General features: G+C 66.4%; 55 protein-coding genes and 2 tRNA genes (1 of these 57 cut by a window edge). 28 read left to right on the top strand and 29 right to left on the bottom strand.

Going from position 1 to position 54,700, the window contains the following annotated elements; genetic code table 11:
* Positions 1-455 carry the start of a DNA mismatch repair protein MutS gene (mutS, locus tag AC3WOB_RS26105; RefSeq protein ID WP_492276613.1) on the bottom strand. Its footprint begins 2,215 nt before the window's first position, so the window shows 455 of its 2,670 coding nt (coding positions 1-455); the start codon lies at positions 453-455; the stop codon falls past the left edge of the window.
* Positions 456-663: 208 nt separating this feature from the next.
* Positions 664-867 (bottom strand): hypothetical protein, encoded by a 204-nt coding sequence (locus tag AC3WOB_RS26100; RefSeq protein WP_492276612.1) that lies wholly within the window; start codon positions 865-867, stop codon positions 664-666.
* Between AC3WOB_RS26100 and AC3WOB_RS26095 the strand changes: the two genes are divergently transcribed.
* Positions 851-1,315, top strand: a complete 465-nt coding sequence (locus AC3WOB_RS26095) for a hypothetical protein (RefSeq protein WP_492276611.1) — start codon at positions 851-853, stop codon at positions 1,313-1,315. The two genes, AC3WOB_RS26100 and AC3WOB_RS26095, sit on opposite strands and share 17 nt — an antisense overlap.
* A gap of 140 nt (positions 1,316-1,455) precedes the next feature.
* Here AC3WOB_RS26095 and AC3WOB_RS26090 read toward each other — a convergent pair whose 3' ends face one another.
* The 5 genes from AC3WOB_RS26090 to AC3WOB_RS26070 form a co-directional block, all read right to left on the bottom strand.
* A complete protein-coding gene (locus AC3WOB_RS26090; protein ID WP_492276610.1) occupies positions 1,456-1,788 on the bottom strand; it encodes a hypothetical protein in 333 nt (110 codons plus the stop codon).
* A gap of 74 nt (positions 1,789-1,862) precedes the next feature.
* A complete protein-coding gene (locus tag AC3WOB_RS26085; RefSeq protein WP_013395210.1) occupies positions 1,863-2,270 on the bottom strand; it encodes a hypothetical protein in 408 nt (135 codons plus the stop codon).
* A 232-nt stretch (positions 2,271-2,502) separates the two neighbouring features.
* Positions 2,503-3,462 (bottom strand): tripartite tricarboxylate transporter substrate binding protein, encoded by a 960-nt coding sequence (locus AC3WOB_RS26080; RefSeq protein ID WP_492276609.1) that lies wholly within the window; start codon positions 3,460-3,462, stop codon positions 2,503-2,505.
* A 71-nt stretch (positions 3,463-3,533) separates the two neighbouring features.
* Positions 3,534-4,844 (bottom strand): fumarylacetoacetase, encoded by a 1,311-nt coding sequence (gene fahA / locus AC3WOB_RS26075; RefSeq protein WP_492276608.1) that lies wholly within the window; start codon positions 4,842-4,844, stop codon positions 3,534-3,536.
* A gap of 76 nt (positions 4,845-4,920) precedes the next feature.
* Positions 4,921-5,709 (bottom strand): 3-hydroxybutyrate dehydrogenase, encoded by a 789-nt coding sequence (locus AC3WOB_RS26070; RefSeq protein WP_492276607.1) that lies wholly within the window; start codon positions 5,707-5,709, stop codon positions 4,921-4,923.
* 121 nt (positions 5,710-5,830) lie between these two features.
* Here AC3WOB_RS26070 and AC3WOB_RS26065 point away from each other — a divergent pair, with 121 nt between their 5' ends.
* From AC3WOB_RS26065 to AC3WOB_RS26055, 3 genes are all read left to right on the top strand, one after another.
* On the top strand, positions 5,831-6,721 hold the full coding sequence (locus AC3WOB_RS26065; protein WP_492276606.1) for a LysR substrate-binding domain-containing protein: 891 nt from the start codon (positions 5,831-5,833) through the stop codon (positions 6,719-6,721).
* A gap of 88 nt (positions 6,722-6,809) precedes the next feature.
* Positions 6,810-7,718, top strand: a complete 909-nt coding sequence (locus AC3WOB_RS26060; RefSeq protein ID WP_492276605.1) for an aldose epimerase family protein — start codon at positions 6,810-6,812, stop codon at positions 7,716-7,718.
* A gap of 75 nt (positions 7,719-7,793) precedes the next feature.
* Positions 7,794-8,150 (top strand): hypothetical protein, encoded by a 357-nt coding sequence (locus AC3WOB_RS26055; protein ID WP_013395204.1) that lies wholly within the window; start codon positions 7,794-7,796, stop codon positions 8,148-8,150.
* Positions 8,151-8,201: 51 nt separating this feature from the next.
* On the opposite strand, the gene AC3WOB_RS26050 is transcribed toward AC3WOB_RS26055, so the two are convergent.
* From AC3WOB_RS26050 to AC3WOB_RS26040, 3 genes are all read right to left on the bottom strand, one after another.
* Positions 8,202-8,435, bottom strand: coding sequence for a hypothetical protein (locus AC3WOB_RS26050; RefSeq protein ID WP_013395203.1), 234 nt, complete (start codon positions 8,433-8,435; stop codon positions 8,202-8,204).
* Between the two features lie 164 nt (positions 8,436-8,599).
* Positions 8,600-9,613 (bottom strand): zinc-binding alcohol dehydrogenase family protein, encoded by a 1,014-nt coding sequence (locus AC3WOB_RS26045; protein ID WP_492276604.1) that lies wholly within the window; start codon positions 9,611-9,613, stop codon positions 8,600-8,602.
* Positions 9,614-9,628: 15 nt separating this feature from the next.
* The gene (locus tag AC3WOB_RS26040) at positions 9,629-10,423 is read right to left on the bottom strand and encodes an SDR family NAD(P)-dependent oxidoreductase (RefSeq protein ID WP_013395201.1); all 795 of its coding nucleotides are present in this window, start codon (positions 10,421-10,423) and stop codon (positions 9,629-9,631) included.
* A 113-nt stretch (positions 10,424-10,536) separates the two neighbouring features.
* Between AC3WOB_RS26040 and AC3WOB_RS26035 the strand changes: the two genes are divergently transcribed.
* Positions 10,537-11,439: a LysR family transcriptional regulator gene (locus tag AC3WOB_RS26035; protein ID WP_013395200.1), complete on the top strand. Its 903-nt coding sequence runs from the start codon at positions 10,537-10,539 to the stop codon at positions 11,437-11,439.
* Positions 11,440-11,465: 26 nt separating this feature from the next.
* Here AC3WOB_RS26035 and AC3WOB_RS26030 read toward each other — a convergent pair whose 3' ends face one another.
* Positions 11,466-11,972, bottom strand: a complete 507-nt coding sequence (locus AC3WOB_RS26030) for a DUF6496 domain-containing protein (protein ID WP_492276603.1) — start codon at positions 11,970-11,972, stop codon at positions 11,466-11,468.
* 188 nt (positions 11,973-12,160) lie between these two features.
* Here AC3WOB_RS26030 and AC3WOB_RS26025 point away from each other — a divergent pair, with 188 nt between their 5' ends.
* The gene (locus AC3WOB_RS26025; RefSeq protein WP_013395198.1) at positions 12,161-12,376 is read left to right on the top strand and encodes a dodecin; all 216 of its coding nucleotides are present in this window, start codon (positions 12,161-12,163) and stop codon (positions 12,374-12,376) included.
* A gap of 850 nt (positions 12,377-13,226) precedes the next feature.
* Here the strand turns inward: AC3WOB_RS26025 and AC3WOB_RS26020 are convergent.
* Positions 13,227-13,781: an NADPH-dependent FMN reductase gene (locus tag AC3WOB_RS26020; RefSeq protein ID WP_013395195.1), complete on the bottom strand. Its 555-nt coding sequence runs from the start codon at positions 13,779-13,781 to the stop codon at positions 13,227-13,229.
* Positions 13,782-14,119: 338 nt separating this feature from the next.
* Here AC3WOB_RS26020 and AC3WOB_RS26015 point away from each other — a divergent pair, with 338 nt between their 5' ends.
* Positions 14,120-14,650, top strand: a complete 531-nt coding sequence (locus AC3WOB_RS26015) for an antibiotic biosynthesis monooxygenase (protein WP_492276602.1) — start codon at positions 14,120-14,122, stop codon at positions 14,648-14,650.
* A gap of 36 nt (positions 14,651-14,686) precedes the next feature.
* Here the strand turns inward: AC3WOB_RS26015 and AC3WOB_RS26010 are convergent, their stop codons facing one another.
* Positions 14,687-15,394 (bottom strand): GntR family transcriptional regulator, encoded by a 708-nt coding sequence (locus AC3WOB_RS26010; protein ID WP_492276601.1) that lies wholly within the window; start codon positions 15,392-15,394, stop codon positions 14,687-14,689.
* Positions 15,395-15,756: 362 nt separating this feature from the next.
* Here AC3WOB_RS26010 and AC3WOB_RS26005 point away from each other — a divergent pair, with 362 nt between their 5' ends.
* From AC3WOB_RS26005 to AC3WOB_RS25995, 3 genes are all read left to right on the top strand, one after another.
* Complete coding sequence (locus AC3WOB_RS26005) at positions 15,757-16,668, top strand: LysR family transcriptional regulator (protein ID WP_492276600.1); 912 nt, start codon at positions 15,757-15,759, stop codon at positions 16,666-16,668.
* A gap of 126 nt (positions 16,669-16,794) precedes the next feature.
* A complete protein-coding gene (locus AC3WOB_RS26000) occupies positions 16,795-17,466 on the top strand; it encodes a hypothetical protein (RefSeq protein ID WP_492276599.1) in 672 nt (223 codons plus the stop codon).
* Between the two features lie 45 nt (positions 17,467-17,511).
* On the top strand, positions 17,512-18,831 hold the full coding sequence (locus AC3WOB_RS25995; RefSeq protein ID WP_013395190.1) for an MFS transporter: 1,320 nt from the start codon (positions 17,512-17,514) through the stop codon (positions 18,829-18,831).
* Between the two features lie 55 nt (positions 18,832-18,886).
* Here the strand turns inward: AC3WOB_RS25995 and AC3WOB_RS25990 are convergent, their stop codons facing one another.
* The 4 genes from AC3WOB_RS25990 to AC3WOB_RS25975 all read right to left on the bottom strand — a co-directional run bounded on the left by AC3WOB_RS25990 (position 18,887) and on the right by AC3WOB_RS25975 (position 22,769).
* Positions 18,887-19,882, bottom strand: coding sequence for a D-2-hydroxyacid dehydrogenase (locus tag AC3WOB_RS25990; RefSeq protein ID WP_492276598.1), 996 nt, complete (start codon positions 19,880-19,882; stop codon positions 18,887-18,889).
* A gap of 10 nt (positions 19,883-19,892) precedes the next feature.
* Entirely contained in the window at positions 19,893-20,852 is a 960-nt protein-coding gene (locus AC3WOB_RS25985) for a Bug family tripartite tricarboxylate transporter substrate binding protein (RefSeq protein WP_492276597.1), read from the bottom strand.
* Positions 20,853-20,934: 82 nt separating this feature from the next.
* A complete protein-coding gene (locus tag AC3WOB_RS25980) occupies positions 20,935-21,735 on the bottom strand; it encodes a class II aldolase/adducin family protein (protein ID WP_492276596.1) in 801 nt (266 codons plus the stop codon).
* Between the two features lie 107 nt (positions 21,736-21,842).
* Entirely contained in the window at positions 21,843-22,769 is a 927-nt protein-coding gene (locus AC3WOB_RS25975) for a LysR family transcriptional regulator (protein ID WP_013395186.1), read from the bottom strand.
* A gap of 220 nt (positions 22,770-22,989) precedes the next feature.
* Here AC3WOB_RS25975 and AC3WOB_RS25970 point away from each other — a divergent pair, with 220 nt between their 5' ends.
* The 5 genes from AC3WOB_RS25970 (at position 22,990) to AC3WOB_RS25950 (ending at position 28,972) form a co-directional block, all read left to right on the top strand.
* Positions 22,990-24,288 (top strand): imelysin family protein, encoded by a 1,299-nt coding sequence (locus AC3WOB_RS25970; RefSeq protein WP_013395185.1) that lies wholly within the window; start codon positions 22,990-22,992, stop codon positions 24,286-24,288.
* A complete protein-coding gene (locus AC3WOB_RS25965) occupies positions 24,285-25,793 on the top strand; it encodes a di-heme oxidoreductase family protein (protein ID WP_492276595.1) in 1,509 nt (502 codons plus the stop codon). The genes AC3WOB_RS25970 and AC3WOB_RS25965 overlap by 4 nt, the downstream gene beginning before the upstream one ends.
* Positions 25,793-26,881, top strand: coding sequence for an imelysin family protein (locus AC3WOB_RS25960; RefSeq protein ID WP_492276594.1), 1,089 nt, complete (start codon positions 25,793-25,795; stop codon positions 26,879-26,881). Before AC3WOB_RS25965 ends, AC3WOB_RS25960 begins: the two co-directional genes overlap by 1 nt.
* On the top strand, positions 26,871-27,986 hold the full coding sequence (locus AC3WOB_RS25955) for a DUF1513 domain-containing protein (RefSeq protein WP_492276593.1): 1,116 nt from the start codon (positions 26,871-26,873) through the stop codon (positions 27,984-27,986). Before AC3WOB_RS25960 ends, AC3WOB_RS25955 begins: the two co-directional genes overlap by 11 nt.
* 152 nt (positions 27,987-28,138) lie before the next feature.
* Positions 28,139-28,972 carry a mechanosensitive ion channel family protein gene (locus AC3WOB_RS25950; RefSeq protein WP_013395181.1) on the top strand — a complete coding sequence of 278 codons (834 nt, stop codon included), beginning with the start codon at positions 28,139-28,141 and terminating at the stop codon, positions 28,970-28,972.
* Positions 28,973-29,046: 74 nt separating this feature from the next.
* Here AC3WOB_RS25950 and AC3WOB_RS25945 read toward each other — a convergent pair whose 3' ends face one another.
* The gene (locus AC3WOB_RS25945; RefSeq protein ID WP_492276592.1) at positions 29,047-29,808 is read right to left on the bottom strand and encodes an IclR family transcriptional regulator; all 762 of its coding nucleotides are present in this window, start codon (positions 29,806-29,808) and stop codon (positions 29,047-29,049) included.
* A 159-nt stretch (positions 29,809-29,967) separates the two neighbouring features.
* On the opposite strand from AC3WOB_RS25945, the gene AC3WOB_RS25940 reads away from it, so the two are divergent.
* On the top strand, positions 29,968-30,957 hold the full coding sequence (locus AC3WOB_RS25940; protein ID WP_013395179.1) for a Bug family tripartite tricarboxylate transporter substrate binding protein: 990 nt from the start codon (positions 29,968-29,970) through the stop codon (positions 30,955-30,957).
* 64 nt (positions 30,958-31,021) lie between these two features.
* Here the strand turns inward: AC3WOB_RS25940 and AC3WOB_RS25935 are convergent, their stop codons facing one another.
* Positions 31,022-31,813 (bottom strand): RNA methyltransferase, encoded by a 792-nt coding sequence (locus AC3WOB_RS25935; RefSeq protein ID WP_207468334.1) that lies wholly within the window; start codon positions 31,811-31,813, stop codon positions 31,022-31,024.
* 130 nt (positions 31,814-31,943) lie between these two features.
* Here AC3WOB_RS25935 and AC3WOB_RS25930 point away from each other — a divergent pair, with 130 nt between their 5' ends.
* Positions 31,944-32,729, top strand: a complete 786-nt coding sequence (locus AC3WOB_RS25930; RefSeq protein ID WP_013395177.1) for an inositol monophosphatase family protein — start codon at positions 31,944-31,946, stop codon at positions 32,727-32,729.
* A 68-nt stretch (positions 32,730-32,797) separates the two neighbouring features.
* On the opposite strand, the gene AC3WOB_RS25925 is transcribed toward AC3WOB_RS25930, so the two are convergent.
* The 7 genes from AC3WOB_RS25925 to AC3WOB_RS25895 are packed head-to-tail and all read right to left on the bottom strand — an operon-like array spanning position 32,798 to position 41,567.
* Positions 32,798-33,796, bottom strand: a complete 999-nt coding sequence (locus AC3WOB_RS25925) for an FAD:protein FMN transferase (protein ID WP_492276591.1) — start codon at positions 33,794-33,796, stop codon at positions 32,798-32,800.
* Positions 33,797-33,821: 25 nt separating this feature from the next.
* Positions 33,822-34,322, bottom strand: a complete 501-nt coding sequence (locus AC3WOB_RS25920) for a nitrous oxide reductase accessory protein NosL (RefSeq protein ID WP_492276590.1) — start codon at positions 34,320-34,322, stop codon at positions 33,822-33,824.
* Complete coding sequence (locus tag AC3WOB_RS25915) at positions 34,319-35,149, bottom strand: ABC transporter permease (RefSeq protein ID WP_492276589.1); 831 nt, start codon at positions 35,147-35,149, stop codon at positions 34,319-34,321. Before AC3WOB_RS25915 ends, AC3WOB_RS25920 begins: the two co-directional genes overlap by 4 nt.
* Complete coding sequence (locus tag AC3WOB_RS25910; protein WP_013395173.1) at positions 35,146-36,048, bottom strand: ABC transporter ATP-binding protein; 903 nt, start codon at positions 36,046-36,048, stop codon at positions 35,146-35,148. Before AC3WOB_RS25910 ends, AC3WOB_RS25915 begins: the two co-directional genes overlap by 4 nt.
* Positions 36,045-37,340: a nitrous oxide reductase family maturation protein NosD gene (locus tag AC3WOB_RS25905; protein WP_492276588.1), complete on the bottom strand. Its 1,296-nt coding sequence runs from the start codon at positions 37,338-37,340 to the stop codon at positions 36,045-36,047. The genes AC3WOB_RS25910 and AC3WOB_RS25905 overlap by 4 nt, the downstream gene beginning before the upstream one ends.
* Positions 37,341-37,345: 5 nt before the next feature.
* The gene (nosZ, locus tag AC3WOB_RS25900; RefSeq protein ID WP_013395171.1) at positions 37,346-39,262 is read right to left on the bottom strand and encodes a TAT-dependent nitrous-oxide reductase; all 1,917 of its coding nucleotides are present in this window, start codon (positions 39,260-39,262) and stop codon (positions 37,346-37,348) included.
* Between the two features lie 52 nt (positions 39,263-39,314).
* Positions 39,315-41,567 carry a 4Fe-4S binding protein gene (locus AC3WOB_RS25895; RefSeq protein ID WP_492276587.1) on the bottom strand — a complete coding sequence of 751 codons (2,253 nt, stop codon included), beginning with the start codon at positions 41,565-41,567 and terminating at the stop codon, positions 39,315-39,317.
* A 282-nt stretch (positions 41,568-41,849) separates the two neighbouring features.
* Here AC3WOB_RS25895 and azu point away from each other — a divergent pair, with 282 nt between their 5' ends.
* The 3 genes from azu to AC3WOB_RS25880 all read left to right on the top strand — a co-directional run bounded on the left by azu (position 41,850) and on the right by AC3WOB_RS25880 (position 44,960).
* A complete protein-coding gene (gene azu / locus AC3WOB_RS25890; protein ID WP_013395169.1) occupies positions 41,850-42,299 on the top strand; it encodes an azurin in 450 nt (149 codons plus the stop codon).
* Positions 42,300-42,493: 194 nt separating this feature from the next.
* Positions 42,494-44,077, top strand: coding sequence for a TerC family protein (locus tag AC3WOB_RS25885; protein WP_013395168.1), 1,584 nt, complete (start codon positions 42,494-42,496; stop codon positions 44,075-44,077).
* 19 nt (positions 44,078-44,096) lie between these two features.
* Positions 44,097-44,960, top strand: a complete 864-nt coding sequence (locus tag AC3WOB_RS25880; protein ID WP_013395167.1) for an undecaprenyl-diphosphate phosphatase — start codon at positions 44,097-44,099, stop codon at positions 44,958-44,960.
* A 96-nt stretch (positions 44,961-45,056) separates the two neighbouring features.
* Here AC3WOB_RS25880 and AC3WOB_RS25875 read toward each other — a convergent pair whose 3' ends face one another.
* The 3 genes from AC3WOB_RS25875 to AC3WOB_RS25865 all read right to left on the bottom strand — a co-directional run bounded on the left by AC3WOB_RS25875 (position 45,057) and on the right by AC3WOB_RS25865 (position 47,150).
* Positions 45,057-45,830, bottom strand: coding sequence for a UDP-2,3-diacylglucosamine diphosphatase (locus tag AC3WOB_RS25875; RefSeq protein WP_492276586.1), 774 nt, complete (start codon positions 45,828-45,830; stop codon positions 45,057-45,059).
* Positions 45,823-46,332: a peptidylprolyl isomerase gene (locus AC3WOB_RS25870; protein WP_041654179.1), complete on the bottom strand. Its 510-nt coding sequence runs from the start codon at positions 46,330-46,332 to the stop codon at positions 45,823-45,825. Before AC3WOB_RS25870 ends, AC3WOB_RS25875 begins: the two co-directional genes overlap by 8 nt.
* A gap of 134 nt (positions 46,333-46,466) precedes the next feature.
* Complete coding sequence (locus tag AC3WOB_RS25865) at positions 46,467-47,150, bottom strand: tetratricopeptide repeat protein (protein WP_492276585.1); 684 nt, start codon at positions 47,148-47,150, stop codon at positions 46,467-46,469.
* Between the two features lie 308 nt (positions 47,151-47,458).
* On the opposite strand from AC3WOB_RS25865, the gene cysS reads away from it, so the two are divergent.
* From cysS to AC3WOB_RS25825, 8 genes are all read left to right on the top strand, one after another.
* A complete protein-coding gene (gene cysS / locus AC3WOB_RS25860; RefSeq protein ID WP_013395163.1) occupies positions 47,459-48,913 on the top strand; it encodes a cysteine--tRNA ligase in 1,455 nt (484 codons plus the stop codon).
* 20 nt (positions 48,914-48,933) lie between these two features.
* Entirely contained in the window at positions 48,934-49,578 is a 645-nt protein-coding gene (locus AC3WOB_RS25855; protein ID WP_013395162.1) for a DNA-3-methyladenine glycosylase family protein, read from the top strand.
* Between the two features lie 36 nt (positions 49,579-49,614).
* On the top strand, positions 49,615-50,580 hold the full coding sequence (locus tag AC3WOB_RS25850; protein WP_013395161.1) for an acetyl-CoA carboxylase carboxyltransferase subunit alpha: 966 nt from the start codon (positions 49,615-49,617) through the stop codon (positions 50,578-50,580).
* Positions 50,581-50,731: 151 nt separating this feature from the next.
* A complete protein-coding gene (tilS, locus tag AC3WOB_RS25845; RefSeq protein ID WP_492276711.1) occupies positions 50,732-51,706 on the top strand; it encodes a tRNA lysidine(34) synthetase TilS in 975 nt (324 codons plus the stop codon).
* 142 nt (positions 51,707-51,848) lie between these two features.
* Positions 51,849-53,114, top strand: coding sequence for an aspartate kinase (locus AC3WOB_RS25840; protein WP_041654177.1), 1,266 nt, complete (start codon positions 51,849-51,851; stop codon positions 53,112-53,114).
* A gap of 87 nt (positions 53,115-53,201) precedes the next feature.
* A tRNA-Ser gene (locus tag AC3WOB_RS25835) sits at positions 53,202-53,294 on the top strand.
* 152 nt (positions 53,295-53,446) lie between these two features.
* Positions 53,447-54,511, top strand: coding sequence for a tRNA 2-selenouridine(34) synthase MnmH (gene mnmH, locus AC3WOB_RS25830; protein WP_492276584.1), 1,065 nt, complete (start codon positions 53,447-53,449; stop codon positions 54,509-54,511).
* Positions 54,512-54,623: 112 nt separating this feature from the next.
* Positions 54,624-54,700 (top strand) — tRNA-Arg (locus AC3WOB_RS25825).

Here is a 54,700-nt window from a genome sequence, read left to right as displayed (position 1 = left end):
CGCGGCGCGCGCGCCGTGCCGCCGACGAACACCGCGGCCAGCGCGCGGTCCGCCTTGGCCGGCAGCAGCGCGTCGTCCGTCAGCGTGCCGGGCGTGACGATGCGCACGATGCGGCGCTCGACCGGCCCCTTGGAGGTCGCCGGGTCGCCGATCTGCTCGCAGATGGCGATGGACTCGCCCATGGCGACCAGCCGCGCCAGGTACTGCTCCATGGCATGCACCGGCAGCCCGGCCATCGGGATCGGCGTGCCATTGGACGAGCCGCGCTTGGTCAGCGTCAGGTTCAGCAGACGCGCGCCGCGCTCCGCGTCTTCGTAGAACATTTCATAGAAGTCGCCCATGCGGTAGAACAGCAGCAGGGGGCCGGCCTCCGCCTTCAGGCGGAGGTACTGCTGCATCATGGGGGTGTGGCCCGGGTGGGCGTCGGCGGCGGTGTTTTGCGTTGCGGAATTCATGCCCGTGATTGTATCGGGCGCTTGGACTGCTGCGGGGAGGGACGGATGCTGGTTTTATCCGGAACTCATTTGTTCATGATATTGCCCAACTTCTTGATGACCTCGTGCCCTGTGTCGGCGCAGGTCTCTGCTGCCCCAGGTCGCATCAATATGGCCATGCCGACTGCTCGGTCGCCGGCGCTTGGCGAGAACAGAAGCAATTGAATTGCTACGCCGGCAGGCAGGGCGGGCGTACGGAAAATGAGGCCAGGAAACCGACTGAACCGGCCCGAAACCGGCTGAAATTGCTTTGCGCAAAACCGCTGCATCCGCTCGCGGGAATAGTCGCTATGGTGGTCGCCACGCCGCACAACAGCGCGGCGATGACGGCATCAGCCTCCACGCCATAGGAAAAAATGAAAATCGCACCCATGTTGTCTTTCGTCGTGCTTGCCGTGTTCGCAGCCGCGGCCGCCCAGGCGGAAAGATGCACGTCCAATCTGTCGGGCGGGCAAGATTGCACCTATGACGACGGCACTACCTCGCGGAGCACGTCCAACCTGAGTGGCGGCTACGACACGACTTACAGCGACGGGCGGACTTCGCGCAGCACATCCAACTTGAGCGGCGGCTTGGACACGAGGTACAGCGACGGCACCACCTCCCGGAGCACGTCCAACCTGAGCGGCGGCTACGACACGACTTACAGCGATGGGCGGAACTCGCGCAGCACGTCCAACTTGAGCGGTGGCTACGACACGAGCTACAGCGATGGCGCCAGTTCCCGAAGTACGTCCAATCTGAGCGGCGGCTACGACACGACGACCAGCAAGGGGAGAAACAACAAAGCCGATACCCGTCATCCAGCAGGCGCCCGCTGAATTGAAGAGAACGGGCGGTGGTCTTGTCGAAAGCCGCAGGCCGCGGGCATGGCGGCCTGGTTGCAGGTTCCTGCGAAAGAGTGCGATTGCAATCGCCGTCAGTTCTGCAACGGCGGTTCAAACGGCTTGTTCAAGACCGGCTACTTGATCTTGCTGCAGCGGAAGGCCTCGATGCCTTTTTCCACATAGTGCGGTTCGCGTGCGCAGGCCGCGCGCATGGCCTGGTTTGCCAGGCTCATGAGGTTGGCTGCATTGGTCATGGCTTCCAGACCGTCGGCGCCCGGGCCGATCTTGTCGAAGCGCGCCTTGAACTCGGCGGCTTGCTTGCTGTAGGCGTAGGCGCGCATCACATCCGTATAGGCGATGGCCCGGGAAATGTCGCCCTCCGTGGGCTTTTTCTCGGCGCCGAAGGCCAGGCCGGACAGCAGAGCTAGGGCGAGCAAGGGGATGAGGGTGGTTTTCATGTTCGTCATCAGGAATTCTCTTGCGGGTTGTCCGATGGGAGGCCGGTTGGCGAGGCGCATGGGCGATCCGCCTGGTGCCGCCATCACCACATTTTGCAGGTCGTGCCGTTGTTGACGAGGTCGCCGCCGACGACGATGCCCTTCTCGTCGACGTGGAGCATGGTGTAGCAGCTGGCGACGCCGGTGCGGCGCTGGTAGATGGTGCCCGTGTTGTTGCCGAAGCCGTAGCTGACGCCGCCCGGCGGGGGAACGTAGAAGCTGCCGACGGCCTCGTCCCACGAGACTTCGCCGGAGGTCTGCCACATGTAGACCAATTGCCCGATCGGCAGGTCTTCACTGGCGTACACGCGATCGGGGACGCCCCACTCGGTCACGATGTCGTTGACTGGCTTGCCCTTGTGGCGCAGCATCGCCACGTCCCAGGTGGTGCAGGCGCTCAGCATGGCGCCGCACAGGCAGACTAGCAGGGCCTTGAGAAAACTGAATCGCACTTTTTCTTCCTTGTTCAGATGCTTGACAGGTGCCCTACGCGCCGCATGATGCCAGCAGGTCGCCGACATGGAAAGTGGGGGGTGTGGCGTGCATTCCACATCCCGCGTGCGCCGGAATCCAGCCCAACGGAAAACGCCCCATTGCTGGGGCGTTTCTTGGGTACTTGGGATTTTACGTTTTATTACAGTTGAGGGGGCGTTGGATCCGACGCACGCGGACCTTGCCTGTACCTCATTTGTTCATGATGTTCCCCAACTTCTTGATGACCTCACGCTCCGTCTCCGCGCTGGCCTGGGCAGCCTTGGTGTAGGTCGCGGTATCCATGTATTGCGGCGACACGCCGGACTGGCGTAGCAGGGCGAGGAAAGCCTCGTCCTTGAGGGTGTCGCGGAAGGCGCCGTCGAGCTTGGCGATAACGGCCGGGTCCATGCCCTTGGGGCCGGCGATGCCGAAAGGCGAGGTGTGCACCACGGGATAGCCGGCTTCCTTCAGGGTGGGTACGTCCGGCAGGTCCGGCGAACGCTTGTCGCCCAGCGACGCAAGGATGCGGACCTTGCCCGAGGCCACGTAGGGCAGGATGGTGCTGGCGCCGACCAGCACCTGGATGTGGCCGCCCAGCATGGCGGTCAGCGCGTCGGCGTCGCCCTTGTAAGGGACGTGGGTCCACTTGGCCTGGGCGGCTTCGCCCAGCTGCACCATGGCGATGTGCTGGCTGCTGTAGGCGCCCGGCGTGCCATAGGAAATCGTGTCGGGCTTGGACTTGGCGTAGGCGACCAGGTCGTCCAGCGTCTTCCAGGGCGAGTCCGCGGCGACTGCGACGTAGTAGTTGTAGCCGGCGATCATCGAGATGTAGGTCAGGTCCTTGATCGGGTCGTAGCGCGTGCCGGTGATGTGCGGCATGCGGAAGATGCCGATGGGCACCATGGTGACGGTATAGCCGTCGGGCGCGGTGTTGAGCATCTGGGTGGCGCCCAGCGTGCCGTTGGCGCCGGTCTTGTTTTCGACCACCAAGGTCTGGCCGAGGCGCTTGCCGGACTGCTCGGCCAGGGCGCGGCCGACCACGTCGGTGACGCCGCCGGCGGAGTAGGGGATGATCAGGCGGATCGGGTGGTTGGGGAAGTCCTGCGCCAGCGCGGGGGCGCTGCTTGCGCTTGCCAGGACCATCATGCCTGCTGCCAAGATCTTCTTCATGTCATTCCTCCTTTGTGTGCCGCCGGCTCGCCGGCCGGCTCCAGGTCTAGCGGGATGCCTGGTATTGAACGTCAATCGATAATGCGCGCCCGGCTTGCACCGAAGCCGATGCACTGGAAACCCTCGCGGCTGCAATGGGCCGTCAGGGTGACTTCGTCTCCGGCCTCCAGGAACAGCCGGGTTTCGCCCGAGGGCAGGGTAATGGACTGTTTGCCGCCATGCGTCAGTTCGAGCAGGCTGCCGTGGCCTCTGTCGTCGGGCGTGGAGATGGTGCCCGAGCCCAGCAAGTCGCCCGGGCGCAGGTTGCAGCCGCCCAGCGTGTGCTGCGCCACCATCTGCGCCGGAGTCCAGTACAGATGGCGCGCATCGGATGCCGCCAGCCGTTGCGGCGCTTGCGAGCGTTCACGCATCAGCGGCGTGGACAGCCACGCTTGCAGCGCGATGGCCAGTCCGCCCGTGGCGGCGTCGTCGGCGTTGCGCAGATAGGGCAGCAGTTCAGGATCGCCATCGCCGCGCGCCATCGCGGCGCTGCGGAACGGGGCCAGCGCTTCGGCAGTCACCACCCAGGGCGAAACCGTGGACGCGAAATTCTTGCCCTGGAAGGGGCCTAGCGGCTGGTATTCCCAAGCCTGGATGTCGCGGGCTGACCAGTCGTTCAACAGGCCATAGCCGGCCACGTGGCCGGCGGCCTGCTCCAGCGGCACGGGCTCGCCGAGCGCGTTGCCGGGGCCGATCCAGATTGCCAGTTCGAGTTCGAAGTCCAGCTGCGCCGACGGCCGGTAGGCCGGGACGTCGACGCCGGTCGCCGTCCTCACCTGGCCGCGCGGCCGCCGCACGGGCGTGTCGGAGGCGCAGATGGAGGAGGCGCGGCCGTGATAGGCGATAGGCACGTGCTTGTAGTTCGGCATCAGCGGGTTGTTGGGCCGGAACAGCTTGCCCACGTGGCTGGCGTGATGGATGCCGGCATAGAAATCGGTGTAGTCGCCCACGTCCGCAGGCAGCAGCAGCTCGCATTCGGCCTGCGGATGTAGCAGGCGCGCGGCCTGCGTCGCGTGCCGCGCGCTGGCAGGGTGTGCGGCGTCCAGCAGCGCGAACAGGGCGTGCCGCACGGCCTTGCGGGCGGCGGTGGGCAAGGCCATCCAGTCGTTGAGCCTGTGCGTCGATAGCGCTTGGCGCGCGACCGGCTCCAGCTCGTCCAGCAGGCCCAATTCCACGGCGGCCCGGACATCCAGCACCTGCTCGCCGATGGCGACGCCGATTCGCGGCGTGCCGCCATCGTGGCGGAACACGCCCATCGGCAGATTCTGCAACGGGAAATCCGGATGGCCATTGGCGCCGTCGACCCAGCTCTTGGCAGTGGGCGCGTGGGTGTGGTCCAGCATCTTGTACTCCTCGGGGGCGTTGTCGGTATCGCTGCGCGGCCTGCGCGCATGTTCAATGGAGGCCGCCGCTGCGGCTTCAGGCTGCGGTGGTGCCGCCGTCCATGGCCCAGGCCACGCCGCGGACTTCGTCGGCGTCGGGCGAGCAGAAGAATTCGCACAGGCCGGCAATCTGTTCCAGGGTGACGAACTTGCCCGAAGGCTGGCGCAGGCCGAGCAGCTTGTTTGTGGCCGCGGCATTGTCCAGCCCTTCGCGTTCGGCCAGCGCGTCGATCTGCTTCTGCACCAGCGGCGTGTGTACCCAGCCGGGGCAGATGGCGTTGCAGGTGATGGCGGTCTGCGCGGTTTCCAGCGCCACGGATTTGGTCAGGCCGATCAGGCCGTGCTTGGTGGCGTTGTAGCCGGTCTTGCCGGCGCGGCCGCGCAAGCCGCTGATGGACGCCATGTTGACGATGCGGCCCCAGTTGCGCGCGCGCATGGCCGGCAGCGCGGTGCGCATGGTGTGGAAGCTGGCCGACAGATTGACTGCGATCATGTCGTCCCACTTGTCGACCGGAAAGGCTTCGATCTGGCTCACATGCTGGATGCCGGCGTTGTTGACCAGGATATCCAGCGCGCCATAGACCTGGTTCAGCTCGGCCATCATGGCTTCGATCTCGGACGGCTTGCGCAGGTCGCAGGGCTGGAAGCGGACCGGCACGCCATAGGTGTCGCGGAACTCGGCGCAAAGCGCATCGGCTGCGGCAGCGTCGGCCAAGCCATTGAGCACCAGCGTCGCGCCGGAGCGCGCCAGGCGCCGCGCCACGGCCAGGCCGATGCCGCTGGTCGAACCGGTTACCAGGGCCACCCGCCCCGAAAGATCAGCCATGCTTGTCTCCACGCTGTGTGTTTATTGGATGCGTGGCAGGTTAGGGCTTGGGGATTGAGTCGTCCAATTTATTATCGGAACATCATTTATATTCATGGAATATCAATAACCGATACCCGACATGGAACTGCGCCACCTGCATAGCTTCATGGTCCTTGCCACGGAACTGAACTTCACCCGCGCCGCCCTGCGCTTGCACATCGCCCAACCGCCTTTGAGCCAGCGCATCCGCGAACTGGAAGAGGAACTGGGCGTGAAGCTGTTCGACCGCAGCACGCGCAAGGTCGCGCTGACGGTGGCGGGTCGCGTGTTCCTGGACAGCATCCAGCCCATGTTCCGGCAGCTGGACGGCGCGGTGGAGGCCTGCCGCAAGGCCGGCCGGGGCGAGACCGGCAGTCTGCGGCTGGGCTATACCGGACGCGCCAGCCATGTGCGCCTGCCGGGGCTGGTGCGCGACTGCCGGCGCCTATACAGCGATATCGCGCTGGACATCCAGGGGCCGCTGCCGACTGGCGAACTGCGTCTGAAACTGCTGGACGGCACGCTGGATGCGGCGCTGTGCTTTCTGCCCCTGGAGGGCAAACATATCGTGTCGCACGGGTTCATGCTTAGCGAGTTCTCCATCGCGCTGGCCGACGCGCATCCGCTGGCGAGCAAGGCGGACCTGGGCGTCGCGGATCTTGCGCAAGAGCCGTTCATCGCCTATCCCTCGGGCAAGGGCTTCCACCTGCGCGGCGCCATGGACGCCATCTGCCTGGAGGCGGGTTTCCTGCCGCGCGTGGTGCGGGAAACGGAAGCGTCCCAGACCCTGCTGTGCCTGGTCGCGGCCGGCACCGGCGTGGCCATCATTCCGCGGGACATCGAGTCCCTCAACATGGAGGGCGTGGTGTTCCGCCCGTTGCCGGCGGACGCGCCCAAGCTGCAGCATGGCATCGCCTGGCTGGAGACTAATCGGAATCCTGCGTTGAGCCGGCTGCTGGCGTTGTGCGGCGTCGAAGCCGAGGCGGGATGAGGCGTCCGGCAGTCGCTTGCGCCCGCCAGTCCGGGGACGGCACAATCGCAGCGCGCGGCCCCGTTTCCGCCGCCGGAGTTTCATTCAAATGCAGGCTTTATCCGTCCCGGCCACGCTCGACGCCAGCGAGCGCATCACCATCGCCAGCGGCCCGCACCAGGCCGAATTTGCGCCGGGCGGCGGCGGTCGCCTGACCCGGCTGTCCACGGGTGCGCACGACTGGATCGTGCCGCTGACCGACACGCAATGGCCCGCCGGGAGCTGGCCGCGGGCAGGCTCATATCCGCTGGCGCCGTACTCCAACCGCATCCGCGACGGCGTGTTCACTTTCAACGGCGCCAGGCACGCGTTGCAATCCGTGCCCGGCCGGCCTCATGCGATCCATGGCGCGGGCCTGTATCAGGCATGGAGCGTGCGCAGCCTGAGCGCGGACAGCGTCGACCTGGTGTTGGCGCAGCCCGCCGGCGTGCTGGGCTGGCCCTGGCCCTTCGAATGCGTGCAGCGCTATCAGCTGGACGCGCGCGGCCTGAGCGTGGCGCTGTCCATCGTCAATCTGGGCGACACGTCCATGCCCTGCGGTCTGGGGCTGCATCCTTATTTCACGGCCGAGCGCGTCACGCTGCATGCGCGCCGCGAGTGGACCGCGGACGCGGAGGGACTGCCTGCCGGCAGCAAGGCCGTGCACGTGCGCGAACTGCGGCGTTCGGCCAGCGGCTGCGATACCTATTTGTCGCAATGGGAAGGGCGGGCCACCCTGCATTGGCCAGATGGGCATCAGTTGTCGCTGCATGCCGATCCGGCCTTTGCGCACCTGGTGGTGTACACGGCGGCGGGCTCGGAGTTCCTGTGCGTGGAGCCGGTCACCAATGTGGCGGACGCGTTCAACCTGGCGGCGGGCGGCGAGACGCGCACCGGCATGCGGGTGCTGGAACCGGGCGCGCGCTTCAGCGCGACCGCGTTGCTGGGCCTGGAGCCGCCCCGGGCGGCGCGTTCCTGATGGTTGCAAGCGGCGCTTGGAAAGCGCCGCTGCCTGCGGCGATAATCCGGGCAAACCAAGATCAGGAGTCCTCGAATGAAAAAGCTCAGCACCGAACAATTGCAGGCCGCAGCCGAGACCCTGCGCCGCGTGCAGGCCAGGCTGGCGCGCGCCGGCAACCTGCCGCTTGAGCCCACCCTCTACGCCTGCGCGCAAGGATTCCGCCGCAACGTGCCCGATTACCTGTGGTCCTGGCTGTCGGGCCTGCTGGCGCCGCACAAGAGCCTGGGCGCGTGGATGGATGCGCATCAGCCGGGCTGGCGCAGCGGCAAGACGCCCGCCGCGGTGGTTTACGCGCGCAGCGAAAACGGCTGGTTGGAGTGGCTGATCGCCGAACTGGAGGCCGAGATCAACGATCCTCATGCCCGCGCCAAGCGGGAAGGGCGCGCCTGACGGCGTGCACGCGAGGCGCCTGCGGTCCGGACCGCAGGCTTGCCTGCCGCCTCAGGCCCGCTCGGGGCGCGAGCGGCGCAGCAGCAGGAACAGAAGTTCCAGCACGGCGGCCGCCAGCAAGGCGGCCAGCACCGAACCCAGCACCAGCGCGTCCCACAGGCGCGGCGGGCCTACGCGGAACTGGATGGTGTCGAAGACCAGCCCCGCCGTGATGCCGGCGACGATGACGGCCTTCCAGCCTTGCAGGGGCGCCAGCCTCAGCATCAGCAGGGTAAAGGCCACCATACCCCAGAGCAGGGGTTCAAGCGTCTGATTGAGAATGTGGTCGAGCAGAAGAGACTCCCGATGGCGTTGCGCATGCGATTGCGCGCAGTCGAGTTTGTACTGCTTTCTGCTTGCAATTGCGAGATGCCCCGCCGCGGTTGGCGGCGAGGCATGGCGCGGGCTACCTAGAAACCTTCCAGCACGATCTTCCCCTGCGCCTTGCCGCTTTCGATGAAGGCGTGGGCGCGGCGCAGGTTCTCGGCGTTGATCTTGCCGTAGTGCGCGCCCAGCGTGGTGCGCAATGTGCCTTCGTCGATCAGGCGGGCGGCCTGATTCAGCAGTTCGTGCTGCGCGATCATGTCGGGCGTGCCGTGCAGCGGGCGTGCGAACATGAACTCCCAATGCAGCGACGCCGACTTGGATTTGAGCAGGCGCACGTCGATCGCGGCGGGATCGTCGATCAAGGCGATCTTGCCTTGCGGCGCGATCGCTTCGGCCATCTGCGCGAAGTGCTGATCGGTCTGGGTCAGGCCGGCGATGTGGCTGACGTGCTGGAAGCCGATGCGCTTGAGTTCGGCGGCCAGCAGCTGGCTGTGGTCGATGACGTGATGCGCGCCCAGTTCGCGTACCCAGGCCTGAGTTTCTGGTCGCGAGGCGGTGCCGATCACCGTCAGGCCGGTCAGCTGGCGCGCCAGCTGCACCAGGATGGATCCCACGCCGCCTGCGGCGCCGATGACCAGCAGGCTGCCCTGGCTGGGCGCGCCGTTATCCAGCACGCGCAGCCGGTCGAACAGCAGTTCCCAGGCGGTGATGGTGGTGAGCGGCAGCGCCGCGGCCTGGGCAAAGTCCAGGCTGGCGGGCATGCGGCCGACGATGCGCTCGTCGACCGCATGCAGCTCGCTGTTGGCCCCGGGGCGGTTCAACGCGCCCGCATACCAGACGCGGTCGCCGGGCTTGAAGAGGCTGGTCTTGGCGCCCACCGCGCGCACGATGCCGGCGGCATCCCAGCCTATGACCTCGGGCTGGCCGTCCTTGGGCTTGCGGTTGGCGCGGATCTTCACGTCCACCGGGTTGACCGAAATGGCGCGGACCTCGACCAGCAGGTCGCGCTCGCCGGGTACGGGGTCGGCGAGGGTGATGTCCTGCAGCGCTTCGGGGTGGTCGGCGGGCAGGTTCTTGAAGTAGGCGATGGCTTTCATGGGTTCAGGCCGTGATCAGATGATGGAGCGCACGACGCCGCCGTCCACGCGCAGCGCGGCGCCATTGGTGGCCGCGGCTTGCGTCGAGCAGGTGTAGACGACCATGTTGGCCACTTCTTCCACCGTGGCCAGGCGCCGCAGCAGCGAAGTGGGGCGGTGCTGGGCGATGAAGTCGCGTTCCATCTGGTCTTGCGTCACGCCTTGCTCCTTGGCCATTTCTGCGAAGAAGTCCGACACGCCTTCCGAACGCGTGGGGCCGGGCAGCACGGCATTGACGGTGACGCCGGTGCCGGCGGTCAATTCGGCCAGCCCGCGCGACACGCCCAGCAAGGCGGTCTTGCTGACGCCGTAGTGGATCATTTCCGCGGGGATCTGCACGCCGGATTCGCTGGAGATGAAGACCATGCGGCCCCAGCCGGCGGCCAGCATGCGCGGCAGGTAATAGCGCGACAGGCGCACGCCGCTCATGACGTTGGTGTCCAGCATGTATTGCCAGTCGTCGTCCGTGATTTCGGTAAAGGACTTGGGCGCGAAGTAGCCGGCGTTGTTGACCAGGATATCCACGTCGGGATGGGCGGCCGAGACCGCGGCCGCGCCGTCGGCGGTGGCGAGGTCGGCCTGCACGGTGCTCACGCGGGCAGCGGGAAACTGCTGCGCGAGCGAGGCGGCGGCCTGCGCCAGCTTGTCGGCGCTGCGGCCGTGCAGCACGACTTCGGCGCCGGCCTCGGCCAGGCCCGCGGCGATGGCCAGGCCGATGCCGCCGGACGATCCGGTGACCAGGGCCTTCTTGCCGTTCAGTTCGATTTTCATGGGGTGGCTCCTTGCGTGTCGGGGGAATGCAGCCATGATTACCCAGTCCAGAGCGGGGAAAAAGCGGCTAGCATCGCACTCAGTTTCAATAATTTTTTGAAAATGAGGCCGGCATGGTGCGCTTCGAGGATCTGAGGATATTCATGGCGGCGGCGGACCAGGGCAGCTTTTCCGCCGCCGCGCGCGAACTGGACCTGACGCCCGCCGTCGCCAGCGCGGCGCTCAAGCGCCTGGAACTGGCCCTGGAGGCGCGCCTGTTCGTGCGTTCGACGCGCAGTCTCAGGCTGACCAGCGACGGCGAACGCTATCTGGAGCATGCCCGCTCGGCGCTGTCGGCGCTGGAAGCGGGCCGCAACGCCGTGGCGCGCAACAAGACGGAGATCTCCGGCACCCTGTCCTTGTCCATCCCGTCCGACCTGGGCCGCCACGTGCTGCTGCCGTGGCTGGACGAGTTCCAGGAGCGGCATCCGCGCGTCAACCTTCAGGTGCGCATCAGCGACCGCCTGGCAGACCTGTACCGGCAGCCGGTCGATCTGGCGGTGCGCTATGGCACGCCGAACGACTCCGGGCTGGTGGCGCTGCCGCTGTCCGAGCACAACCGCCGCGTCGTCTGCGCTTCGCCCGCCTATCTGGCGCGCCATGGCGTGCCGCAAGTGCCCGATGACCTGCGCCGCCACAACTGCCTGTCCTTCGTGCTGGGCGAAACCCTGCATGACCGCTGGGCCTTCAGGCACGAGGGCGCCGCGCTCACCGTCCCGGTCAAGGGGGACCGCGTGGGCGATGACGGCGAACTGGTGCGCCGATGGGCGCTGGCCGGCCATGGCCTGGCCTACAAATCGCGCTATGACGTGCTGGCCGATCTGCGGGCGGGCCGGCTCATCGAAGTCCTGGCCGACTACACCAGCGAGCCCTCGCCGCTGTATCTGCTGTGCGTGCACCGCATGCTGCTGTCGCCGGCGGTCAAGCGCCTGCGCGAGTTCCTGCACGAGCGCTTCAAGGCGTTCGAGGCCGGCTAGCCCGGCCTCACAGATCGCCTTACGCCTCAATGCGCATGGCTGGCCCGCTGGTTCGCCGCGCGCGTGCGGGCGGCCTTCTTCGCGGCTGCGGAACGTCCCGCAGCGCCCTTGGTGGCGGCAGCCTTTTTGGCCGCGGCCGAGCGGGCGGCGGCACTACGCTTGGATGCCGAGGTGCTGGCCTGTCGCGACAAGGCGGTGCGCGACGCGGGCTTGGCGCTTTCCTTCTTCAGGGCGGTGGTGGTGGCCTTGGCGCGTTTGGTGGACTTGGCATGTCCGTCATGGGCCGCATCGCTGTCCTGCTTGGCTTTGCGCTTGGTTGCGGCGCTGGCCTTCTTGGGCGTGGGCAGCGCCACGCCAGCGCGGCGCGCCTTGGACAGCCCGATCGCGATGGCCTGCTTGGTGGAGCGCACGCCGTGCTTGCCTTCGCGCACGTGTTCGATTTCCTCGCGCACGAATTCTCCGGCCTGCGTGGAAGCGGATTTTCCTTGGCGTTTGTCGCGCGCCGCTCGTTCCAGGGTTTTTCGTTCAGGCATGACGACACCTCCTTGCTTGCGTTGCGGGAACGCGCTCCGCCGCGCCGAGGCCGGTGCGACGGAACTCGTAACACCACTCTAGCGCCGTGGGCGTATGCTGTGTGTTCGAATGGATTGCCGGTCGTAAGCGCCGGAACACCGCCGCCAGGCCGACGATGCACGACTCACCCCCTAAGCGGAGACGAGCTATGTCGAATCATGTCTACAAGCAGATCGAACTGGTGGGCTCTTCCACCAAGTCCACCGACGATGCCATCGCCCAGGCCATTGCGCGCGCGTCCGAGACGCTACGCAACCTGGATTGGTTCGAAGTCACCGAAGTGCGCGGCCACATCAAGGACGGCAAGGTGGCGCACTGGCAGGTCGGCTTGAAGATAGGCATGCGGCTGGAAGGGAACGAGTGAGTCCGCTTGCTGCTCCTTTCTTGAGCACACCTTCCAAGTGATTGTCGGATAAAGGTTTTTTCAGCTTGTTATCCGACTGTGCAGAGGCTTGTCCACATTCGGTGGGGACAAGCCTGTCTCGCTTTCGTCTCCCGCCGTCCTCTATCGTCGCGGCATCGCCGGGCCGGGGGACTTGAGCGTTTCTTGAGCGGCCCCTGCAAGTGCTTGGCCTGTAAGGCATTTTGCAGGCTGCCCTCATACTGTCCTCAGGCTTATCCACATTTGCCGGGGACAACCGGGGCACGTCGATACGGCGTTTGAGCCATTCTTGACCACCCCTTGCAGACGCTTGATATGCAAGGGGATTTCCGACCTGCCCTCATACTGTCCTCATGCTTTTCCACAGAACGCGGGGACAAATGCACATTGCCTTGCGGTTGCGGCGCAAGTCCGCCGGTTCATCCCGATTTCAGTGGATAAGTGGGCCAAAAATCATCCAAAAGGATGATTGCGCAATTTTTGATCGGCACTTGCAAGTGCCTGGCGGAAAAGGGGATTTTCACTATGCCCCAAGGCTGTCCTCAACCTTCTCCACAGATGGCGGGGATAAGTGTGAGCCGCAGTATGTGAGCCCCCACGCCGCACTCGCTGCGCTCGCTTGCTGCCCCCCGAGGGGGCTGGCCCGCCTTGGGGCGGCCCGGCGGCGGGCCGGCCCTCGAGCTGCGCTGGCTGCGCACAGTGGCTGCCGGATTCTCCGGTAATGCTCAATGAACCAAAAAAAGCCCCCCGACGTATCGGGGGGCTGGATCGCCCGGAGGTAGACGGGCGATCTCTGCCGGCCGGGAGGAGCCCGCGCCGGCAGCGGCGGCGATCAGGCGTTGAACTTCTTGATCCAGTCCACGTAGCGGTCCACCCAGCCTTGCAGGAATTTGCGGGTGCCTTCGTTGGTGATGTTGTACTGGTCGTCGACCAGGCCTTCCGTGAATTGCAGGAAGACTTCCGGCGTGGTCAGTGCATTGGCGCCCTCGGCGGCCAGGATGTTGCGCAGGTGCTGCTGCATCAGGGCGGTGCCGGCGGCGCTGGGCGAGGTGCCGACGATGCCGACGGCCTTGCCGGTCCAGGAGTTCTGGCCCCAGGGACGCGAACCCCAGTCGATGGCGTTCTTGATGGCAGCCGGCACGGAGCGGTTGTGCTCGGGCGAAACGAACAGGATGCCCTGGGCGTCGGCGATCTGCTGCTTGAGCTTGGCGGCGGGGGCGGGCAGGTTGTTCTCGTTGTCCTGGTTATAGAGCGGCACGTCGCCCAGGCTCACGTATTCGAACTTGAAGTCCGCGGGCACCAGCTTTTCCAGCGCGCGGGCCAGCCGCAGGTTGAACGAGGCAGCGCGCAGGCTTCCGACGAAAACGGCAATCTTATAGGTGCTCATGGGGCGCAGGCTCCAAGGGGTGGACGGGGAATCTCAGTGTAGACCTGTACGCAGGCACGCTCAATCACGATCGCGGATATGGTTATTCAGGATCATGACGCCCTGATGTCGTCGCAGCTCTGGCCGCGAGAGGCACCAGCGTGGTGCGGAATGCGGGTGCTTCACCATAGTGGTGTGCCACGCGGTGCGCAGTCTCGCTCGCCGCAACCCGGTCGCATGCCATGGCGGGGCCGCAGCGAAGGCAGACAGTCCTGGCATGCCGCTTGCTAGGGTTAATACTGCGTTGATACTGCATGAGTACCGCATAACAAGCTGCGCGCCGTCCCAGGAGTTCCGTCATGTCCAGTCCCGCCCCGATCACCTTGTTGGTCACCCGGCGCATCACCCCCGAACGCTATGGCGATTTCCTGTCCTGGATGCGCCAGGGCGAAATCCTCGCCGCAGGCTTTCCAGGCTTTCTCGGCTCTGGCGTGCTGCAGCCGCCGGAGGGCGGAGACCAGTATCAGATCGTGCTGCGCTTTGCCGACGCGGCTAGCCTCGGCCGCTGGGAAAACTCCCTGCCGCGCCGCATGTGGCTGGAACGCGGCGCGGCGCTGGTGCGCGCCAGCCACGAGCGCCGCGTCAGCGGCACGGACGATTGGTTCGCGCCCAGGACCAGCGCGCCGCCGCGTTGGAAACAGGCCGTCAGCATCTGGCTGGCTTATTTTCCGGTGCTGCTGGCGTTTTCCATTCTGGCCAGCGAACAGCTGAGCCTTCTGCCGGTGTTCTGGCGCGTGCTGATCACCAGCGTGGCCCTGACGCCGGTCATGGTGTACCTCTGCATGCCCCTGGTGTTCCGCCTGCTGCATCGCTGGCTGCGCGCGGGCTGAGGCGCGGTGGGCGCGCACCGCCCGCGTGGGCAGACGTCATGCCGCGCGTGCGCCGCGGGCGGCATGCAGGCGGTGCAGCGTGATCTCACGCGCCGCGGCCTGGCTGCCCTGGATATGCACGTGCAGCAGCGCCATCGCGCGTGGCGCGTCGCCGGCCAGCGCGGCTTCGAGTGTGGCGGCGTGCTCTTCGTAAACCTTGCCGATGCGCTCGGGCATCGTGAATGCCAAACGGTGCACGATGCGAAGGCGTTCGGTGGCGGCGCGATGCACTCGTGCGATCTCCGGGTTGCCGGCGGCGGCGACCAGATCAATGTGGAAGCGCTCGTCCAGATCCGCCAGCCGCTCGCAATCGCTCGAGCGCTCGCTTTCGTCGACCAGCCAGAGGTCGGCCAACGGGCGCAGCGCGCGCTGCCGCCCAGTGGCGCTGGCGGACACGCACAGCGCCTGCACGGCGGCCGCTTCCAGCACGCTGCGCAGCTCGTAGAAGTGGTCTAGCGTGTTGAAGTCCAGCGGCTTGACCAACCAGCCGTTGCGCTGCCGCACCTCCAGATAGCCTTCGCGCTCCAGGCGGAACAGGGCTTCTCGCACCGGCGTGCGGCTGACCTGGAGGCGGTCGGCGATTTCGGTTTCGGTAAAGCGGTCGCCCGGCGCCAGCCGGAAGTCCAGGATGTCCCGCTTCAGCGTGCCGTATGCGGTATCGGCCAGCGTGCGCGGTATGTCGATGATGGCAAAGGCGGTTCCCATGTTGTGGCCTCGGATCGGTGGCTCAACGAGCGCGGGGAGCGTTGACGGCGGCGGACGCGTTGCGGCGGATCATGTGGGACTCCTGGTGTGCGCGGAAAGCGGCGCTGGTGGACAAGCTGGCATACCAGGCATCAAGCAAGAGCCGTGCCAACTGCCGGCCGTTAGGCCGGCGCGCGGGAGCGGGCCAGGCGGCCCCGCGCTGGTGCCGCGCCTGAGCCACTTTGGTGCGCGACGCACCATTGATGCGGACACACCGCAGCCCATGCCGCGTCCGGCCTTATGGCGGTAGCATGTGGAGGGATCGGAGCTTGCCGCTCCGGGGTTCTGAACCCTTGCGCGATGCCTTGCCGCGTCGTACCGAGATGAATACGCGTTTTGTCGAAGCCTTTCTGTGGTCGGCGCGCCTGGGCAGTTTCCGGGCGGCAAGCGACCGCCTGCACATCACCCAGGCCGCCGTGGCCAATCGCATCGCCTCGCTGGAAGAGGACATCGGCGCGCGCCTGTTCGAGCGCGACGCCAAGGAACTCAGGCTGACCGCCACCGGCACCCGGCTGCTGGACTACGGCGAGCGGCTGCTGGAGATCCGCCAGCAGATCCTGTCGCTGGGCAAGGGCGGCGACGAGGTCTTCGGCCTGGTGCGCATCGGCGCCATCGAGACCGTGGTGCATACCTGGCTGATCGGCTTCCTGACCAATCTGCGCTCCACCTATCCGGGCATCGAAGTGCAGCTCACGTCCGAGACCACGCGGGCCCTGCACCGCGGCCTGCGCGAAGGGACGCTCGACATCGCGTTGCAGACCGATCTGCTGAACGACAGCGGCATCATCAGCACTACCTGCCTGCCCATGGAGATGGGCTGGGTCGGGCCGGCCGGCGACGAGGAAGCGCTGACCGCGCAGCAACTGCTGAGCGAGCCGGTGCTGACCATGAGTCCGGGATCGCAACCGCATGAAGCGCTCAAGGCCCTGTACCGCGAAGTCGGCATGCCGCAGGGCAAGGTGCATTGCGTCAGTTCGATCTCCGCGCTGGCGCGGCTGGTGCGCAGCGGCTTCGGCCGCGCGCTGGTGCCGCTGCCGCCCATCTACGAGTACGTGGCGCGCGGCGAAGTGCAGATCATCCGCTGCGACATTCCGGTGCCGCCCCAGCTGCTGGTGGTGAGCTATCTGGAAAGCGCCGGGTCGGATGCGATCCGGCTGGTGGCCGAGCTCGCCAGCCGCGCTTCGGACCAGTTCACCTCCTCGGTCACCGCGCCGCGATTGGGCTCGGCGCAATAGTGTTATCCCTAGGGCGTCTTTCAGTAATTCTGTTGCCGCGCAGAAAAATTACTCGTTTGTCCGCCGCCAGTCGGCCGGCTGAAGATGGAGCCTTCCGCAATCGAAGGAATTTCCTGTCTTCCGCCCATGAGCACGCACACCGAATCCTCTCTCCCGCCTCACGGCCTGCTGTTCGTCGCTACTGACGCCGACCCCGCCCACGACGCCGATTTCAACCGCTGGTACGACCGCGAGCACGTGGAAGAGCGCGTGCGCATCCCCGGCTTCCTGTCGGGCGCGCGTTACCTGTCGCGGCAGGGCGGCCGTAAGTACCTGGGCCTGTACCGCACCGAATCGCTGGCGGCCTTCACTACGTCCGATTACCGCGCGGCGTTCGAACGCCAGACCGCATGGTCGGTGACCAACCTGGACCGGATGCGCGATCCCATGCGCCGCGTCTGCGCCGTGCGGGCCGTGACCGGCTTCGGTTCCGGCAGCGAACTCGTGGTCCTGCCGCTGCCGGCGACTGGCGACGGCGAGGCGCAGGTCGTCCGGGCCAGCGCGCTGGGCGCCCAGCTGGCAGAGGCCGACGGCTTCGTGCAGTCCTATCTGCTGGTGCCGGATGCGGCGCTCAGCACGCCCCTGCCGCGCGAGTCCGCCGAGAACCGCGTGCTGGCGCCCCTGTTCGTGGTGGAGGCGAGCTCCGCGGCGGCCGCGCATGCCTTGCGCGACCAGGCCTGCAGCGCTTTCGATACCGATCCGTCCGGCGCCTGGCTGCTGGAACTGGGCTGGAAGCTGACGGCTGGCGACCTGCGCTAAGCCCGTCGTGGCCTGGCAGCAAACATTACATTCAAGGGGAACCCTATGGCTGAAGAAACCTTGTACGACGCCGCGGCGATCAAGACCGCTGCGGCGCCCAACAAGATGCGCAGGCTGGCTCTGGCCAGTTCGGTCGGCACCACGCTGGAGTGGTACGACTTCACCATCTACAACCTGATGGCGGCGTTGGTATTCAACTCCATCTTCTTTCCGTCCTTCGACCCGCTGACGGGCACCATCCTGGCTTTTTCCACTTATGCCGTGGGTTACGTGTCGCGGCCGCTGGGCGGCTTTGTCTTCGGGCATCTGGGCGACCGGCTGGGGCGCAAGTTCGTCCTGGTCGCCACCCTGGTCATCATGGGCATTTCCACCGGCCTGATGGGGCTGTTGCCGACCTACGCGTCCTGGGGCGTGTGGGCGCCGGTGGCGCTGGTGGCCTTGCGCTTCGTGCAGGGCGTGGCCCTGGGCGGCGAATGGGCCGGCGCGGTGCTGCTGTCGATGGAGCACGGCAAGCCGGACCAGCGTGGGCGCAACGCTTCGTTCACGCAGATCGGACCGTCCTGCGGCACGCTGATAGGCACGGGCTTCATCGCGGCGGTCTCGGCCTTCCTCAGCCCCGAGGACTTCCAGGCCTGGGGCTGGCGCCTGCCGTTCGTCTCCAGCGTGGCGCTGGTGCTGTTCGGCCTGTGGCTGCGCCGCGGCGTTGAAGAGACGCCTGTATTCCTGGAAATGGAACAGAAGCGCGAAACCGCCGCCACTCCCATCAAGGAAGTGCTGGGACAGTACTGGCGCCAGCTGCTGATCGCCGGCGGCTCGCGCATCGGTTCCGACGTGCTCTATGCGCTGGTGGTGGTGTTCACGCTGACTTATGTGACGACGGTGCTGCACCTGTCGCGGCCGATGGCCCTGACTGCCACCATGCTGGGGGCTGCGCTGAACGCGCTTGCGGTGCCGTTGTGCGGGCATCTGTCCGACAAGATCGGCCGGCGTCCGGTGTACCTGGCAGGTGCGGTGCTGGGCATGATCTGGGCCTTCGTCTTCTTCGTGCTGATGGACACCGCGCATCCCATCGCCATCTGCGCGGCGGTTGTAGTGGGCTTGCTGATCCACGCGCTGATGTACGGCCCGCAGGCCGCATTCGTCACCGAGCAGTTCCCGGGCCGCGTGCGCTATGCGGGGTCTTCGCTGGCATACACGCTGGCCGGCATCGTTGGCGGCGGGTTCGCGCCGCTGATCATCGCCAGCCTGTTCAAGTCCTGGAACTCGACCTTTGCGATCTCGCTGTACGTGGCGGCGGCATTGGCGGTGACGGCGGTGGCGGTGCTGGCCGCAAGGGAAACGGCCAAGTCTCCCTTGCAGCGCTGAGGTTACTGAATGGCCTGTCGCCGTCCTGACCTGCGTCCGGGTGGCGACAGGCCATTCAGGCAATGCTGCGATGGGCCAGCGGCTCGTCTGCGAGCCAGCGATTGAGGTTGTCGACGAACAGGGCGCGCACGCGCGCGGCATTGCCGTCCGAGAACCCGGCGCTGTGCGGCGTGACGATGACGTTGGGCAGATCCCACAGTGCGGAATCCGGCGGCAGCGGTTCATGCTGGAACACGTCCAGGAAGGCGCCGCCCAGGCGCTGGGTGCTTAGCGCCGCGATCAGTTCGGGCTCGTCGATCACGTGGCCGCGGGCCACGTTGACCACCATGGCATGAGCGGGCAGCGCGGCGAGCGCCTCGCGGCCGACCAGGTTGCGCGTGACGGGCGTGAGCGGGCAGGCCAGCACCAGCCAATCGGCGGCGGGCAGCAGGGACGGCAGTTCGCTGTAGCTCACGGTATGGCGGGCCTGCGGCACGGACGCGCCGCTATGGCGCGCGACCGAAATTTCCAGCCCGAGCGCGCCCAGCAGCGCGCCGATGCGCTGGCCTATGCCGCCCCAGCCCACCACCACGGCATGCTGGCCGGCCAGGTCCCGGGGCGTGCGCCCATCCAGCAGCGGACGCCAGGCGCGGTCGCGCTGGTCGGCGGCCAGCAGCGGCAGGCGGCGCGCCAGCGCCAGCACGCCCGCGATGGCGCTCTGGGCAACCACCGGATCGCTGGCGCCTTGCGAGGTCGTGACCGCCACGCCGCGCCCGAGCAGGCTCTGGTAGATCTCGCGGTCGGCGCCGGCCGAGTGCACGTGCACCCAGCGCAGCGCCGGCGCATGCCGCATCGCCTCGTAATACAGCGCGGTGGATGGCTGGATTTCGAACTTGGTCGAATGGCCCGTGATGTCGCGCGAGACGAAGGCGGCCTTGGCCGTCATGGGCTGGCCCGCCACGGGATGGACCAGTGCATAGCGGCCAGCGGCCGGCGTACGGTCCAGCGCCAGGCGCAATGGCGAGGCTTCGGCCGGCGAGCACAGGATGCGGATGTCGGAACCTTGGGTCATGGCGCCGGCTTCAATGCGCTTCGGGGGCGAACTTGCGCACCAGTACCGCCCACTTGTCATGTTCGCGCTTGATGAAGGCGCCGAATTGCGCGGGCGTGCCGCCGACTGGCTCGGCGCCTTCGCGCAGCATCTGTTCGTTGAGCGCCGGCAATGCCGCGTTGACCTCGCGGTTGACGACCTCCACCACCTGCTGCGGCGTGCCCTTGGGCGCGAAGAAGCCGAACCAGGAACCGGCGTCAAAGCCTGGGTAGCCGGACTCTGCAATGGTGGGCAATTCCGGCAGGGTGGCGGAGCGCTGTGCGGTGCTGACCGCCAGCGCGCGCAGCTTGCCGGAACGGATATGTCCGATCACGGATGGAATGGTGGCGAACATGAAGTCGATGCGCCCGGCCAGCAGGTCGTTGACCGCGTCCGCGCCCTTGTAGGGCACGTGCGTGGCGTTGACGCCCAGCTCGTCCATCAGCATGTAGCTCGACAGATGCGAGGACGTGCCCACGCCGGTGGAACTGTAGTTGAGCTGGCGCGCGCTCTTGACGTACTTCAGGAAGCCCTGGACGTCCTTGGCAGGGGAGGAGGGCGGCACCACCAGCACATTGGGCACGGTGGCGATCTGCACCATGGGGATCAAGTCGGTCAGCGGACTGTAGGGCAGCTTGTTCAGCGAGGGATTGACGGCGATGGGCCCCACGGAATTGACGATCAGGGTATGGCCGTCGGCCGGAGCGCGCACCACGAACTCCGTGCCGATGTTGCCGCCCGCGCCCGGCTTGTTCTCGACCACGAAGGGCTGGCCCAGCTTCTGCGTCAGGGTATTGGTGACGCTGCGCGTGAGGGTGTCGGTGGTGCCGCCGGGCGAGAACGCCACGATGACCTTGACCGGCCGGTCGGGATAGTCCGCGGCCGCGGCCGGCGCCAGCGTACAGGCGCCAGCCAGCGCTGCGGAAGCGAGCAGGGCTCGTGCAGTGTTCAAGATGTCTCCTCGCGTGGGCATGGTGGTGTTTTCGATGGCGCCGTGCCGCCACGCCGGCCGGCGCCTGCAAAATCGAAAAAACTCAGTCGCGATAGCTGGGGTCCAGCCGGTCCAGCTTGCGCAGCAGGGCGGGCCACTCCATCACGCCATAGGGCCGGCGCGTGCCGGGCTGATAGTTGTTCCAGGTTTCCTGCAGCACCGACGCGGCCACGGGTTGCAGCGGCGCGCCCGTCGCCATGGCCGCCAGCTGGGAGCGGCAGGCCAGCTCCAGGCGGTGCATCCAGTTGAAGGCTTCGCCCACGCTGCGGCCCACGGTGAGGGCGCCGTGGTTGCGCAGGATCAGCGCTTCGCCCTGGCCCAGGTCTGCCAGCAGCGAGGCTTGTTCCTCGACGCCGAGCACCACGCCCTGGTAGTCGTGGTAGCCGATCTTCAGGAAGCGCATGGCGGTCTGGGTCAGGGGCAGCAGTCCGCATTCGAGCGAGGACACGGCCATCGACGCCCAGCTATGGGTATGGATCACGCAATCCACTTCATGGCGGTGCGCATGCACCGCGCTGTGGATCACATAGCCGGCCTTGTTGATGCCGTAGTCCAGCTCGCCGAAATCGGGCCGCGCCAGGATGCTGCCGTCCAGATCCACCTTGATCAGGCTGGACGCCGTGATCTCCTCGTACATCATGCCGTAGGGGTTGATCAGGAAGGCGTTGTCTTCGCCCGGCACGCGCGCCGAGATGTGGTTGGCCATCATGTCGGCCATGCCGTAGATCTCGACCAGGCGGTAGCAGGCTGCGAGGTCGACGCGGGCCTTCCATTCCGCCTCGGTGCAATGCGGACGCATCGAGGCTATGCGCAGGCGTCCCCCGGCTTCGGTGTCAGTGGTCATCGGAATTCGTGAAGCTCCATTGCCGCCGCACCATGCCACGGCATCCATGCGTGGCAATTTATCTGCACAGCTGGGCAGGGCCTAGCCATGGCCCCGGCATGGGGGCATCACGAATCGAGAAGGGTCGCGCCGGGCCAGCCGCCGTTGCGTACCAGGGCGCGCATCACGTCCAGCAGCACCACGCGCGCGGCCAAGGCCGCCGGCGACAGTTCTTCGTCGTTGATGCAATAGACCAGGTTGCGGCGGAACAGGAAGGGATCGTCGATGGGATGCATGCTCAGCAGCCCGGACTCCACCCGGGCCACGGCCGCGCCGGGCTGGATGGTGGCCAGCGGATTGGCCTGCACCAGATCCATCAGCGTGGTCAGCCCGTCGACCTCGACGCCGATCCAGGGCTCCACGCCGGCGCGTTCGAAGGCGGCTTCAACCCAGGCCCGCAGGCCGTGGGCCTTGCTGGTCACGGCCTGCGGCAGGCTGCCCAGCAGCGCCATGGTGATGGGCTCGCCGTCGGGCAGCGCGACCATGCCGCGCCGGGCCAGCAGGAACAATCTTTCGTCCAGCACCGGGATGGCGCTGCGGCCCTGGCTGCTGTCGTTCTGGAACAGCACGGCCAGATCGAGCCGCCGCCCCGTGAGCAGTTCGCCCAGGTTGCCCGACAAGCCCTCGACCAGATGCAGCCGCACGTTCGGATAGCGTTCGGCCATGGCGGCGTAGAACGGCCGGGCCAGCACCGATGCGGTGGTGGGCGCGAAGCCGACGCTGACCATGCCGGCCAGCCGCGCCTCGCGCGCTGCCGCGACGGCGTTTTCCGCATGCCGCAGCGTCAGCTGCGCCTGGCGCAGGAAGGCCGTGCCGGCCGGCGTCGGCACCACGCCCCGGGGCGTGCGCACCAGCAGCCGCGTGGCCAGTTCGCTCTCCAGGCGGCTGATCTGCTGGCTGAGCGCCGAGGCGACCACCTCCAGCTCGCGCGCCGCGCGGCCGATGCTGCCCAGTTCTGCGACGCGGACGAAGTAGCGGAGTTGGCGGAGTTCCATGGCGCAAGGCGGGGGCGGAGTAGAGGATAGTAGTCGCTGCCGATGGCCGCGCGCCGCTTTGCCGCCTCGGGGAAAACCTGTCTGCCGGTTCAAAGAAATGTCAGGTATCTGACTTTATTCTGAACACCAAACGAAAATTGTTTACACTCTCATCCTCAAAATTCGAGGTTGAGCGGGCCGCCGTGGGGGCGGTTGCCGTTCGAGTTACGGGAGAAAGTCGATGCGCAAGTTGCTGTTGGGAGCGGTGTTGGCCGCCGCGGTGTTCGGGGGGACGGCCCAGGCCGCGGTGGAACCCAAGGCCGTGGTCGCCACGTATTCGGATCTGGCGCTGGCCGGCTATGAAGATTCGCTGACCTCCGCCAAGACCCTGCGCACCGCCATCGACGCCCTGATCGCCAAGCCCAGCGCCGAAACGCTGAAGGCCGCGCGCGAAGCCTGGCTGGCGGCCCGCGTGCCGTACCAGCAGACCGAGGCCTACCGCTTCGGCAACCCCATCGTCGACGACTGGGAAGGCCGCGTCAACGCCTGGCCGCTGGACGAAGGCCTGATCGACTACGTGGACGCGTCCTACGGCACCGAGAACGACGAGAACGCCTACTACGCGGTCAATGTCATCGCCAACTCCAAGATCTCGGTGGGCGGCAAGACCGTCGACGTCAGCAAGATCACCCCCAAACTGCTGTCCGAGATTCTGCACGAGGCCGACGGCAACGAGGCCAACGTCGCCACGGGTTACCACGCCATCGAATTCCTGTTGTGGGGCCAGGACCTGAACGGCACCGGCCCCGCGCCGGCCGACCGCAAGGGCACGCCGCAGGAGCGTCATGCCGGCAACCGTCCGCACACCGACTTCGATACCAAGCAATGCACGGGCGGCCACTGCGAGCGTCGCGTCGAATTCCTCAAGGCCGTGACCGACCTGCTGGTGACGGACCTGGAAGAGATGGTCGGCAACTGGAAGAAGGACGGCGCCGCGCGCAAAGCCGTCGAGGAAGATCCGAAGGCAGGCCTGATCGCCATGCTGACCGGGCTGGGCAGCCTGTCCTACGGCGAATTGGCCGGCGAACGCATGAAGCTGGGCCTGATGCTGCATGATCCCGAGGAAGAGCACGACTGCTTCTCGGACAACACGCACAACTCGCACTACTACGACCAGATTGGCATCCGCAACGTCTACCTGGGCGCTTACACCCGCATCGACGGCAAGACCGTCAAGGGCGCCAGCCTGTCGGAGCTGGTCAAGGCGCGCGATCCCAAGCTGGATGCCGAAGTGCGAGCCAAGCTGGACGCTACCGTGGCCGCCATGCAGGCGATGAAGACGCGCGCCGAAACGGTCGAAACCTACGACCAGATGATTTCGGACGGCAACAAGGAAGGCAACGCCGTGGTGCAGGCCGCCATCGACCGCCTGGTCGACCAGACCCGCAGCCTGGAGCGCGTGATTGCCCTGCTGGACCTGGGCAAGGTCGCCATCGAAGGTTCCGACAGCCTGGATAAACCTGACGCCGTATTCAAGTGAAACTCGTTTTAGCCGCCGTACTGGCGGCGTCGGCCCATGCCGGCGCCGCCGCCGCTCCAAGCGGGCGCGACGACCTCACGCCCGAGGATCTCAAGCGCGTGACCGCAATCACCGCGCCTACGCAGGACTTCTCGAAGGTGGAAACCTTCGAGACCATGCAGGCCGGCGCCACCACCACCAACAAGCTCATCAACGCCGACATCTTTTCGCAGCCGTCGGCCAACATGAGCTTCGAGGGGCGCCAGGAATTCCAGGTCGGCAACGGCCTGTTCCGCAAGGACTGGGTCTCGGCGCCTGCCTCCACCCAGGCCTCGGACGGCCTGGGGCCGCTGTTCAACGCGCGTTCCTGCCAGGCCTGTCATACCAAGGACGGACGCGGCACGGTGCCGGGTTTCGATCCCCTGGAGCGCACCGACGCGGTGGCGCTGCTGCTGCGCCTGGCGGTGCCGCAAGGCCCTGACCGCGGCCACCCCAAGCTGGCCCCGGGCGAGATTGCGGGCCTGCCCGAACCCGTCTACGGCGTGCAATTGCAGAACTTCGCGGTGGCGGGCCTGCCCGTCGAAGGCCGCATGGAGATCGAATACCAGCCGGTCGCGGTCGCGCTCAACGGCGGCGAAACCGTCACCCTGATGAAGCCTGCCTACCGCATCGAGAACCTGGGTTACGGTCCGATGCGCGCGGACACGCAGATTTCGCCGCGCCTGGCGCCGCCCATGATCGGCCTGGGCCTGCTGGAATCCATCCACGAGGCCGACATCCTGGCCAACGTGGGCGCGGACAAGCGCGATGGCATCGTCGGCAAGGCCAACTGGGTCACCGACGTGCGCACCGGCGCGCGCGTGCTGGGCCGCTTCAACCTGAAGGCCGGCCAACCCACGGTGGAGCAGCAGAGCGCTGCCGCCTTCTCCAACGACATGGGGCTGTCCACGCCCTTGTTCCCCAAGCATTCCGGCGACTGCACGCCCTCGCAGAAGCAGTGCCTGGACATGCCGCACGGCGCGCAGTCGCGCTTTGGTCCGGAAGAAGTGCCGGCCAAACTGATGGACTTCGTCACCATCTATTCCACCAATCTTGCCGTGCCGCAGCGGCGCGACGCCGACGACGCGCGCGTGCTGGCTGGCAAGAAGCTGTTCTACGAAGCCAATTGCGTCGCCTGCCACGTGCCCAAGTACGTCACCAGCCGCAACGCCAAGCAGCCCGAACACCGCTTCCAGCTGATCTGGCCGTACACCGACATGCTGGTGCACGACATGGGCGAGGACCTGGCCGACGGCGTGTCCGACGGCGAAGCCAATGGCCGCGAATGGCGCACGCCGCCGCTGTGGGGCATAGGCCTGACCAAGACCGTCAATCCGAACGCGACCTGGCTGCACGACGGGCGCGCGCGCACCTTGCTGGAAGCCGTGCTGTGGCATGGCGGCGAGGCCAAGCCCGCGCGTGACCGCGTGGTGGCGATGACGCCCGAAGAACGCGCCGATCTCATCCGTTTCCTGGAGTCGCTGTGATGGCCGGATTTGTCCAAGAAGTGTTCAAGCGCGCCGCGGCGGCCGCGCTGGCCGTGGCCGCGCCCTCGGCCGCGCTCGCGGCGCCGCCCGCCGATCTGGGCGAGCGCCTGGCGCGCGACTACGCCCGTCCCGCCGTGGCAAGGATGGTGGATGCGGCGTCGGCGTTGGACGGCGCGCTGGGCCGCTGGTGCGCCCAGCCGGGCGCGGCGGACGCCGCACGCGTCAAAGAGGCTTTCGAGAACCTGGCCCTGGCCTGGTCCGGCATCGAGTTCCTGCGCTTCGGCCCGTTGGTGCAGGCCAACCGCTACGAGCGCCTGGCCTTCTGGCCCGATACGCGCGGCGTCATGCCCAAGCAGGTGCAGGCGCTGATCGCCGCGCAGGACGGCGCCTTGCTTGTGCCCGGCGCCCTGGCGGGACGCAGCGTGGCTGTGCAGGGCCTGCCCGCGTTGGAATACGTGCTGTACGGCGAGCCGGCCTTGCTGCGGCAGGATGGCGGGAAGGTCGACGCCTACGCCTGCGATTACGCCCGGGCGGTGGCCGCCAACGTCAGGCAGATCACGCGCGATGTAGCCCAGGCCTGGAGCGCCGAAGGCGATTTCGGCCGGCAGTTCGCGCAACCCAAGGCCGGCAATGATCTGTACCGCGATCAGCAGGAAGTCGCGGCCGAGGCCATGAAGTCCCTCTCCACCGGACTGCAGTTCGCGCGCGACGTGAAGATCCTGCCCGTGCTGGGCGAGACGCCTGAAGCGGCGCGGCCCAAGCGCGCCGCATTCTGGCGCAGCCAGCTGTCCACGCGCCTGCTGGCGGCCAACCTGGACGGGCTGCAGGCCTTCTACCAGGCGGGCGCCTATGCGCTGCCCAAGGGCGACGCCTGGATGGCCGAGTCCGTGCGCGGCGAACTGGCCAGCGCGGCGCGTACGCTGCAAGCCGTGCCGGTTCCGCTGGAGCAGGCGCTGGCGCAGGAAGACGGGCGTCGTCAGCTGACCCTGGCGGCGTTGACCCTGAAGAACGCCAAGGCCATCGTCGATGAGAATCTGGCGCCGGCCCTGGGCGTCACGATCGGATTCAACGCGCTCGATGGCGATTGACCGGCGCCGCTTCCTGTCGCTCGCGGCCGCGATGGGCCTGGCGCCCGCGGCTGCGCTGGCGGCAGCTCCCAAGGACGGCGAAGTCCTCTACCTGAGCGCGCGCAAGCGCGGCGGGCGGGATGAAACCGCGCTGCTGGACGAGGCTGGACACGATAGGCTGGTGGTGCCCATGCCCGCGCGCGGGCACAGCTTCGCCATCGATGCCGCGGGGGAAAGAGCCGTCGTCTTCGGCCGTCAGCCGGGTTTCTTCGCGCTGGCTTTCTCCTTGCGCGGCGGAGAGCCCCAGGCTTTGCCCATGCACGAGGAACGTCACTTCTTCGGCCACGGCGCCTATGTGGACGGCGGCCGGCTGCTGGCCGCTACCGAAAACGATTTTGAAGCGGGCCGGGGCGTGCTGGGCCTGTACGACGCCTCGCCCGGCGGCGCGTACCGCCGCATCGGCGAGTTCGACAGCGGCGGCATCGGTCCGCATGAAGTGGTGCTGATGCCCGACGGCAAGACGCTGTGCGTCGCCAACGGCGGCATCCTGACGCATCCCGACTACGGCAAGCTGGAACTGAATCTGGACACGATGCGGCCCTCGCTGGCCTACATCGACGCGGCCAGCGGCGAACTGCTTGAGAAAGTGGAGCTGGATTCCTCCTTGCACCGCCTGTCCATCCGCCACCTCGCGCTGGCCGCTGACGGCAGCGTCTGGTTCGGCTGCCAGTACATGGGTCCGGCCTCCGACCGGCCGGCGCTGGTAGGGCGGCACCGGCGCGGCGCGCGGCTGGAACTGTTCGAAGGGCCCGCGCAGGCGCTGCGGCAGATGCGCAACTACGTCGGCTCGGTGGCGGTGGACGCGGCCGGCGCGGTGGTCGCGACCTCCAGTCCGGTGGGCGGACAGGTGATCTACTGGGACGCGGCCAGCGGCCGTTGCCTGGGCACGACCGAACTGGCGGACGGCTGCGGCGTGGCGCCTGCGGCCGGCGAGGGCTTCCTGCTGAGCAGCGGCCTGGGAGCAATGCTGCGCATCGACGCCTCGGGCGCGGAAAAACCCGTGCTGGCGCCGTCGCGCGAGGTGTCCTGGGATAACCATTTCCGCAAGATCCCGGCGCGGGCTTGATCCGCCGTGCTTACAAAGCTTGACACAACAGGGCCGCGATGCGGCCCTGATCGCAAGCGCCATCTGATAAAGTTTTCGGCTGCTTTTTTCAGGCCGCAAGGCGCCCGCTGCCGGGCTGCTCTCGCGGCCTCAACTTTTCCGCAGGAGTATCCATGGAAGAAGCCTTGAAAGAATTTAACGCCTGGGCTCCCAAGCTGGTGGACCTGGGCCTCAATCTGGCGGTTGCGCTGCTGATCCTCATCATCGGCTGGTGGGTGTCGTCCCTGCTGGGCAGCTGGGTGCGCCGCGCTGCGACGCGCTCCAAGAAGATCGATCCCACCATCGTGCCCATGTTCTACAGCACGGTGGTCTGGACGGTGCGCATCTTCACCGTCATCGCGGTGCTGGCGCGCTTCGGCGTGCAGACGGCCAGCCTGATCGCCGTGCTGGGCGCCGCCGGCCTGGCCGTGGGCCTGGCCTTGCAAGGCACGCTGCAGAATATCGCCGCCGGCATCATGCTGCTGATCCTGCGCCCGATACGCGCCGGCGAATACGTAGCGCTGAGCACGGGCGTGGACGGCACGGTGGAAGAGGTCGGCCTGTTCCTGACGCGCCTGGTCCAGGTCGACGGCATCCACCTGACCTTGCCCAACAGCACGGTGTGGAACGCCACCATCACCAACTACAGCCGCAACAAGACGCGCCGCCTGGATATCCCGGTGCCGGTGCGCTATGGCGACAATCTGGAAGTCGTGGTGGCCAAGCTGCGCGCCATCGTGGATGCCCGTCCGGAAACGCTGAAGGATCCTGAACCGCTGGTGAAGGTGGTCGACTACAAGGAAAACGGCGTGGTCGTGAACGTGCGCGTCTGGACCGAATCAGCCAAGTATTGGGACCTGCGCTGGGGCCTGTACCAGGACATCCGCAAGTCGTTGGAAGACGCGGGCTTCCAGCCGCCGATTCCCATGCGCGAGATCCAGAACGCCAAGCCCGGAGCGGCGGCCTGAAGCGGGCCGGTCTCTGCTGGAATGACAACGGGCGCCTTCTGGGCGCCCGTTTTTTTTGCTGGCTGCAGCAGGCTTCAAGCCTGCATCGACAGGCGCGCCAGCTCGGTCTTGATCCAGCCGGCGATTTCGCGCTGTCGCTGGGCCGGCATGCGGTCGATGATGGCCGTGACGCTGACCGCCAGGATCGGCGCTCCCTGCGCGTCCAGCAGCGCGCAGCCCACGCCCAGCGCGCCGCGCACCGCGTGGTTGCCCACCACGGAATAGCCGCGGGCGCGGGTGTTTTCGATCAGGCGGAACATTTCCTGCGGCGTCATGCCGCCGTATTCATCCAGCCGGCCGGAGTTGCGCTCGACGATGCCGCGCGCGATGTCGTCGGGCAGGGCGGCCAGCAAGGCCATGCCGCCCGAGCCCACGCCCAGCGGCTGGCGCTTGCCGGCATAGGTGGCCAGGATCTGCACCGGATAGCTGCCGATCTCGCGATGCAGGCTGATGGAGTCGTCCTCTTCGCGCACGACCAGGAATACCGCGTCGCCAGTGCGGTCGGCCAGGCGGCGCAGCACGGGCAGCAACTGGCGCACGCGCGGATCGCGCGAGCGCGTGTCCGGGTCCACCGCCAGTTGGGCGCGGTATTTCTTGGTGCCAGTTACGGCCAGCACCAGCCCGGCGTCGAGCAGGGCGGCCAGCAGGCGGTAGATGGTGGGACGCTGTATGCCCGTGAGACGGGCGATATCGGTCACGCTCAGGCCATCGGGGCCCTGGTCCCGCAGGACGGCCAGGACGGCCAGTCCGCGCCGCAATGTGCGTGGACCTGCGGCCCCAGCGTCGCTATCTTGCATGAAAATCTCTGAAAACTCGGGTTATTACGGAATGTTCAAGGGAAAACCACTGTCCGTGCCGTGGACTCTACCTTGATGCAGTGCATGTGTATAGCTCAGAATGCTGCATCGAACAATTCAAATCGTCCATTCAATGGACAGTACCTGCACGGAGACTCTATGACTACAGGTCAAAAGCCTGGACTGCGGCGTATCGCCGCGACCCTTCTGGCTACCGCCGCAAGCGCATTCGCCATGGGTTCCGCCCATGCTGCCTACCCCGACAAGCCCGTCCGCATCGTGGTCGGTTTTTCCGCCGGCGGCACCACTGACGTGATCGCCCGCATCATGGCCAAGGAACTGACCGAAAGCCTCGGCCAGTCCTTCGTGGTCGAGAACAAGCCGGGCGCCGGCAGCAACATCGCCACCGACCAGGTGAAGCGCGCGGACCCCGACGGTTACACGCTGCTGTTCGTGGCCGTCACCAGCGCGATCAACCAGACGCTGTACAAGAACGTCAATTTCGACCTGACCAAGGATTTCACGCCGGTGGCGCTGGGCGCCAAGGTGCCGAACATCCTGGTGGTGAATCCGCAAGTGCCGGTGAAGTCGGTGCAGGAACTGGTGGACTACGCCAAGAAGAATCCCGGCAAGCTGGCATTCGCCTCGTCCGGCAGCGGCACCTCCATCCACATGGCGGGCGAACTCTTCAAGATGCAGACCGGCATCGACGTGCTGCACGTGCCCTACAAGGGCAGCGCGCCGGCCGTCACCGACCTGATCGGCGGCCAGGTGCAATTCATGTTCGACAACATGCCGTCGGCCTGGCCGCACGTGCAGTCGGGCAAGCTGCGCGCCCTGGCCGTGACCACCACGGAACGCTCCAAGAGCGCCCCTGACGTGCCGACCATGAAGGAATCCGGCTTCGCCAACTTCGACGTGTCCTCGTGGTTCGGCCTGATCGCGCCCGCTGGCACCCCGCCGGAAGTCGTGAACAAGCTCAACGCGGCCATGGTCAAGGCGCTGGACAAGCCCGAAGTGCAACTCAGCTTCGAGAAGCTGGGCGCCGTCGGCGTGAAGACCACGCCGGCCGAATTCGGCCAGTTCATCAAGTCGGAAGTGGAAGGCTGGGCCCCGGTGGTCAAGGCCTCGGGCGCCAAGGTGGACTGATTTTCGATTTCCGGGCGGCGCGCCGCCCGGTAAACCTTGCTAGGGGACAGGCGTGAGCCTGCCCCTATTTTTTTGCCCCGCCGTTGCGGCGCGCCGTGGCCAGCATGGCGGTGCAGACGCCGCGCATCATGTCCACTTCGTCGCGGCTCAGGGCGTGGCGCGAGAACAGGTGCCGCATGCGCGGCATCAGCTTCTTGGGGTGGGCGGGATCCAGGAACTGCACGCCGATCAGCGCCTCTTCCCAGTGCGCCAGGAACGCCTGTACGGCTTCGCTGGAGGCCGGCGCCGCGCCGCGCGGCGCTTCTTGCGCGGTCGAGGCGGGCAGCAGCGCCGCGCCCTGATCCACCAGCAGCGCGTAGCGCAGCTCCCAGGCGGCCAGCTGCAGGGCCTGGGCCACGTTCAGCGAGCTGTACTCGGGATTGGCCGGAATGTGGCAGATGCGCTGGCACAGCGCGATCTGGGCATTGGTGAGGCCGGCGCGTTCGGTACCCAGCACCACGGCGGCGACGCCTTCGGCCGTCTCGCCCAGATGGGCGCGGGCCAGCTCGGCCGCCTGGCGGATGTCGCAGGGCGGGGGGCCCAGGTCGCGCACCCGGGCGGTCAGCGCGAAAGCCATCGTGACCGGCGCCAGCGCTTCTTCCAGGGAGTCGTGGATGCGGGCGTTTTCCAGCACATCCAGGGCGCCGCTGGCGAGCGCCACGGCCTCCGGCTGGCTTGTTACATCTGGAAATTTAGGCTCGACCAGCACCAGTTCGGAGAAGCCCATCGTCTTGATGGCGCGGGCCGCCGAACCCACATTTCCGGGGTGGCTGGGGTTCACCATAATGAAGCGAACGCGTGAAAATGCTTGAGTCATTTAAAATGGCACGTTTGGCTTAGTGCCTTCCTGGTTTTTTGGGTCGATTTCCCCTATGGGGACTGCGGCGGACCGGGGGGCGGCAAGCGGCCTACCATCAAGCCAACTCATCGCATTCGTACGGAATTTTATGCACCCGATGCTCAACATCGCCATCAAGGCGGCCCGGCGTGCCGGCACCATTATCAACCGTGCCAGCATGGATTTGGAACGACTCAGCGTGGCTCGCAAGGGGCCGCGGGATTATGTCACGGAAGTCGATCGCGCCGCCGAGGAGTCGATCGTCGAGACGCTGCGCGCAGCTTATCCGGACCACGCCGTCCTGGGCGAGGAATTCGGCCTGCAAGGCCCGGACCAAGCCGAGTTCCAGTGGATCATCGATCCCCTGGACGGCACCACGAACTTCATCCACGGCTTGCCCAACTATGCCGTATCCATCGCGCTGACGCACCGCGGCCAGGTCACGCAGGCGGTCATCTATGACCCGACCCGCAACGAACTGTTCACGGCCAGCCGTGGCAGCGGCACCTTCCTGAACGACCGCCGCGTGCGTGTCTCGGGCCGCACCCGCTACCACGAGGCCCTGCTGGGCGCGCACTGGCCCAACTCCGGTGATCCGGAACAAGGCTCGGCGCGCTTCCGCCAGATGGCCGAAGGCAGCACCGGCGTGCGCCGCCTGGGCTCCACCGTACTGGACCTGGCCTACGTGGCCTGCGGCCGCCTGGACGGCTTCTGCGGCGTGGGCCTGAAGGCCTGGGACCTGGCCGCGGGCAGCCTGATGGTGCTGGAAGCCGGTGGCCTGGTCGCCGACTTCGACGGCGAGCAAGGCTGGATGGACACCGGCAACGTGCTGGCCGCCAGCCCCAAGATCTTCACGCAGATGCTGTCCTCGCTGAATCCGCCTTCGGCGGCTTGAGGCCGGGCGGCTCCGCCTGAAAGAAAAAAAACCGGCCCGATGGCCGGTTTTTCATGCGAGCTGGAAGTTCAGGTTGCCTGGCCTTGCGGCATCACTCTCCCATCCAGCAGCACGAACCAAGCGCGCAATCCCAGTTCCAGCACCACCTCCTGCGTCGCTTCCAGCGGCATGTGCGAGAAAGCCGTGGACAGCGCGTCCGCCATGGTTGCGCACGGCGCCATGACGGAGACGCTCAGATACCGCGGCCGGGCGTGGCCCGTGCGTGGATCGAACAGATGGGTGTACTGGCCCGCGGCGTCGATGGCGGTGCCGTAGCCGCCGGAAGTCGCCAGGGCCTGGTTACCCATGCAGGCGCTGGCGAGCAGGCGCGCCGGGTCGCGCGGGTCGGCAATGCCGACCTTCCACGGCTGCGGCGCGGAGCGGCTGTCCAGCCCCTGTATTTCGCCCATGTCCACCAGCGCCCGTTCCAGCCCGCCGCGTTTGAGCAGGTCGGTGACGCGGTCGGTGATGTAGCCCTGGGCGATGCCGTTGAGCGTGATCGCCATGCCGGGCCGCAGCAGTTCGATGCGGTTGTTGTCCAGCATCACGTCGGCATGGGACACGCGCGACAGCGCCTGCGCCACGGCCTCGGGCGGCGGGCCGTCCGGAGAGGCGCCAGGCTGCGAGAAGTGGTCGGCATACAGCTGCCATAGCGGCTGCACGGTGGGGTCGAACATGCCTGCGGTCAGCTCGCTGTAGCGCCGGCTTTCGCTCAAGAGCCGCAGCAGATCGGCCGGCGGATTTTGCAGGAAGCCCTGGCGGTTCAGGATCGAGAGCGCGCTGTCGTCGCGGTACAGGCTGAAGATCGCCTCAAGCCGCCGCAGTTCCTGCAGGGACTGCGCGATCAGGCGCTGGGCAACCGCCGTGTCGGGATGATAGAGGCGCAGTTCGGCATCGGCGCCCAGCGCCGTGCCTTGCCAGGTGACGGGGGCGACCGAGGCGGCGGCGCGGCGCGCGGCGACGGGGGCGAGCGCCAGCGCGCTGGCTGCGGCGGCGATGCCGATGAAACGGCGGCGGGTGTGGTTCATGGCGATAGGCCTGTAGGGGCGCGGACTATTGGGCGAAGACATAGCTTTCCGGTACGTCGGCAAAGGTGACGACGCGGCCGCCGTGGGTGTCGGCGAAAGCTTGGGCGCGGTCGCGCTGCGAGAACGGGATGGCGTCTTCGGCGCCCATGCCGCCGACGTATCGGCCCTCGATGACGTAGTAGGCCTGACGCGCGTCGATCCAGGCGGCCGGGTCCGGCGCGCCGCCAGCGCCCGCGGTGGACATGTCGTTGACGTAGATGGCGCTGATGCCCTTGGGTTCTTCAGGCAGCAGCGTGTAGGCGAAGACCTGCTTGATCGAGGAGAACCATACCGGCGCCGCCTGCCCCTTGATGAATATCTGCCCCTTGGGGCCGTTGTGCTCATTCAGCGCCATCCCGCAGTAGTGGCCGACGGACTCCGTGGTCACGGCCTGGGGCGGGGGCGCGGTTTCGGGCGCGGCGCCGCTGCCGCAGCCCGCGGCAAGCAGCAGGATGGAAATGGCCAGGGCGATTCGCAAGCGTCTCATAGCGGCTTGTTCCTGAAAGCCGCCGTCGCCAGCAGGAACGGCACGGCGATCCACAGCAGCAGCGCCGCAATCAGCGCGGCAATGGGCAGGCTGGCCTGGTCGCTGACGCCCGCCATGCCCGCGTACAGCGAAATGTTCTCGAAGCCTGTCAGGTTCAGCAGGCGGTATACGTCCGAGGGATTGAGCAGCAGCAGCGCGTTGAGCAGGCCGGGGCTGACGTGGCGGCCCTGGTCGGCCGCCAGCACGCCCAGTAGCGCCATGTCGTAGATCACCACGAAGAACAGCCAGACGCCGACGGCGATGCCGGCGGCCGTGGCGCGCTCGCGCACCAGCGAGCTGATCAGATAGCCCATGGCCAGAAAGCTCGCTCCCAGCAGCACGCTGGCCCCGATCAACAGCGCGAAGGGCTGCCACGCGCTGGCGTCCAGGCCGCCGTAGGCCCATTGCAGCGCCAGGCCGGCCGAGCCGTAGCCCGCGCCCGTGGCCAGCGCCAGGATGGCCAGGTGGCCGATGAACTTGCCGACCAGCACCTGCCAGCGCGACACCGGATAGCTCAGCAGCAGCGCCATCGTGCCGCGGTCGACTTCGCCGACCACGGCGTCATAGGCCAGCAGCATGGCGATGAGCGGCACCAGGAAGATCGACAGGCTGGACAGGCTGACCACGGTGACGGTCAGCGGTTCGGCCTTGACGGTGCCGGTGGGCGAACTGCCCAACAGGCCCAGCGCCAGCGCCAGGGCGGCCAGCAGCAGGGCGGTCGCCAGCACCCAGCGGTTGCGCAGGCCGTCGCGGATTTCCTTGCCGATGATGGTGCATACCGCGTTCATACGTCTTCCCGTTCAAGCAGATGTGCATAGATGTCGTCCAGGCCCGGGACCTGGATGTCGAGGTCGGCAATCGTGGACGACAGTGCGCCGATGCCGCGGATCGCGTCGACCTTGCCGCTTTCCTGGCAGGCCAGTTCGAAGCGTCCGGCCTCGATGCGGCGCCAATCGCCACCGGGCGGCGGCGCGTCGGCGTCGGCGAATGTCAGGCGGATGCGGATGGGCAGCCCGGTGGAACGCCGCAGCGCCGACATCGCGCCGTCGGCGATCTTCCTGCCCGCCTTCATCACGACGATGCGGTCCGCATGGCCTGCCAGTTCGGACAGGGCATGGGTGCTCAGCAATATCGTGGCGCCCGCGGCGCGCAGCTCATGGACGATGTCGTAGAACATCAGGCGCGAGGCCGGGTCCAGGCCCGTGGTGGGTTCGTCGAACAGCAGCACCCGGGGCTGGCCCAGCAGCGCCTGGGCCAGCGCCAGGCGCTGCCGCATGCCTTTGGAGTAGCCGCCGACGCGGCGGCGCGCGGCGCCCGAGATGCCGACCTTCTCCAGCAGCGCGGCGTTGCCGGACAGGGGCTGGCGCTTGAGCCTGGCGTAGAACGCCAGGGTTTCCTCGCCGGTCATGGAAGGGTGCAGCGCCACGGTTTCAGGCAGGTAGCCTATCCTGCCGCGCAGGCGCGCGGCGGCCGGGCTGTGGGCGTCCTGGCCGAAGATCGCGACGCGGCCGCGGGTGGGGCGTATCAGCCCCAGGATGAGTTTGATCATCGTGCTCTTGCCGGCGCCGTTGTGTCCGGCGAGCGCGACGCATTCGCCTTCGCGCAGTTGCAGATCCAGGCCGTCGATGGCCTGCTGCGCGCCATAGTGCTTGCTGACGCCGGTAAGCGCCACAAGGTCGGTGCTCATGGTGATTCCTTGGAGCTTGCGGTGGGCGGGGGCTGCATCAGCGGGGCGCTGTCGATCACGCCGCCGGGCAGGATGGCGGGGAACTGCGACTGGGCCCAGCGCACGATGGAAATCGACGGACTGTTCAGCAGGATGCGGGCCGCCGGCGCGCGCCACAGCAGCTGGTCGACCACGTCATTGGGCCGGTAAGCGGTGTCGGCGATGCCGTCGCCGTCCAGGTCGAACGCGGTGTTGTCGCTCCAATAGTTGCCGCGTCCGTCCACCGACCAGTCCAGCGTCCGGGTGCCCACGTACTTCACCTGGTTGCGGTTGTTGATGAAGGCATTGCCCGAGATCCGGTTGCCTTCCGACCCGGCAGTGAAATGCACGCCGATGTCGCAGTTGGAAAAATGGTTGTCCAGAAAGGTGTTGCGGTTGGCGTTGTAGATGAACACGCATTTGCCGGCGCGGTCCACCGTGTTGTTGGCGATGGTGGAGTGGTTGGCGTAGTTCAGCATCAGGCCTTGCTCATGGCTGTCCAGCGCGACGTTGTCGCGCACCACCAGCCGGTGCGAATACATGATGGCGTAGGCGATGTCGGTGCCGGTCGAGACGTTGCCGCTGATCTCGCTATCGTTGGTGTACATGTAGTGCACCGCGTAGCGCAGGTCGTGGAAGCGGTTGCCGCTGAAAGTGTTGAGCTTGCTGGTATTGACGAAGATGCCGTCGCGGCCGGCCGAGATGTCGTTATCCAGCACGCGCGTGCCGGGCGTGTTCCAGAGCGTCACGCCGTTGCCTCTTTCGGCCACGCGCAGCTCCTGGTTGCCCACGATGCGGTTGCCGCGGACGGTCGCGTCCGCGGGTCCCCAGACGTGCACGCCCACGAGGTTGTCCAGGATGTCGTTGCGCTCCACCACCGCGCGGTGCGCTTCGCGGTCGAGGAAGATGCCCGCGTCCATGTCGGACAGGCTCAGGCCGGAACGCGTGACGGTCAGGTTGCGCAGGGACACGTCCGCCGCCTGGACCCAGACGGTGCGCCCCTGGCGCGTGCCGGCGATGATGGCCGAGCGGTCCGCCGGGCCTTCCAGCGTCAGCGGCTTGTCGATGACGATGGCGCCGGCATAGGAGCCCGGCGCAAGTTTCAGCACGTCGCCGGCCTGGGCGGCGGCGACGGCCGCCGCCAGGTCCGCGCCGGCGGCGACATCTAGCGTCGCCGCGGCCGCCGCGCCCGGCAACGCCAGCCCGGCGGCCGCCAGCAGCACGGCGCGGGCGGCCTGGCCGGCGCGCATCGTCAAGAGTGCGGCGAGCTTCATAAGCGCTACACGGTCTTCTTGGGATGCACGACCATCTGGCCGGACATTTCCATGTGCAGCGCGTGGCAGAACCACTGGCAGTAGTACCAGTACACGCCCAGACGGTCTGCCGTGAAGGTGACCGAGGCGGTAGCCTGGGGTCCGATCTCCATGGCGATGCCGTGGCCTTCCAACGTGAAGCCGTGCGTCAAGTCTTCGATCACCTCCATGTTCGTGACCACCACGGTGACCTCATCGCCCTGGTTGACCTCGAACTTCTTGATGCTGAACATGGGCGCGACCGCCATCATGTACACGCGCACCTTGTTGCCGTCGCGCACCACCTTGGCCGCATCGTCCAGCGACACGCCGTCCTTCTTGGCCATCTGGCGGGCGTCTTCCCACATCGGGTCGTCGCGCTTCCAGACGCTGATGGGATGGACCTTGGAGCGGTGCACCAGGCACATGTCATGCGGCTCGGCGAAGCTGGGGCCGTCATGCACCAGCTTCATTTCGTCACCCGAAATGTCGATGAGCTGGTCGTTCTCGGGCTTGAGCGGGCCGACGTTCAGGAAGCGGTCCTTGGAGAACTTGTTCAGCGACACCAGCCACTTGCCGTCGGCTTCACGGGTTTCGCCCATGGTCGAATGGTTGTGGCCGGGCTGGTAGTGCACGTCCAGCTTCTGGATGATCGGATCGACCTTCTCGCCCTTGAACGCGCGCTTGGCCTTGTCTATGTTCCACTTGACCATCTGGCTGTCGATGAACAGCGTGGTGTAGGCGTTGCCGCGGCCGTCGAATGCCGTGTGCAGCGGGCCCAGGCCCAGCTGGGGTTCGGCCACCACGCAATCGCGCGGCTTGATCTTGTCGTCGAACAGGTCGTCCAGCGTGCGCACGTCCAGCACCGTGACGGTGGGCGAGAGCTTGCCGTTGAGCACCAGGTGGATGCCGTCGGGCGCGGCGTTGCAGCCGTGCGGCGAGTTCGGCACCGGAATGTAGCGGGTGTACTTGGAGCCGTGGCGTCCGTCGATCACCGGCACGCCGCCCATGGTCTTGAAGTCGCCCTTCTTGACGGCTTCTTCGATGCGCTTGATGTTGAACACCACGACCCAGTCCTGCTCGTTGGCCGAGGCTTCTTCCACCGTGACGCCTTTCTCCGAGTTGTAGCAGGTGGAGAACGAGTACTTGCCCTGGTAGTCGGCGTCGCCGTTGTCCAGGTTGCCGTCGACCAGCACCTGCCAGGCGACCTTCATGGTGTCGCCGTCCAGCGCGGTGTAGATGGCGAAGAAGTTCTTCTTGGGATCGTCCGTCACCTTGCCGTCGTTGGGCAGGGGGATGATGTGCTCGCCGTTGGCGAACACATAGCCGGTGCGCGGGTAGCGCTGCGGTCGCAGGCCGTGCACGCCGGACACGTTGGGCAGTTCGGTGATCTTGTCCGTCTTCATCACATCCAGGCGGATGCGGGCGACGCGGTTGTTGGCCTTGTCGTTGATGTACAGGTAGCGGCCGTCGTAGGTGCGGTCGGTGAACGAGAGGTGCGGGTGGTGGGCGTCGCCGTTGATGAACACGCCGCCCTTGTCCTTCAGGTATTCGCGGGTCTCGGGGGTGAGGCCTTCGGTCAGGATCTTGCGGCTTTCGTTGGTGCGGCCCCAGCCGGTGGCGCTGCAATGGTTGAAGACCGGGATGCGGACCAGCTCGCGCATGGACGGCAGGCCCAGCACGCGGACCTCGCCCGATTGGCCGCTGGAATTGAAAGCGTAGTATTCGTCCAGCTCGCCCGGGGCGACATGGCCCAGCACGCCATTGGCGCCGCCCTTGGCGTCCTTGCCGTGGGCGGTGGAGATCTGCGCGCCCGCCACCAGGCCTGCGGCGCCCGTGATGGCTGCGGTTCCGAGGAAGCTGCGGCGGGTGAGGCCGGCCTTGTCGGGGTTCTTGTCGGACATGGATAACTCCTTGGTAGGGACGGCGCCGGGCGCCGCTGTGCGGAAAGTGGGTTCAGGCGCCGGGTTCGCTGTTCGGGTTCGGCGCGCGGTGCATGACGATGACTTGCTCGGCTGGTTCGGCCGCCGGTGCGCGGCGGCGCTCCCGCTTGGCTTTCTTCTGGATCAGGTGCGGACACTTCTGTTCGTGGTGATAGAGCATCTGGCAGTGCAGGCACTGGATGCACTCGTTCGGATTGATCTCGCCGGTGGGATCGATCGCCTGCACCGGACATTCGAGATTGCAGCGCTGACAGGGGTTGCCGCAGTCGCGGTAGCGGCGTAGCCAGTTGAAGATGCGCAGGCGGGCGGGGATGGCCAGCGCAGCCCCCAGCGGACAGAGGTAGCGGCAGAAGAAGCGCTCCACGAACAGGCCGGCGGCCAGCAGCGCCACGGCGAACGCGACGAACGGCCAGTAGCGCATGAAGCGCAGGATGATCGCGGTCTTGAACGGTTCGACTTCGGACAGCTGCTCGGCCAGCGCCAGGTCGTACAGCGAAAAGCCGAACAGCAGCAGGAAGATCACGTACTTCAGGGTCGACAGGCGCTGGTTCACGCCGTGGCTGATCTTGAGCTGGCGCACGCCCAGGCGGCGGGCGATGCGGTTGGTGAGTTCCTGCAGGGCGCCGAAGGGGCACAGCCAGCCGCAGAAGGCGCCGCGGTTCCAGAACACCATGGAGATGGCGGTGGCGCACCACAGGATGAACACCAGCGGATCCATCAGGAAGTATTCCCAGCGGAAGTCGCTGCGCAGCGCCGAGAAGAAAGTCAGCACGTTGACGATGGACAGCTGGGCCTGGCCGTACCAGCCGATCCAGAACAGCGCGAACGCCAGGAACGCCAGCCGCAGGCGGTCGTGCAGCAGGGGGCGGCTGGTCAATTGGTCCTGGAAGAAGAAGATACCGACCAGCACCAGCAGCGCCACGGTCAGGACCGCGACCTGTCCGGCCTTGCCATGCCATATCTGTTTCCACAGCGCGGGCGCTGGTTCCTCGGCCTGGGCCGGGACGGCTGCGGCGGGAGTCGGGGGAGCCGCGGCCGCTTGCGCGCCAGCGGCCGGACGGGTGTAGGCCGCCGGCAGCTCATAGCCCAGGTCGAACGTCACGAAGGCCTTGTCGCTGACGCTGAGCACGCGCTGCACCATGAGCTGCAGGCGCCAGGGCGCGACCGGATCCAGCGTGGCGTCCTCGGGCACCACGAACAGCGCCACTTCGCGGAACGCCGGCGCGCCTTGCGCAGCCACGTCGGCCAGGCGCTGGTGGTTGCGGTCGCGGAAGCGGAAGCTGCTTTCGTCCTGGATGATCTCGATGCGGTCGAAGATGCCGCCGCGCACATAGCCCGACCCCTTGAACGAGTAGGCGCCGTTGCCGGCCACCAGCACCGCTTGCTGGCCGGGCTTGAGCCTTTCCTTCAGGCGCTGCCATTCCGTGTCGCCCAGCAGACTGCGGCCTATGGCGGGCACGCTGACCAGCGCGGCGTACAGGTCGATGAAGCCGTCCGCGTCCGCGCTGCCCTCGGCGTTTGCGGCCGCATCGCGTCTGCCCGATGCGAGGAACGCCTGGTTCACGTCCTCCGGACTCAGCCGCAGGTTGCGCACCGCCTTGGCCTCCAGCAGGTCCTGCCAGGATTGGACGGCATCGCGCGTTTCGTCCACCACGCGGGCGGCGGCGGGCGCGGCCTGCTGCGCCGGCGCGGCAGTCTTGTCGATGCCGTAGGCGCGGGCCACGGCGATGGCCGAGCGCGTGATGCTGTCGCCGATCACCATCAGGGTGACGGTCGCGCCGCTGATAATGTCCACCGGCGGCGGCGCGCCATGGCGAGGCGGGGAGTCCACGAAGTTCAGCCCGACATAGCCGCTGATGAAATGGTCGACCTTGGACTGCGGAATGCCGATGAGCACGATGGGCTCATGGTGTTCCACCAGCCGGGCGCCGACGATGCGCCCGTCGTTCGCCAGGCCGACCAGCACGTCGATGGGCTTGCTGGAGTAGCCGCGCGTGTTGACGACGTCGGAAGTGAGATAGACCACGCCCAGCTGGCGCGCGCCCGCATAGACCTTGGCGGCCATGGGTTTGCCGGCGGGCGGATCGGCGCGGTCCGCGCCGGGGAAGATCTGTCCGATCGGGGTGCCGCCCAGGAAGTCCGGCAAGCGCTGGGCCTGCGCGGTGCTGGCGGCCTGCGCGCATAGCAGCAGCAAGGCCAGCAGAACCGCATGAATGAACCAGGTGTACTGATTGAACCCACGCCCCGCCGCTGTGCTGCCTTGCATTTTCGGACTCTGCTGATTGTGTTTGTTTGCAGGCATGCTAAGAACATGCGGCGTCGTTTGTATTGCGGTTTGTCAATCGGCGCGCGCACGCAGGCCGCATGGCGGCAATACCCTCATGCGGCGTAGGGGATATCCCCGTTTTGAAGGGGGTGAACGAGGCGCTATTGATGTCCGTCAATAGCGCGGCTTGCGGGGCGCCATAGACTTGTGCGTGGCGGCAGCGACGCGAGGCATGTGCCTCACGCGTGTCGGAAGAGCTGCCAACGTTTACGGAGAATCTCCATGCTGGCAAAAGCCACCCTAGCCATCGTTCTGTCCGCAGCCAGCCTGCCCGCGTTGGCCGCTCAGTGCGAAGCAACCATAGAAAGCAACGACGCCATGCAGTACAACCTGAAGGAAATGGTCGTCGACAAAAGCTGCAAGCAATTCACCGTGCATCTCAAGCACGTCGGCAAAATGGCCAAGGTCGCCATGGGCCACAACTGGGTGCTGACGAAGGAAGCCGACAAGACGGCCGTGGCCACCGACGGCATGAACGCCGGCCTGCCGCAGGATTACGTCAAGGCGGGTGACACCCGCGTCATCGCCCACACCAAGGTCATCGGCGGCGGCGAGTCGGATTCGGTTACGTTCGACGTATCCAAGCTGACTCCGGGCGAGGCTTATGCCTATTTCTGCTCTTTCCCCGGCCACTGGGCCATGATGAAGGGCACGCTCAAGCTCGGCAGCTGACCGGCTCTCTGCCAGACGCGAAGACCGGCCAGGGGCCGGTTTTTTTTGTTTTTTTGCCATGGAGCCAGGCTGCGGATGCCCTGGTTCACCAGGCCTAAACCGTGCCTGCCTCAGGCAAAAGGACGGGGCTCGTCACCGGCGTGTCACGGATTTTCCATGTACGATTACCGGTCGTGTAACTTCTGGAGCTCCTGATGGAGTGGCTGCTGGACCCTACTGCGTGGGTCGGCTTGCTTACCCTGGTCATCCTTGAGATCGTCCTGGGGATCGATAACCTGATTTTCATCGCCATCCTGGCGGACAAGCTGCCCCCGGCGCAACGCGACCGCGCGCGCATCATGGGCCTGAGCCTGGCGCTCATCATGCGTCTAGGCCTCTTGTCGGTCATGTCATGGCTGGTCACGCTGACCGCCCCCCTGTTTTCCATCGGCCCGCTGTCGTTTTCGGGCCGCGACCTGATCCTGATGATCGGCGGCCTGTTCCTGCTGTTCAAGGGCACCATGGAACTGCACGAGCGCCTGGAGGGCTCCCAGCACGGCGGCTCGTCGGGGCCGCGCGTGTACGCCAGCTTCTGGGTGATCGTGACGCAGATCGTGGTGCTGGACGCGGTGTTCTCGCTGGACTCCGTGATCACCGCGGTGGGCATGGTGGACCATCTGGCCATCATGATGATCGCCGTCGTCATCGCCATCGGCATCATGCTGCTGGCATCCAAGCCGCTGACGCGTTTCGTCAACGCTCACCCCACGGTAGTGGTGCTGTGCCTGGGCTTCCTGCTGATGATCGGCTTCTCGCTCTTGGCTGAAGCCTTCGGCTTCAAGGTGCCCAAGGGCTATCTGTACGCGGCCATCGGCTTCTCGGTCGCCATCGAAGCCCTCAACCAGGTGGCGCGCCGCAACCTGCTCAAGCTGGACGCGCGCCGGCCGATGCGCGAACGCACCGCATCCGCGGTGCTGCGCATGCTGGGCAAGCGGCCGCCCGCCGACGAGGCCGACATGCCCAGCGCGAACGGCCCGGCCATTCCGGCCTTCGGGGTCGAGGAACGCAATATGGTCAGCGGCGTATTGACGCTGGCCGAACGCTCCATCCGCTCGATCATGACGCCGCGCACGGATGTTTCCTGGATCAACATCGACGACGATCCGGAAACCATCCGCCGCCAGCTGACCGAGGCGCCGCACAGTTTCTTTCCGGTATGCCGCGGTTCGCTCGATGAGGTGCTGGGTATCGCCCGCGCCAAGGACCTGGTGGCGGACCTGATCACCGAGGGCAGGGTGCGCCGCAACCGCCTGCGCGACCCCATCATCGTGCACGAGTCCATCGGCATCCTGCGCCTGATGGACACGCTCAAGCGTTCGCGCGGCCAGCTGGTGCTGGTGGCCGACGAGTTTGGCGCCATCGAGGGGCTGGTGACGCCCATCGATGTATTCGAGGCGATTGCCGGCGAGTTTCCCGACGAAGACGAACTGCCCGACATCGTTGCCGACGGCGACAACACCTGGAAAATCGACGGCGCGGCCGATCTGCACCATGTCGAGCAGGTGCTGGAAACCGAAGGCCTGGTCGATGATGCCCAGGATTTTTCAACCCTGGCGGGGTACCTGCTATCGCGTTTCGGGCATCTGCCCAAGCCGGGCGACGTCTGCGAATACGAAGTCCATCATGAGCATTTCCGCTTTGAAGTCCTGGAAATGGACGGCCGCCGCATCGCACTGGTGCGCGTAGAGAAGCGTCCCCAGGAAATGCTCGCCGACGACGAATCCCTAGCCAACGATTAACTGAAACCGACCTCCCATCGTGACCGAAAACACTCTATACCTGATCAAAGCGTTCATCCTGGGCATCATCGAGGGCCTGACGGAGTTCATTCCCGTGTCCAGCACCGGCCACCTCATCCTGGTGGGAGACTGGATCAACTTCGAATCCAGCCAGGGCAAGGTGTTCGAGGTGGTGATCCAGCTGGGCTCCATCTTGGCGGTGATGTGGGTGTTCCGCGCGCGGCTGCTGACGCTGATCCGCGGCACGCTGACCGGCGTGCCCAGCGAGGTTGCCTTCACCCGCAACCTGATCATCGCCTTCCTGCCGGCGGCCGTCATCGGGGCGATCTTCATCAAGTCCATCAAGAGCGTCTTCTATCACCCGGCCGTGGTGGTCGTGACCCTGGTGCTGGGCGGCCTGATCATGCTGTACGTGGAGCGCAAGACGCATCACACGCCCGGCGACATGCCGGGCGCGGCCGACGACACGGCGTCGGACGAGCGGGCCACGGCCCGCACGCTGGAGCAGATCACCTGGAAGCAGGCGCTGGGCGTGGGCGTGGCGCAATGCCTGGCCATGATCCCGGGCACCTCGCGCTCGGGCGCCACCATCATCGGCGGCATGATCGCCGGCATCCAGCGCAAGACGGCCACCGAGTTCTCGTTCTTCCTGGCGATGCCCACGATGCTGGGCGCGGCGGTGTACGACATGTACAAGAACATGGAGTTGCTCACCCAGCACGACCTGACGGGCATCGCGGTGGGCTTCGTGGCCGCGTTCCTGAGCGCGATGGTGGTGGTGCGCGCCGTGCTGCGCTTCGTTGCCAACCATACCTACCGGGTGTTCGCCTGGTATCGGATCATCTTCGGCGGCGTGGTGGCTGCCTGGATCTTCACGCGCTGAGCGTCGAGGGCACTGCCGGCGCGCCGGCAGCAGCAATGACGAGGGCCGCTTGCGCGGCCCTCGTTGTTTTTCGTCGCGATGTGGCGCGTCCGGGAGCTAGGCTTCCGTTTCCAGGTCGTAGAACTGCAGGCCGTCCTGGTCGATGACCAGCCAGCCGCCGCGGGCCGGCGATACATGGTCGCAGTCCCAGTCGGGCAGGACCCAGCGTTCGCGCTTCTTGCCGTCGACTTCCAGCACGTGGCGGGCGGGGCGATGGGTATGGCCATGCACCAGCACGCGCACCCCGGTTTCGCGGAAGACGGATTCGATGGCGGCGGCATTGACGTCCATGATTTCCATGGATTTCGTCTGGTTGGCGGCCTGGCTTTCGCCGCGTGCCTGCTGCGCCATCGCCAGCCGTTCGGGAATCGTCTTGGCCAGGAATTCGGCCTGCCAGCGCGGATCGCGGACCATTGCGCGGAACTGCTGGTAGGCGGCGTCGTCCGTACAGAACTCGTCGCCATGGGTCAGCAGGATCTGGCCATAGTCCGTTTCCAGCAGCGCCGGCTCGGGCAGCAGCTTTGCGCCCAGGGCCTGGGCCAGCTCGTCCCCGATGAGGAAGTCGCGGTTGCCGCGGCCCAGCCAGACCGGAATCCGGCTGGCGGTGTCGCGCAGCGCCGTCAGCGCCGTGGCGAGCCACGGCGGCGCGGCGCGGATCACGTCGTCGCCGATCCAGGCATCGAAGATGTCGCCCGGCAGCAGCAGGGCGCCGGCTTCCTCGCGCGCGGCCTCCAGGAAGGCCAGGAAGGCCTCCGAGGTGGCCGGCGTGGCCGGTCCCAGATGCAGGTCGGACGCCAGCCAGATGGGGCCGGACAGCGCAATCTTATTCAAGAACTTCGGCCTTCTCGATGATCACGTCTTCGTTGGGGACGTTCTGGTGGAAGCCCTTGTTGCCGGTCTTCACGTTCTTGATCTTGTCGACCACGTCCATGCCTTCGGTCACGGTGCCGAACACGGCATAGCCCCAGCCATTCGGCGTGGGCGCGGTGAAGTTCAGGAAGTCGTTGTTGGAGACGTTGATGAAGAACTGCGCCGTGGCCGAGTGCGGATCGCTGGTGCGGGCCATGGCCAGGGTGTACTTGTCGTTCTTCAGGCCGTTGTTGGCTTCGTTTTCGATGGGGGCATGGGTCTGCTTTTGCTTCATGCCGGGCTCAAAGCCGCCGCCCTGGATCATGAAGCCGTCGATCACGCGATGAAACACCGTGCCGTTGTAGAAGCCTTCCTTGACGTAGGTCAGGAAGTTTTCGACGGTCTTGGGCGCCTTGGCGGCATCCAGGGTGATGACCATGTCGCCTTGGTTGGTCTGGAGCTTGACGCGGGGGTTGGTGCTCATGGTTTTTGTGCCTTCAGAGGTGGAGGTGGAGGAATTTGCCGCAGGGGCGGCGCTGACGAGCGCCGGGGCGAATGCCGCCAGCGCGAACGAGCACGCCGTCAGGCGCAGCAGGTGTAGGGGAGAGTATCGGGACATCATTTGGCGTGTTTATCCTTCAGCATGGTTTCGACTTCGCGGACCTTTTCCTGCATGCCGGGCACGCCGTCGCTGGCGGCCTTCTTGTAGGTGCTCAAGGCCTGCAGAAGTTGCAGGTCGCCCATATTGGCGCGGGCGGCGGCGTAGTTCGGGTCGGCGCGCAGGGCCATCGACAGGGCGTCCTGCGCGCGGTCGAGTTCGCCGCGGCCAGCATATAGAGCCGCGAGGTTGTTCCAAGGTTCCGGAAGCTCCGGAAAGCGGTTGGTCATCTCGGTATAGACGCCGATGGCCTCGTCGGTGCGATTCAGGGCGGCCAGCGCGCGGGCGTGCTGGAACATCAGCTGCACGTCGGTGCCGCGCTGGTCCTTGATCTGTTCCTGGCGTTTTTCGATCATGGCCAGGGCTTCTTCGTTGTCGCCGTGGTTCAGCAGCCGCTCGATGTACGTAGTGATCTGCGAGGGCGACGGCGTCAGACGCGTGTCGACGCTCGGCTTGGCCGCTTCCAGCAGCTTGGCCAGGCTGTCCCAGCCGCCCTCGGGCGGGATGGGATCCAGGGTGGTGCGGTTGGCGTTGGGGTTGGTTCCACCGCCGCCGGCCATCGACTGGGCCAGAGAGGCGCCAATCGGTGCGCCGGCAAGGGCCAGGGCGAGCAGGGCGACGCGAAAGCGCGGCTTGATAGTCACTTGGGCATCCGTTAAAAGTCTTGGCAGGCCGACGCTTACGCGCGCGACCGGGCCGCTTGCTATACTTGACGACCGCCATTTTAGCCCCGGTTGTGTTTTGGCTCGACATCGGGGACGAAGCCCGGCGATATCGTTCGTGGAACCGGCTTGGAATGCGGGCCTTCGAATGCGGGCTCGGAATGGTCAGCGCCAGTGGGATTATGGCCTGGGATCGAAATCCGGCCCGGCGGCACGCGCCGAAGGTATTTTCCTTCGGCAGCAACTTTCCGCAACCGCCACGGAAAATTTAGACAAAGCCTATAAGCGCCATGCTGCAAATCTACAACACGTTGTCGCGTACCAAAGAACCGTTCAAGCCGGCCCAGGCCGGTCAGGTGCGCATGTACGTGTGTGGCATGACCGTCTATGACTTCTGCCACCTGGGCCATGCCCGCATGCTGGTGTCGTTCGACGTCGTGCAGCGCTGGCTGCGCGCCAGCGGGCTGGCGGTCGACTATGTGCGCAACATCACGGATATCGACGACAAGATCATCCGCCGCGCCGTCGAGACCGGCCGCCGCATCGGCGAAGTCACCGAGTTCTACATCGACGCCATGCACGCCGACGAGCGCGCGCTGGGCGTCGAGACGCCGGACCGCGAGCCGCGCGCCACCGAATATGTCGGCGATATGCTCGACATCATCGGCAAGCTCGAACAGAACGGCCTGGCTTATCAAGCCGACGATGGCGACGTGAATTTCGCTGTCCGTGGTTTTGCCGGTTACGGCAAGCTGTCGGGCAAGACGCTGGACGACCTGCGCGCAGGCGAGCGCGTGGCGGTTGGTTCGGCCAAGCGTGATCCGCTGGATTTTGTGCTGTGGAAGTCCGCCAAGGCGGAAGAACCGGCCGATACCAAGTGGGAATCGCCCTATGGGCTGGGCCGTCCGGGCTGGCATATCGAGTGCTCGGCCATGAGCAAATCGCTGCTGGGCCTGCCGCTGGATATCCATGGCGGCGGCCCGGACCTGAAATTCCCGCACCATGAAAACGAGATCGCCCAGACCGAGGGCGCCTTCGGCGGCACGCTGGCGAATATCTGGATGCATTGCGGTCCGCTCATGGTCGACTCGGACAAGATGTCCAAGTCCCTGGGCAATTTCCGCACCATCCGCCAGACCATCGCCCAGGAAGAGCCGGCGGCCGACCAGGCCGTCTACCGCGTCAATCCGCGCGAAGCGGAAATGGTGCGCTTCTTCATCGTGCGCAACCACTACCGCAGCCCGCAGAACTACACGCCAGACAACCTGATCGACGCGCAGAACGCGCTCGATCGCCTGTACCAGGCGCTGCAGAATGTGCCTGCCGACGCGCAGGGCATTGATTGGAACGAGCCGCAGGCCCAGGCCTTCAAGGCGGCCATGGACGATGACTTCAACAGCTCGGGCGCGATCGCGGCCTTGTTCGAACTGGCCTCCGAGGCCAACCGCGGCAAGAGCGCGCGCAGCGCCGGCCAGTTGAAGGCGCTGGCATCCCTGCTGGGCCTGCTGCAGCAGGATCCAGCGGCGTATTTCCAGTCGCCCACCCGTTATTCCGCTGCGGCCATCGAACAGGGCGAGCGCCGTGCGCTGGACGCCGAGGCCATCCAGTCCTTGATCGACGCGCGCGCGGCCGCCAAGGCGGCCCGCAACTTCGCCGAAGCCGACCGCATCCGTGCGGAACTGCGCGAAGCTGGCATCGAGCTCGACGACAAGCCGGGCGGCCTGACGCAATGGCGTCGGGCTTGAAGCCGCAGGACCCGCCCGCCATGTCCACTGCCGACCTCGAGATTCCCAAGCCCGAGTATTGGGAAGCCGCCGTAGCCCATCTGATGCGGCGCGACCGCATCCTGAAAAAGATCATTCCCCAGCATCCCGAGGTCTGGCTGACGTCGCGCGGCACGCCTTTCGTGACGCTGGCGCGGGCGATCATCGGGCAGCAGGTGTCCAGCAAGGCGGCCGACACCGTCTGGACCCAGTTCATCGAGGCCGTGGGCAAGCGCCCCACGCCCGTCGCCGTGCTGCGCGTCGGCCTGGAAGGCTTGCGCGCGGCAGGGCTGTCGCAGCGCAAGGCCGAATACGTGCTGGACCTGGCCGTGCATTTCGGCGAGCGCCGGGTCCATCCCGAGAAATGGGCGGCAATGGACGACGAAGCCGTCATTTCCGAACTGACCGCCATCCGGGGCATAGGCCGCTGGACGGCGGAGATGTTTTTGATTTTCAATCTGCAGCGGCCTGATGTCCTGCCGCTGGATGATCCTGGGTTGCTCAAGGCAATCTCGCTACACTATTTCAGCGGCGAGCCTGTCTCGCGTTTCGAGGCTCGCGAAGTCTCGTTGGCGTGGCAACCCTGGCGTACCGTGGCGACCTGGTATCTGTGGCGCAGTCTGGAACCGACTCCGGTCCAGTACTGACGCAAGCCAGGCAGCCCATCTACGGAACCACACTACATGCGCAATACATTTCTGGAATTTGAACAACCGCTCGCCGAGCTTGAGAACAAGATCGAGCAGCTGCGCTACGTGCAGGCCGATTCGGCCGTAGACATCTCCGACGAGATCGGACGTCTGCAGCAGAAGAGCCAGACCTTGGCCAAGGAAATCTACGCCAAGCTCACGCCCTGGCAGACGGCCCTGGTCGCCCGCCATCCCCAGCGTCCCTACACGCTGGACTACGTGCGCGAAATGTTCACCGACTTCCATGAACTGCACGGCGACCGCATGTACGCCGACGACCAGTCCATCATCGGCGGCCTGGCGCGCTTCAACGGCACGCCCTGCATGGTCATCGGCCACCAGAAGGGGCGCGACACCAAGGAACGCGCCGCGCGCAATTTCGGCATGCCGCGTCCCGAGGGCTATCGCAAGGCCCTGCGCCTGATGCGTCTGGCTGAAAAATTCGGCATTCCCGTGTTCACGTTCGTGGACACCCCGGGCGCTTATCCCGGCATCGGCGCCGAAGAGCGCGGCCAGTCCGAAGCCATCGGCCACAACCTCTACGCCATGGCCGAGCTGAAGGTCCCCGTGATCTGCACCATCATCGGCGAAGGCGGCTCGGGCGGGGCCCTGGCCATCGCCGTGGGCAATGCCGTGCTGATGCTCCAGTACGCGACCTACGCCGTGATTTCGCCGGAAGGCTGCGCCTCGATCCTGTGGCGCAGCGCCGACAAGGCGCCCGAGGCCGCCGAGGCCCTGGCCATCATCGCGCCGCGCCTGAAGGATCTGGGCCTGGTGGACCGCGTGGTCAACGAACCGGTGGGCGGCGCCCATCGCGATCCCCGCGTCATGGCCCGCCTGCTGCGCCGCGCGCTGGGCGATGCCCTGCGCCAGCTCCAGGGCATGACGCCCGAACAGCTCGTGGAACAGCGCGTCCAGCGCCTGCTGTCCTACGGCGCCTACCAGGAAGCGCGCGCCTGAAGCAGGCAGGGCGCCGGCCCATGTGCCGGCGCCACGGCCTCGCGCCACGCGCCATCCCGCCATGACCGCCCGCCAGACGCCCGCCGCCACGCACCGGGCCGAGGCGGGCGTCGTTCATTCCCTTCCCGTTTCGCCCGAACTGATCACGGCACTGCGCCGGGCCTTGCTGGCTCTGCCTGAGCGTCCGCCGCGCATCGCCGTGGCGCTCAGCGGCGGCGCCGATTCGGCCATGCTGGCCGTGCACGCGGCCGCCTTGGTGCGCGAGTTGGGCATGGAACTGATGTTGTTCCATGTGCATCACGGCTTGCAGGACGCCGCCGATGCATGGACGCAGCATGTGCGCACGCTGGCGGATCTGCTCGCGCTGCCGCTGTCGGTGGCGCGGGTCGAGGTGGCCCAGGCCGCGGGCAAGGGGATCGAGGCGGCGGCGCGCGATGCCCGCTATGCCGCGTTGGCGCAATTGGCGCGAGAGCAGGGCGTGACGCATATCCTGTTGGCCCATCATCGCAACGACCAGGCGGAAACCGTCTTGCTGCGCCTGTTGCGCGGCACCGGTCTGGCCGGCATGGCTGCCATGGCGCCGGTGTCCAGGCGCGATGGCCTGCGCTACCTGCGCCCCTGGCTGGAAGTGGACCGCGACGCGATCCTGCATGCGGCGGACGCGGTGGCGGCAGCCACCGGCTGGCGTCCGGTGCAGGATCCCACCAATGCCGATCCCCACTACACGCGCGCCGCTCTGCGCGAATTGCTGGCCCCGGTGCTGGACGCCCGCTGGCCGGGGTGGCGCGGCATCGTCGCGCGGCACGCGCGGCACATGGGCGAGGCGGCCGAGATCCTGGACGAGGTGGCGCGGGAAGATTTCGCCACGCTCGACCCTTCCGGCGACGGCGCCAGCTTTTCGCTGCAGGCGTGGCGCGGATTGTCCGAGGCGCGCCAGGCGCATGTGCTGCGGCACTGGCTGGAACGCAATGGCGCCAGGATGCCGACCGACGCCAGGATGCGCGATCTGCTGCGCCAGCTGCGCGGGCTGCACAGCCTGGGCCATGACCGCCAGTTGCGGGTCGAGCAGGCCGGCCACGTCATCCGTTGCCACCGGGGCAGGGTCTGGGTCGAACCCAGGGAGTAGGCGGGCGCGTCCCGCTTGGTGTCCCCCAAAAGTCGCGGCGTGGACGGAATTTTGCACAAGCTGCGCAAATTTTTACCGTCGCGCTAGAATATACGGCTTTGCCCGTCAACCTTTTGCGGCGGGTTCCCAGCCAGAGTACGAGATGTCCCTGATCGTTCACAAATATGGCGGTACTTCGATGGGCTCGGTCGAGCGCATCAAGAACGTGGCGCGTCGCGTCGCGAAGTGGCACGCTGCCGGCCACCAGGTTGTCGTTGTTCCGTCGGCGATGGCAGGCGAGACCAATCGCCTGCTCGGCCTGGCGCGCGAGATTACGCCCCAGCCCGACAGCCGCGAGCTCGACATGATTGCCGCCACCGGCGAACAGGCCAGCAGCGGCCTGCTGGCCATCGCGCTGCAGGCCGAAGGCGTGCCGGCGCGCAGCTATGCCGGTTGGCAAGTGCCCGTGCGCACCGACTCGTCCTTCACCAAGGCGCGCATCTCGTCGATCGACGACGAGCGCATCCGCGCCGATCTGGACGCAGGCCGCGTGGTCATCGTCACTGGCTTCCAGGGCATCGACCCCGAAGGCCACATCACCACGCTGGGCCGTGGCGGTTCCGACACCTCGGCCGTGGCCGTGGCGGCCGCCATCAAGGCCGACGAATGCCTGATCTACACCGACGTGGACGGCGTCTACACGACCGATCCGCGCGTGGTGCCGGAAGCGCGCCGCATGGCCGTCGTTTCCTTCGAGGAAATGCTGGAAATGGCGTCGCTGGGCTCCAAGGTCCTGCAAATCCGCTCGGTTGAATTCGCCGGCAAATACCGTGTGCCGGTCCGGGTCCTGTCCTCGCTGACCGACCCGCTTATCCCGCTCGCAGAAGAAATGGTCTCGGGCACGCTGATTACTTTTGAGGAAGACGAAAAAATGGAAGCCGCCGTTGTCTCCGGCATCGCCTTCAGCCGCGACGAAGCCAAAATCACCTTGCTGGCCGTTCCGGACAAGCCCGGCATCGCCTTCTCCATCCTGGGTCCGGTCGCCGCTGCCAACATCGACGTCGACATGATCGTGCAGAACCAGTCCGTGGCTGGCACGACCGACTTCTCGTTCACGGTCAATCGCAACGAGTTCGCCCGCGCCGTCGATCTGCTCAAGCGCGAAGTCATCCCCGCCGTGGGCGCGCGTGAACTGTCCACCGACGAAAAGGTCGCCAAGGTCTCCATCGTCGGCATCGGCATGCGCTCGCACGTGGGCGTGGCCAGCCTGATGTTCCAGACGCTTTCGCAAGAAGGCATCAACATCCAGATGATCAGCACCAGCGAGATCAAGACCTCGGTGATCATCGACGACAAGTACATGGAACTGGGCGTGCGCGCGCTGCACAAGGCCTTCGGCCTGGACCAGGCGCCTGGCGAAAAGGCCTGATATAAGACTCCGGCACGATTTTTTTTGCGATGTACGCCCGATAGCGGGCAAGAGTGAAAAAAGTCGTGCTAGAATCTCGTTCTCTTCGGAGATGTGCCCGAGAGGCTGAAGGGGCTCCCCTGCTAAGGGAGTATGTGGCTAAAAACTGCATCGTGGGTTCGAATCCCACCATCTCCGCCAGATTCTCTCCGATCTGGCTTCGGTCAGCACCGGAGATAAAAAACCCGCAATCACGCAAGTGATTGCGGGTTTTTTCATGGGCTCGCGACAAGCATGCGAGCGAGCCTGCCTCGCATGAGAAAATCGCAGATTCCCTTTCAGGCGCGGATCCCTTGAAACACCTGCTCGCCACGCTCGACCGGCTGGACGATTTCGATGAAGTCATCGACGTGCGCACGCCGCTCGAATTCGCCGACGACCACATTCCCGGCGCGATCAATGCGCCGGTGCTGAGCAATGAAGAACGCGTGGTGGTGGGCACGCTGTACAAGCAGGTCTCGCCCTTCGAGGCCTCGCGCGTCGGCGCGGCGCTGGTGGCGCGCAATATTGCCGCGCATCTGGACACCACCTTCGCGGACCGGCGCCAGGGCTGGCGCCCGTTGATCTATTGCTGGCGCGGCGGCACGCGCTCCGGCTCCATGACGACGATGTTCAACATGATAGGGTGGCGCGCGCGTCAGCTCGACGGCGGCTACAAGACCTATCGCCAAGCTACGCTGGACGCGCTGGAAAGCCTGCCCTTGGGCTTGCGCTACATCGTGCTGGCCGGACCCACTGGCAGCGGCAAGACGCGCTTGTTGAACGCGTTGGAGCAGGCCGGCGCGCAGACGCTGGACCTGGAGCGCCTGGCCTCGCATCGCGGCTCGCTATTGGGCGCCTGGGCCGGTGTTGCGCAGCCCTCGCAAAAGGGCTTCGATACACAGCTGGCACAGAGCCTGCGCGCGTTCGATGCCTCGAAGCCGGTGTTCGTCGAAGCGGAAAGTCGCAAGATCGGCGCGGTCGCCTTGCCTGCGGCACTGTTGACGGCGGTGCATGCAAGTCCGTGCGTCGAAGTCCGCTCTAGCCGCGAGGACCGCGCAGCCTTTTTGCTGCAGGATTACGCGCATCTGTTCGACGATCCTGAATCGCTGAAGGCGCAGCTCCAGCGCATGATCGGCCTGCACAGCCGCGAGCGCGTGAGCGGCTGGCTGGCCCTGGTCGACAGCGGCGCGCGCGCCGCGCTGGCGCAGGAACTGATAGACCGCCACTACGACCCGGCCTATGCGCGCAGCTGCCACGCGCACTTCACCCAATTGCCGCAGGCGCTGCGGCTGGACTTCCGGCCCAATGATGCCGATGTGGTGGAGCAGGCGAGGGTGTTGCTGGCGAAGTTGGATGGGGCGGGCAGGACGGCTTGAGCGTGCTCGATCGGGCATGAGTCCGTCGCAGCCTTGCTTGGATTTATCAGCGTCTGACTTGCGCGCTTCGTGAAATAACGCTATTATTCAAGGCTTGCTTTTAAACGCAAATGCGCCCGTAGCTCAGCTGGATAGAGTACCTGGCTACGAACCAGGGGGTCGTAGGTTCGAATCCTGCCGGGCGCACCA

The organism is Achromobacter sp. FW305-C-30-7 (assembly GCF_058783105.1).
The sequence above is the reverse complement of the archived record's forward strand: the minus strand, read 5'-3'. Positions and strand labels throughout refer to the sequence as shown.

What these genes read in the sequence shown, in the direction of transcription:
- AC3WOB_RS26095 (WP_492276611.1), top strand. Translation starts at nt 851, where the DNA reads ATGAAAATCGCACCCATGTTGTCTTTCGTCGTGCTTGCCGTGTTCGCA.
- AC3WOB_RS26100 (WP_492276612.1), bottom strand. Translation starts at nt 867, where the DNA reads ATGGGTGCGATTTTCATTTTTTCCTATGGCGTGGAGGCTGATGCCGTC.
- AC3WOB_RS26090 (WP_492276610.1), bottom strand. Translation starts at nt 1,788, where the DNA reads ATGACGAACATGAAAACCACCCTCATCCCCTTGCTCGCCCTAGCTCTG.
- AC3WOB_RS26080 (WP_492276609.1), bottom strand. Translation starts at nt 3,462, where the DNA reads ATGAAGAAGATCTTGGCAGCAGGCATGATGGTCCTGGCAAGCGCAAGC.
- fahA (WP_492276608.1), bottom strand. Translation starts at nt 4,844, where the DNA reads ATGCTGGACCACACCCACGCGCCCACTGCCAAGAGCTGGGTCGACGGC.
- AC3WOB_RS26070 (WP_492276607.1), bottom strand. Translation starts at nt 5,709, where the DNA reads ATGGCTGATCTTTCGGGGCGGGTGGCCCTGGTAACCGGTTCGACCAGC.
- AC3WOB_RS26065 (WP_492276606.1), top strand. Translation starts at nt 5,831, where the DNA reads ATGGAACTGCGCCACCTGCATAGCTTCATGGTCCTTGCCACGGAACTG.
- AC3WOB_RS26060 (WP_492276605.1), top strand. Translation starts at nt 6,810, where the DNA reads ATGCAGGCTTTATCCGTCCCGGCCACGCTCGACGCCAGCGAGCGCATC.
- AC3WOB_RS26055 (WP_013395204.1), top strand. Translation starts at nt 7,794, where the DNA reads ATGAAAAAGCTCAGCACCGAACAATTGCAGGCCGCAGCCGAGACCCTG.
- AC3WOB_RS26050 (WP_013395203.1), bottom strand. Translation starts at nt 8,435, where the DNA reads ATGGTGGCCTTTACCCTGCTGATGCTGAGGCTGGCGCCCCTGCAAGGC.
- AC3WOB_RS26045 (WP_492276604.1), bottom strand. Translation starts at nt 9,613, where the DNA reads ATGAAAGCCATCGCCTACTTCAAGAACCTGCCCGCCGACCACCCCGAA.
- AC3WOB_RS26040 (WP_013395201.1), bottom strand. Translation starts at nt 10,423, where the DNA reads ATGAAAATCGAACTGAACGGCAAGAAGGCCCTGGTCACCGGATCGTCC.
- AC3WOB_RS26035 (WP_013395200.1), top strand. Translation starts at nt 10,537, where the DNA reads ATGGTGCGCTTCGAGGATCTGAGGATATTCATGGCGGCGGCGGACCAG.
- AC3WOB_RS26030 (WP_492276603.1), bottom strand. Translation starts at nt 11,972, where the DNA reads ATGCCTGAACGAAAAACCCTGGAACGAGCGGCGCGCGACAAACGCCAA.
- AC3WOB_RS26025 (WP_013395198.1), top strand. Translation starts at nt 12,161, where the DNA reads ATGTCGAATCATGTCTACAAGCAGATCGAACTGGTGGGCTCTTCCACC.
- AC3WOB_RS26020 (WP_013395195.1), bottom strand. Translation starts at nt 13,781, where the DNA reads ATGAGCACCTATAAGATTGCCGTTTTCGTCGGAAGCCTGCGCGCTGCC.
- AC3WOB_RS26015 (WP_492276602.1), top strand. Translation starts at nt 14,120, where the DNA reads ATGTCCAGTCCCGCCCCGATCACCTTGTTGGTCACCCGGCGCATCACC.
- AC3WOB_RS26010 (WP_492276601.1), bottom strand. Translation starts at nt 15,394, where the DNA reads ATGGGAACCGCCTTTGCCATCATCGACATACCGCGCACGCTGGCCGAT.
- AC3WOB_RS26005 (WP_492276600.1), top strand. Translation starts at nt 15,757, where the DNA reads ATGAATACGCGTTTTGTCGAAGCCTTTCTGTGGTCGGCGCGCCTGGGC.
- AC3WOB_RS26000 (WP_492276599.1), top strand. Translation starts at nt 16,795, where the DNA reads ATGAGCACGCACACCGAATCCTCTCTCCCGCCTCACGGCCTGCTGTTC.
- AC3WOB_RS25995 (WP_013395190.1), top strand. Translation starts at nt 17,512, where the DNA reads ATGGCTGAAGAAACCTTGTACGACGCCGCGGCGATCAAGACCGCTGCG.
- AC3WOB_RS25990 (WP_492276598.1), bottom strand. Translation starts at nt 19,882, where the DNA reads ATGACCCAAGGTTCCGACATCCGCATCCTGTGCTCGCCGGCCGAAGCC.
- AC3WOB_RS25980 (WP_492276596.1), bottom strand. Translation starts at nt 21,735, where the DNA reads ATGACCACTGACACCGAAGCCGGGGGACGCCTGCGCATAGCCTCGATG.
- AC3WOB_RS25975 (WP_013395186.1), bottom strand. Translation starts at nt 22,769, where the DNA reads ATGGAACTCCGCCAACTCCGCTACTTCGTCCGCGTCGCAGAACTGGGC.
- AC3WOB_RS25970 (WP_013395185.1), top strand. Translation starts at nt 22,990, where the DNA reads ATGCGCAAGTTGCTGTTGGGAGCGGTGTTGGCCGCCGCGGTGTTCGGG.
- AC3WOB_RS25960 (WP_492276594.1), top strand. Translation starts at nt 25,793, where the DNA reads ATGGCCGGATTTGTCCAAGAAGTGTTCAAGCGCGCCGCGGCGGCCGCG.
- AC3WOB_RS25955 (WP_492276593.1), top strand. Translation starts at nt 26,871, where the DNA reads ATGGCGATTGACCGGCGCCGCTTCCTGTCGCTCGCGGCCGCGATGGGC.
- AC3WOB_RS25950 (WP_013395181.1), top strand. Translation starts at nt 28,139, where the DNA reads ATGGAAGAAGCCTTGAAAGAATTTAACGCCTGGGCTCCCAAGCTGGTG.
- AC3WOB_RS25945 (WP_492276592.1), bottom strand. Translation starts at nt 29,808, where the DNA reads ATGCAAGATAGCGACGCTGGGGCCGCAGGTCCACGCACATTGCGGCGC.
- AC3WOB_RS25940 (WP_013395179.1), top strand. Translation starts at nt 29,968, where the DNA reads ATGACTACAGGTCAAAAGCCTGGACTGCGGCGTATCGCCGCGACCCTT.
- AC3WOB_RS25935 (WP_207468334.1), bottom strand. Translation starts at nt 31,813, where the DNA reads ATGACTCAAGCATTTTCACGCGTTCGCTTCATTATGGTGAACCCCAGC.
- AC3WOB_RS25930 (WP_013395177.1), top strand. Translation starts at nt 31,944, where the DNA reads ATGCACCCGATGCTCAACATCGCCATCAAGGCGGCCCGGCGTGCCGGC.
- AC3WOB_RS25925 (WP_492276591.1), bottom strand. Translation starts at nt 33,796, where the DNA reads ATGAACCACACCCGCCGCCGTTTCATCGGCATCGCCGCCGCAGCCAGC.
- AC3WOB_RS25920 (WP_492276590.1), bottom strand. Translation starts at nt 34,322, where the DNA reads ATGAGACGCTTGCGAATCGCCCTGGCCATTTCCATCCTGCTGCTTGCC.
- AC3WOB_RS25915 (WP_492276589.1), bottom strand. Translation starts at nt 35,149, where the DNA reads ATGAACGCGGTATGCACCATCATCGGCAAGGAAATCCGCGACGGCCTG.
- AC3WOB_RS25910 (WP_013395173.1), bottom strand. Translation starts at nt 36,048, where the DNA reads ATGAGCACCGACCTTGTGGCGCTTACCGGCGTCAGCAAGCACTATGGC.
- AC3WOB_RS25905 (WP_492276588.1), bottom strand. Translation starts at nt 37,340, where the DNA reads ATGAAGCTCGCCGCACTCTTGACGATGCGCGCCGGCCAGGCCGCCCGC.
- nosZ (WP_013395171.1), bottom strand. Translation starts at nt 39,262, where the DNA reads ATGTCCGACAAGAACCCCGACAAGGCCGGCCTCACCCGCCGCAGCTTC.
- AC3WOB_RS25895 (WP_492276587.1), bottom strand. Translation starts at nt 41,567, where the DNA reads ATGCAAGGCAGCACAGCGGCGGGGCGTGGGTTCAATCAGTACACCTGG.
- azu (WP_013395169.1), top strand. Translation starts at nt 41,850, where the DNA reads ATGCTGGCAAAAGCCACCCTAGCCATCGTTCTGTCCGCAGCCAGCCTG.
- AC3WOB_RS25885 (WP_013395168.1), top strand. Translation starts at nt 42,494, where the DNA reads ATGGAGTGGCTGCTGGACCCTACTGCGTGGGTCGGCTTGCTTACCCTG.
- AC3WOB_RS25870 (WP_041654179.1), bottom strand. Translation starts at nt 46,332, where the DNA reads ATGAGCACCAACCCCCGCGTCAAGCTCCAGACCAACCAAGGCGACATG.
- cysS (WP_013395163.1), top strand. Translation starts at nt 47,459, where the DNA reads ATGCTGCAAATCTACAACACGTTGTCGCGTACCAAAGAACCGTTCAAG.
- AC3WOB_RS25855 (WP_013395162.1), top strand. Translation starts at nt 48,934, where the DNA reads ATGTCCACTGCCGACCTCGAGATTCCCAAGCCCGAGTATTGGGAAGCC.
- AC3WOB_RS25850 (WP_013395161.1), top strand. Translation starts at nt 49,615, where the DNA reads ATGCGCAATACATTTCTGGAATTTGAACAACCGCTCGCCGAGCTTGAG.
- AC3WOB_RS25840 (WP_041654177.1), top strand. Translation starts at nt 51,849, where the DNA reads ATGTCCCTGATCGTTCACAAATATGGCGGTACTTCGATGGGCTCGGTC.